50 protein-coding genes, 2 tRNA genes and 3 rRNA genes (1 of these 55 running past the window's edge) are annotated in these 55,128 nt (G+C 65.3%); 33 read left to right on the top strand and 22 right to left on the bottom strand.

Annotated elements, in window-relative coordinates:
- The first annotated feature begins 334 nt into the window (after nt 1-334).
- From HMPREF1224_RS28425 to HMPREF1224_RS28480, 12 genes are all read left to right on the top strand, one after another.
- Nucleotides 335-1,870 (top strand): 16S ribosomal RNA (locus HMPREF1224_RS28425).
- Nucleotides 1,871-1,934: 64 nt separating this feature from the next.
- A tRNA-Ile gene (locus tag HMPREF1224_RS28430) sits at nt 1,935-2,011 on the top strand.
- A 28-nt stretch (nt 2,012-2,039) separates the two neighbouring features.
- Nucleotides 2,040-2,115 (top strand) — tRNA-Ala (locus HMPREF1224_RS28435).
- A gap of 226 nt (nt 2,116-2,341) precedes the next feature.
- Nucleotides 2,342-5,232, top strand: a 23S ribosomal RNA gene (locus HMPREF1224_RS28440).
- Between the two features lie 144 nt (nt 5,233-5,376).
- A 5S ribosomal RNA gene (rrf, locus tag HMPREF1224_RS28445) occupies nt 5,377-5,492 on the top strand.
- The 16S, 23S and 5S rRNA genes sit together here with 2 tRNA genes alongside, the layout of an rRNA operon.
- 403 nt (nt 5,493-5,895) lie before the next feature.
- Complete coding sequence (gene pstS / locus HMPREF1224_RS28450) at nt 5,896-6,867, top strand: phosphate ABC transporter substrate-binding protein PstS (RefSeq protein ID WP_003096673.1); 972 nt, start codon at nt 5,896-5,898, stop codon at nt 6,865-6,867.
- A gap of 422 nt (nt 6,868-7,289) precedes the next feature.
- The gene (locus HMPREF1224_RS28455) at nt 7,290-9,323 is read left to right on the top strand and encodes an ABC transporter permease subunit (RefSeq protein ID WP_078451233.1); all 2,034 of its coding nucleotides are present in this window, start codon (nt 7,290-7,292) and stop codon (nt 9,321-9,323) included.
- A 19-nt stretch (nt 9,324-9,342) separates the two neighbouring features.
- The gene (pstA, locus tag HMPREF1224_RS28460; protein WP_003096667.1) at nt 9,343-11,019 is read left to right on the top strand and encodes a phosphate ABC transporter permease PstA; all 1,677 of its coding nucleotides are present in this window, start codon (nt 9,343-9,345) and stop codon (nt 11,017-11,019) included.
- Between the two features lie 15 nt (nt 11,020-11,034).
- Nucleotides 11,035-11,868 carry a phosphate ABC transporter ATP-binding protein PstB gene (gene pstB / locus HMPREF1224_RS28465; protein ID WP_003096663.1) on the top strand — a complete coding sequence of 278 codons (834 nt, stop codon included), beginning with the start codon at nt 11,035-11,037 and terminating at the stop codon, nt 11,866-11,868.
- 95 nt (nt 11,869-11,963) lie between these two features.
- Nucleotides 11,964-12,692, top strand: coding sequence for a phosphate signaling complex protein PhoU (gene phoU, locus HMPREF1224_RS28470; protein ID WP_003096661.1), 729 nt, complete (start codon nt 11,964-11,966; stop codon nt 12,690-12,692).
- A gap of 118 nt (nt 12,693-12,810) precedes the next feature.
- Nucleotides 12,811-13,713, top strand: coding sequence for a response regulator (locus HMPREF1224_RS28475; RefSeq protein ID WP_003096657.1), 903 nt, complete (start codon nt 12,811-12,813; stop codon nt 13,711-13,713).
- A gap of 115 nt (nt 13,714-13,828) precedes the next feature.
- On the top strand, nt 13,829-14,728 hold the full coding sequence (locus HMPREF1224_RS28480; protein ID WP_003096656.1) for a peptidoglycan DD-metalloendopeptidase family protein: 900 nt from the start codon (nt 13,829-13,831) through the stop codon (nt 14,726-14,728).
- A gap of 34 nt (nt 14,729-14,762) precedes the next feature.
- On the opposite strand, the gene HMPREF1224_RS28485 is transcribed toward HMPREF1224_RS28480, so the two are convergent.
- The 3 genes from HMPREF1224_RS28485 to phoB form a co-directional block, all read right to left on the bottom strand.
- Complete coding sequence (locus HMPREF1224_RS28485) at nt 14,763-16,103, bottom strand: hemolysin family protein (protein WP_003096655.1); 1,341 nt, start codon at nt 16,101-16,103, stop codon at nt 14,763-14,765.
- Nucleotides 16,104-16,205: 102 nt separating this feature from the next.
- On the bottom strand, nt 16,206-17,537 hold the full coding sequence (phoR, locus tag HMPREF1224_RS28490; RefSeq protein ID WP_003121316.1) for a phosphate regulon sensor histidine kinase PhoR: 1,332 nt from the start codon (nt 17,535-17,537) through the stop codon (nt 16,206-16,208).
- A gap of 72 nt (nt 17,538-17,609) precedes the next feature.
- Nucleotides 17,610-18,299 (bottom strand): phosphate regulon transcriptional regulator PhoB, encoded by a 690-nt coding sequence (gene phoB / locus HMPREF1224_RS28495; RefSeq protein ID WP_003096653.1) that lies wholly within the window; start codon nt 18,297-18,299, stop codon nt 17,610-17,612.
- 176 nt (nt 18,300-18,475) lie between these two features.
- On the opposite strand from phoB, the gene HMPREF1224_RS28500 reads away from it, so the two are divergent.
- Nucleotides 18,476-18,859 (top strand): COG4315 family predicted lipoprotein, encoded by a 384-nt coding sequence (locus HMPREF1224_RS28500; protein WP_003096652.1) that lies wholly within the window; start codon nt 18,476-18,478, stop codon nt 18,857-18,859.
- A 23-nt stretch (nt 18,860-18,882) separates the two neighbouring features.
- Here the strand turns inward: HMPREF1224_RS28500 and ubiA are convergent, their stop codons facing one another.
- The 3 genes from ubiA to glcC all read right to left on the bottom strand — a co-directional run bounded on the left by ubiA (nt 18,883) and on the right by glcC (nt 21,156).
- Entirely contained in the window at nt 18,883-19,773 is an 891-nt protein-coding gene (gene ubiA, locus HMPREF1224_RS28505) for a 4-hydroxybenzoate octaprenyltransferase (protein ID WP_003104612.1), read from the bottom strand.
- Between the two features lie 26 nt (nt 19,774-19,799).
- Nucleotides 19,800-20,321 (bottom strand): chorismate lyase, encoded by a 522-nt coding sequence (locus HMPREF1224_RS28510; protein ID WP_010793638.1) that lies wholly within the window; start codon nt 20,319-20,321, stop codon nt 19,800-19,802.
- Nucleotides 20,322-20,400: 79 nt separating this feature from the next.
- Complete coding sequence (gene glcC, locus HMPREF1224_RS28515) at nt 20,401-21,156, bottom strand: transcriptional regulator GlcC (protein WP_003096643.1); 756 nt, start codon at nt 21,154-21,156, stop codon at nt 20,401-20,403.
- 204 nt (nt 21,157-21,360) lie between these two features.
- On the opposite strand from glcC, the gene glcD reads away from it, so the two are divergent.
- The 9 genes from glcD to HMPREF1224_RS28560 all read left to right on the top strand — a co-directional run bounded on the left by glcD (nt 21,361) and on the right by HMPREF1224_RS28560 (nt 28,441).
- Entirely contained in the window at nt 21,361-22,860 is a 1,500-nt protein-coding gene (gene glcD / locus HMPREF1224_RS28520; RefSeq protein ID WP_009877269.1) for a glycolate oxidase subunit GlcD, read from the top strand.
- Nucleotides 22,860-23,939 (top strand): glycolate oxidase subunit GlcE, encoded by a 1,080-nt coding sequence (gene glcE, locus HMPREF1224_RS28525; RefSeq protein WP_009877268.1) that lies wholly within the window; start codon nt 22,860-22,862, stop codon nt 23,937-23,939. Before glcD ends, glcE begins: the two co-directional genes overlap by 1 nt.
- Before the next feature lie 9 nt (nt 23,940-23,948).
- The gene (glcF, locus tag HMPREF1224_RS28530) at nt 23,949-25,175 is read left to right on the top strand and encodes a glycolate oxidase subunit GlcF (protein ID WP_003123729.1); all 1,227 of its coding nucleotides are present in this window, start codon (nt 23,949-23,951) and stop codon (nt 25,173-25,175) included.
- A 4-nt stretch (nt 25,176-25,179) separates the two neighbouring features.
- Complete coding sequence (locus tag HMPREF1224_RS28535; protein ID WP_003098332.1) at nt 25,180-25,581, top strand: heme-binding protein; 402 nt, start codon at nt 25,180-25,182, stop codon at nt 25,579-25,581.
- Between the two features lie 133 nt (nt 25,582-25,714).
- Nucleotides 25,715-25,882, top strand: a complete 168-nt coding sequence (locus HMPREF1224_RS28540) for a rubredoxin (RefSeq protein WP_003098330.1) — start codon at nt 25,715-25,717, stop codon at nt 25,880-25,882.
- Nucleotides 25,883-26,065: 183 nt separating this feature from the next.
- Nucleotides 26,066-26,233, top strand: coding sequence for a rubredoxin (locus HMPREF1224_RS28545; RefSeq protein WP_003098329.1), 168 nt, complete (start codon nt 26,066-26,068; stop codon nt 26,231-26,233).
- 51 nt (nt 26,234-26,284) lie between these two features.
- Nucleotides 26,285-27,439 carry a rubredoxin-NAD(+) reductase AlkT gene (gene alkT, locus HMPREF1224_RS28550; RefSeq protein ID WP_009877267.1) on the top strand — a complete coding sequence of 385 codons (1,155 nt, stop codon included), beginning with the start codon at nt 26,285-26,287 and terminating at the stop codon, nt 27,437-27,439.
- Nucleotides 27,440-27,640: 201 nt separating this feature from the next.
- On the top strand, nt 27,641-27,913 hold the full coding sequence (locus HMPREF1224_RS28555) for an HU family DNA-binding protein (RefSeq protein ID WP_003096630.1): 273 nt from the start codon (nt 27,641-27,643) through the stop codon (nt 27,911-27,913).
- Between the two features lie 135 nt (nt 27,914-28,048).
- A complete protein-coding gene (locus tag HMPREF1224_RS28560; protein ID WP_003096629.1) occupies nt 28,049-28,441 on the top strand; it encodes a hypothetical protein in 393 nt (130 codons plus the stop codon).
- A 71-nt stretch (nt 28,442-28,512) separates the two neighbouring features.
- Here HMPREF1224_RS28560 and HMPREF1224_RS28565 read toward each other — a convergent pair whose 3' ends face one another.
- The 3 genes from HMPREF1224_RS28565 to oxyR form a co-directional block, all read right to left on the bottom strand.
- Entirely contained in the window at nt 28,513-29,922 is a 1,410-nt protein-coding gene (locus HMPREF1224_RS28565) for an HDOD domain-containing protein (RefSeq protein ID WP_010793639.1), read from the bottom strand.
- A gap of 89 nt (nt 29,923-30,011) precedes the next feature.
- Nucleotides 30,012-32,087, bottom strand: a complete 2,076-nt coding sequence (gene recG / locus HMPREF1224_RS28570) for an ATP-dependent DNA helicase RecG (RefSeq protein ID WP_003096624.1) — start codon at nt 32,085-32,087, stop codon at nt 30,012-30,014.
- Complete coding sequence (oxyR, locus tag HMPREF1224_RS28575; protein WP_003096622.1) at nt 32,084-33,016, bottom strand: oxidative stress transcriptional regulator OxyR; 933 nt, start codon at nt 33,014-33,016, stop codon at nt 32,084-32,086. Before oxyR ends, recG begins: the two co-directional genes overlap by 4 nt.
- Nucleotides 33,017-33,153: 137 nt before the next feature.
- Between oxyR and HMPREF1224_RS28580 the strand changes: the two genes are divergently transcribed.
- The 3 genes from HMPREF1224_RS28580 (at nt 33,154) to HMPREF1224_RS28590 (ending at nt 35,492) form a co-directional block, all read left to right on the top strand.
- Complete coding sequence (locus HMPREF1224_RS28580; RefSeq protein ID WP_003096618.1) at nt 33,154-34,005, top strand: SDR family oxidoreductase; 852 nt, start codon at nt 33,154-33,156, stop codon at nt 34,003-34,005.
- Nucleotides 34,005-34,805: an AraC family transcriptional regulator gene (locus HMPREF1224_RS28585; RefSeq protein WP_003098321.1), complete on the top strand. Its 801-nt coding sequence runs from the start codon at nt 34,005-34,007 to the stop codon at nt 34,803-34,805. Before HMPREF1224_RS28580 ends, HMPREF1224_RS28585 begins: the two co-directional genes overlap by 1 nt.
- A gap of 66 nt (nt 34,806-34,871) precedes the next feature.
- Entirely contained in the window at nt 34,872-35,492 is a 621-nt protein-coding gene (locus HMPREF1224_RS28590; protein ID WP_003096613.1) for a LysE family translocator, read from the top strand.
- A gap of 6 nt (nt 35,493-35,498) precedes the next feature.
- Here HMPREF1224_RS28590 and HMPREF1224_RS28595 read toward each other — a convergent pair whose 3' ends face one another.
- The 6 genes from HMPREF1224_RS28595 to HMPREF1224_RS28620 all read right to left on the bottom strand — a co-directional run bounded on the left by HMPREF1224_RS28595 (nt 35,499) and on the right by HMPREF1224_RS28620 (nt 40,786).
- A complete protein-coding gene (locus HMPREF1224_RS28595) occupies nt 35,499-36,230 on the bottom strand; it encodes a hypothetical protein (RefSeq protein WP_003096611.1) in 732 nt (243 codons plus the stop codon).
- Nucleotides 36,231-36,284: 54 nt separating this feature from the next.
- Entirely contained in the window at nt 36,285-36,665 is a 381-nt protein-coding gene (locus tag HMPREF1224_RS28600) for a RidA family protein (protein ID WP_003096609.1), read from the bottom strand.
- Nucleotides 36,666-36,726: 61 nt separating this feature from the next.
- A complete protein-coding gene (spoT, locus tag HMPREF1224_RS28605) occupies nt 36,727-38,832 on the bottom strand; it encodes a bifunctional GTP diphosphokinase/guanosine-3',5'-bis pyrophosphate 3'-pyrophosphohydrolase (RefSeq protein ID WP_003096603.1) in 2,106 nt (701 codons plus the stop codon).
- Nucleotides 38,833-38,897: 65 nt separating this feature from the next.
- On the bottom strand, nt 38,898-39,164 hold the full coding sequence (rpoZ, locus tag HMPREF1224_RS28610) for a DNA-directed RNA polymerase subunit omega (protein WP_003096602.1): 267 nt from the start codon (nt 39,162-39,164) through the stop codon (nt 38,898-38,900).
- 88 nt (nt 39,165-39,252) lie between these two features.
- On the bottom strand, nt 39,253-39,864 hold the full coding sequence (gmk, locus tag HMPREF1224_RS28615) for a guanylate kinase (RefSeq protein WP_003098317.1): 612 nt from the start codon (nt 39,862-39,864) through the stop codon (nt 39,253-39,255).
- 58 nt (nt 39,865-39,922) lie between these two features.
- The gene (locus HMPREF1224_RS28620; protein WP_003096599.1) at nt 39,923-40,786 is read right to left on the bottom strand and encodes a YicC/YloC family endoribonuclease; all 864 of its coding nucleotides are present in this window, start codon (nt 40,784-40,786) and stop codon (nt 39,923-39,925) included.
- A 180-nt stretch (nt 40,787-40,966) separates the two neighbouring features.
- Here HMPREF1224_RS28620 and rph point away from each other — a divergent pair, with 180 nt between their 5' ends.
- On the top strand, nt 40,967-41,686 hold the full coding sequence (gene rph, locus HMPREF1224_RS28625) for a ribonuclease PH (protein WP_009877263.1): 720 nt from the start codon (nt 40,967-40,969) through the stop codon (nt 41,684-41,686).
- Nucleotides 41,687-41,732: 46 nt separating this feature from the next.
- Entirely contained in the window at nt 41,733-42,104 is a 372-nt protein-coding gene (locus HMPREF1224_RS28630) for a DUF4870 domain-containing protein (protein ID WP_003096590.1), read from the top strand.
- Between the two features lie 58 nt (nt 42,105-42,162).
- Here HMPREF1224_RS28630 and HMPREF1224_RS28635 read toward each other — a convergent pair whose 3' ends face one another.
- Complete coding sequence (locus HMPREF1224_RS28635; protein WP_003098313.1) at nt 42,163-42,942, bottom strand: exodeoxyribonuclease III; 780 nt, start codon at nt 42,940-42,942, stop codon at nt 42,163-42,165.
- Nucleotides 42,943-43,022: 80 nt separating this feature from the next.
- Here HMPREF1224_RS28635 and pyrE point away from each other — a divergent pair, with 80 nt between their 5' ends.
- Both pyrE and HMPREF1224_RS28645 read left to right on the top strand, forming a co-directional pair.
- Nucleotides 43,023-43,664 (top strand): orotate phosphoribosyltransferase, encoded by a 642-nt coding sequence (gene pyrE / locus HMPREF1224_RS28640; RefSeq protein ID WP_003096586.1) that lies wholly within the window; start codon nt 43,023-43,025, stop codon nt 43,662-43,664.
- Nucleotides 43,665-43,684: 20 nt separating this feature from the next.
- The gene (locus HMPREF1224_RS28645) at nt 43,685-44,302 is read left to right on the top strand and encodes a hypothetical protein (protein WP_003161150.1); all 618 of its coding nucleotides are present in this window, start codon (nt 43,685-43,687) and stop codon (nt 44,300-44,302) included.
- Here HMPREF1224_RS28645 and HMPREF1224_RS28650 read toward each other — a convergent pair.
- On the bottom strand, nt 44,282-44,746 hold the full coding sequence (locus HMPREF1224_RS28650; RefSeq protein ID WP_003098308.1) for an acyl-CoA thioesterase: 465 nt from the start codon (nt 44,744-44,746) through the stop codon (nt 44,282-44,284). The genes HMPREF1224_RS28645 and HMPREF1224_RS28650 overlap by 21 nt on opposite strands.
- A 173-nt stretch (nt 44,747-44,919) precedes the next feature.
- On the opposite strand from HMPREF1224_RS28650, the gene HMPREF1224_RS28655 reads away from it, so the two are divergent.
- From HMPREF1224_RS28655 to HMPREF1224_RS28665, 3 genes are all read left to right on the top strand, one after another.
- Nucleotides 44,920-45,309, top strand: a complete 390-nt coding sequence (locus HMPREF1224_RS28655; RefSeq protein WP_003098306.1) for a c-type cytochrome — start codon at nt 44,920-44,922, stop codon at nt 45,307-45,309.
- 77 nt (nt 45,310-45,386) lie between these two features.
- Entirely contained in the window at nt 45,387-46,715 is a 1,329-nt protein-coding gene (locus HMPREF1224_RS28660; RefSeq protein ID WP_009877261.1) for a D-arabinono-1,4-lactone oxidase, read from the top strand.
- An 82-nt stretch (nt 46,716-46,797) separates the two neighbouring features.
- Complete coding sequence (locus HMPREF1224_RS28665) at nt 46,798-48,006, top strand: DSD1 family PLP-dependent enzyme (protein ID WP_003146627.1); 1,209 nt, start codon at nt 46,798-46,800, stop codon at nt 48,004-48,006.
- A gap of 70 nt (nt 48,007-48,076) precedes the next feature.
- Here HMPREF1224_RS28665 and HMPREF1224_RS28670 read toward each other — a convergent pair whose 3' ends face one another.
- Nucleotides 48,077-49,027, bottom strand: coding sequence for a SphA family protein (locus HMPREF1224_RS28670; RefSeq protein ID WP_003114361.1), 951 nt, complete (start codon nt 49,025-49,027; stop codon nt 48,077-48,079).
- Nucleotides 49,028-49,251: 224 nt separating this feature from the next.
- Here HMPREF1224_RS28670 and sphR point away from each other — a divergent pair, with 224 nt between their 5' ends.
- Nucleotides 49,252-50,322, top strand: coding sequence for an AraC family transcriptional regulator SphR (sphR, locus tag HMPREF1224_RS28675; protein WP_003114360.1), 1,071 nt, complete (start codon nt 49,252-49,254; stop codon nt 50,320-50,322).
- Nucleotides 50,323-50,366: 44 nt separating this feature from the next.
- Here the strand turns inward: sphR and argB are convergent, their stop codons facing one another.
- The 4 genes in view from argB to coaBC are tightly spaced (at most 36 nt apart) and all read right to left on the bottom strand, a layout consistent with a single transcriptional unit that may run on beyond the window.
- Complete coding sequence (argB, locus tag HMPREF1224_RS28680; protein ID WP_003096572.1) at nt 50,367-51,272, bottom strand: acetylglutamate kinase; 906 nt, start codon at nt 51,270-51,272, stop codon at nt 50,367-50,369.
- Nucleotides 51,273-51,288: 16 nt separating this feature from the next.
- Nucleotides 51,289-53,895 carry a phosphomannomutase/phosphoglucomutase gene (locus HMPREF1224_RS28685; RefSeq protein WP_010793641.1) on the bottom strand — a complete coding sequence of 869 codons (2,607 nt, stop codon included), beginning with the start codon at nt 53,893-53,895 and terminating at the stop codon, nt 51,289-51,291.
- Between the two features lie 36 nt (nt 53,896-53,931).
- Nucleotides 53,932-54,387, bottom strand: coding sequence for a dUTP diphosphatase (gene dut, locus HMPREF1224_RS28690; protein WP_003098293.1), 456 nt, complete (start codon nt 54,385-54,387; stop codon nt 53,932-53,934).
- 7 nt (nt 54,388-54,394) lie between these two features.
- On the bottom strand, nt 54,395-55,128 hold the 3' portion of the coding sequence (coaBC, locus tag HMPREF1224_RS28695) for a bifunctional phosphopantothenoylcysteine decarboxylase/phosphopantothenate--cysteine ligase CoaBC (protein WP_003098292.1). The gene runs 475 nt beyond the window's last position; only the last 734 of its 1,209 coding nucleotides appear in the window; the start codon falls outside the window, past its right edge; the stop codon is at nt 54,395-54,397.

Raw genomic sequence — 55,128 nt, forward strand, 5'->3', positions numbered from 1 at the left:
TTTGAACGCTGTAGAATGCGCCTCCCGCTGATCGGAAGATGGTTTGAAGGTCGGCGCAAGCGGTTGAGTAGAAAAGAAAATTTTCGAAAATAACGCTTGACGGAACGAGAGGTTGCTGTAGAATGCGCGGCCTCGGTTGAGACGAAAGCCTTGACCAACTGCTCTTTAACAAGTCGAATCAAGCAATTCGTGTGGGTGCTTGTGATGTAAGACTGGTGATCGCAAGATTATCAGCAACGCAAGTAACACTCGTGAATTCGAGAGTTTTATCTCTTTTTAAGAGAATGCGATTGCTGAGCCAAGTTTAGGGTTTTCTCAAAACCCAAGCAGTATTGAACTGAAGAGTTTGATCATGGCTCAGATTGAACGCTGGCGGCAGGCCTAACACATGCAAGTCGAGCGGATGAAGGGAGCTTGCTCCTGGATTCAGCGGCGGACGGGTGAGTAATGCCTAGGAATCTGCCTGGTAGTGGGGGATAACGTCCGGAAACGGGCGCTAATACCGCATACGTCCTGAGGGAGAAAGTGGGGGATCTTCGGACCTCACGCTATCAGATGAGCCTAGGTCGGATTAGCTAGTTGGTGGGGTAAAGGCCTACCAAGGCGACGATCCGTAACTGGTCTGAGAGGATGATCAGTCACACTGGAACTGAGACACGGTCCAGACTCCTACGGGAGGCAGCAGTGGGGAATATTGGACAATGGGCGAAAGCCTGATCCAGCCATGCCGCGTGTGTGAAGAAGGTCTTCGGATTGTAAAGCACTTTAAGTTGGGAGGAAGGGCAGTAAGTTAATACCTTGCTGTTTTGACGTTACCAACAGAATAAGCACCGGCTAACTTCGTGCCAGCAGCCGCGGTAATACGAAGGGTGCAAGCGTTAATCGGAATTACTGGGCGTAAAGCGCGCGTAGGTGGTTCAGCAAGTTGGATGTGAAATCCCCGGGCTCAACCTGGGAACTGCATCCAAAACTACTGAGCTAGAGTACGGTAGAGGGTGGTGGAATTTCCTGTGTAGCGGTGAAATGCGTAGATATAGGAAGGAACACCAGTGGCGAAGGCGACCACCTGGACTGATACTGACACTGAGGTGCGAAAGCGTGGGGAGCAAACAGGATTAGATACCCTGGTAGTCCACGCCGTAAACGATGTCGACTAGCCGTTGGGATCCTTGAGATCTTAGTGGCGCAGCTAACGCGATAAGTCGACCGCCTGGGGAGTACGGCCGCAAGGTTAAAACTCAAATGAATTGACGGGGGCCCGCACAAGCGGTGGAGCATGTGGTTTAATTCGAAGCAACGCGAAGAACCTTACCTGGCCTTGACATGCTGAGAACTTTCCAGAGATGGATTGGTGCCTTCGGGAACTCAGACACAGGTGCTGCATGGCTGTCGTCAGCTCGTGTCGTGAGATGTTGGGTTAAGTCCCGTAACGAGCGCAACCCTTGTCCTTAGTTACCAGCACCTCGGGTGGGCACTCTAAGGAGACTGCCGGTGACAAACCGGAGGAAGGTGGGGATGACGTCAAGTCATCATGGCCCTTACGGCCAGGGCTACACACGTGCTACAATGGTCGGTACAAAGGGTTGCCAAGCCGCGAGGTGGAGCTAATCCCATAAAACCGATCGTAGTCCGGATCGCAGTCTGCAACTCGACTGCGTGAAGTCGGAATCGCTAGTAATCGTGAATCAGAATGTCACGGTGAATACGTTCCCGGGCCTTGTACACACCGCCCGTCACACCATGGGAGTGGGTTGCTCCAGAAGTAGCTAGTCTAACCGCAAGGGGGACGGTTACCACGGAGTGATTCATGACTGGGGTGAAGTCGTAACAAGGTAGCCGTAGGGGAACCTGCGGCTGGATCACCTCCTTAATCGAAGATCTCAGCTTCTTCATAAGCTCCCACACGAATTGCTTGATTCACTGGTTAGACGATTGGGTCTGTAGCTCAGTTGGTTAGAGCGCACCCCTGATAAGGGTGAGGTCGGCAGTTCGAATCTGCCCAGACCCACCAATTGTTGGTGTGCTGCGTGATCCGATACGGGGCCATAGCTCAGCTGGGAGAGCGCCTGCTTTGCACGCAGGAGGTCAGGAGTTCGATCCTCCTTGGCTCCACCATCTAAAACAATCGTCGAAAGCTCAGAAATGAATGTTCGTAGATGAACATTGATTTCTGGTCTTTGCACCAGAACTGTTCTTTAAAAATTCGGGTATGTGATAGAAGTAAGACTGAATGATCTCTTTCACTGGTGATCATTCAAGTCAAGGTAAAATTTGCGAGTTCAAGCGCGAATTTTCGGCGAATGTCGTCTTCACAGTATAACCAGATTGCTTGGGGTTATATGGTCAAGTGAAGAAGCGCATACGGTGGATGCCTTGGCAGTCAGAGGCGATGAAAGACGTGGTAGCCTGCGAAAAGCTTCGGGGAGTCGGCAAACAGACTTTGATCCGGAGATCTCTGAATGGGGGAACCCACCTAGGATAACCTAGGTATCTTGTACTGAATCCATAGGTGCAAGAGGCGAACCAGGGGAACTGAAACATCTAAGTACCCTGAGGAAAAGAAATCAACCGAGATTCCCTTAGTAGTGGCGAGCGAACGGGGATTAGCCCTTAAGCTTCATTGATTTTAGCGGAACGCTCTGGAAAGTGCGGCCATAGTGGGTGATAGCCCCGTACGCGAAAGGATCTTTGAAGTGAAATCGAGTAGGACGGAGCACGAGAAACTTTGTCTGAACATGGGGGGACCATCCTCCAAGGCTAAATACTACTGACTGACCGATAGTGAACCAGTACCGTGAGGGAAAGGCGAAAAGAACCCCGGAGAGGGGAGTGAAATAGAACCTGAAACCGTATGCGTACAAGCAGTGGGAGCCTACTTGTTAGGTGACTGCGTACCTTTTGTATAATGGGTCAGCGACTTATATTCAGTGGCAAGCTTAACCGTATAGGGTAGGCGTAGCGAAAGCGAGTCTTAATAGGGCGTTTAGTCGCTGGGTATAGACCCGAAACCGGGCGATCTATCCATGAGCAGGTTGAAGGTTAGGTAACACTGACTGGAGGACCGAACCCACTCCCGTTGAAAAGGTAGGGGATGACTTGTGGATCGGAGTGAAAGGCTAATCAAGCTCGGAGATAGCTGGTTCTCCTCGAAAGCTATTTAGGTAGCGCCTCATGTATCACTCTGGGGGGTAGAGCACTGTTTCGGCTAGGGGGTCATCCCGACTTACCAAACCGATGCAAACTCCGAATACCCAGAAGTGCCGAGCATGGGAGACACACGGCGGGTGCTAACGTCCGTCGTGAAAAGGGAAACAACCCAGACCGCCAGCTAAGGTCCCAAAGTTGTGGTTAAGTGGTAAACGATGTGGGAAGGCTTAGACAGCTAGGAGGTTGGCTTAGAAGCAGCCATCCTTTAAAGAAAGCGTAATAGCTCACTAGTCGAGTCGGCCTGCGCGGAAGATGTAACGGGGCTCAAACCACACACCGAAGCTGCGGGTGTCACGTAAGTGACGCGGTAGAGGAGCGTTCTGTAAGCCTGTGAAGGTGAGTTGAGAAGCTTGCTGGAGGTATCAGAAGTGCGAATGCTGACATGAGTAACGACAATGGGTGTGAAAAACACCCACGCCGAAAGACCAAGGGTTCCTGCGCAACGTTAATCGACGCAGGGTTAGTCGGTTCCTAAGGCGAGGCTGAAAAGCGTAGTCGATGGGAAACAGGTTAATATTCCTGTACTTCTGGTTACTGCGATGGAGGGACGGAGAAGGCTAGGCCAGCTTGGCGTTGGTTGTCCAAGTTTAAGGTGGTAGGCTGAAATCTTAGGTAAATCCGGGGTTTCAAGGCCGAGAGCTGATGACGAGTCGTCTTTTAGATGACGAAGTGGTTGATGCCATGCTTCCAAGAAAAGCTTCTAAGCTTCAGGTAACCAGGAACCGTACCCCAAACCGACACAGGTGGTCGGGTAGAGAATACCAAGGCGCTTGAGAGAACTCGGGTGAAGGAACTAGGCAAAATGGCACCGTAACTTCGGGAGAAGGTGCGCCGGCTAGGGTGAAGGATTTACTCCGTAAGCTCTGGCTGGTCGAAGATACCAGGCCGCTGCGACTGTTTATTAAAAACACAGCACTCTGCAAACACGAAAGTGGACGTATAGGGTGTGACGCCTGCCCGGTGCCGGAAGGTTAATTGATGGGGTTAGCGCAAGCGAAGCTCTTGATCGAAGCCCCGGTAAACGGCGGCCGTAACTATAACGGTCCTAAGGTAGCGAAATTCCTTGTCGGGTAAGTTCCGACCTGCACGAATGGCGTAACGATGGCGGCGCTGTCTCCACCCGAGACTCAGTGAAATTGAAATCGCTGTGAAGATGCAGTGTATCCGCGGCTAGACGGAAAGACCCCGTGAACCTTTACTGTAGCTTTGCACTGGACTTTGAGCCTGCTTGTGTAGGATAGGTGGGAGGCTTTGAAGCGTGGACGCCAGTTCGCGTGGAGCCATCCTTGAAATACCACCCTGGCATGCTTGAGGTTCTAACTCTGGTCCGTAATCCGGATCGAGGACAGTGTATGGTGGGCAGTTTGACTGGGGCGGTCTCCTCCTAAAGAGTAACGGAGGAGTACGAAGGTGCGCTCAGACCGGTCGGAAATCGGTCGCAGAGTATAAAGGCAAAAGCGCGCTTGACTGCGAGACAGACACGTCGAGCAGGTACGAAAGTAGGTCTTAGTGATCCGGTGGTTCTGTATGGAAGGGCCATCGCTCAACGGATAAAAGGTACTCCGGGGATAACAGGCTGATACCGCCCAAGAGTTCATATCGACGGCGGTGTTTGGCACCTCGATGTCGGCTCATCACATCCTGGGGCTGAAGCCGGTCCCAAGGGTATGGCTGTTCGCCATTTAAAGTGGTACGCGAGCTGGGTTTAGAACGTCGTGAGACAGTTCGGTCCCTATCTGCCGTGGACGTTTGAGATTTGAGAGGGGCTGCTCCTAGTACGAGAGGACCGGAGTGGACGAACCTCTGGTGTTCCGGTTGTCACGCCAGTGGCATTGCCGGGTAGCTATGTTCGGAAAAGATAACCGCTGAAAGCATCTAAGCGGGAAACTTGCCTCAAGATGAGATCTCACTGGGAACTTGATTCCCCTGAAGGGCCGTCGAAGACTACGACGTTGATAGGCTGGGTGTGTAAGCGTTGTGAGGCGTTGAGCTAACCAGTACTAATTGCCCGTGAGGCTTGACCATATAACACCCAAACAATCTGACGATTGTGTGTTGTAAGGTGAAGTCGACGAACCGAAAGTTCGCATGAACCGCAAAACACCTTGAAATCACATACCTGAATCCGGATAGACGTAAGCCCAAGCGAACGGATATCCAACCGAATTGCTTGACGATCATAGAGCGTTGGAACCACCTGATCCCTTCCCGAACTCAGAAGTGAAACGACGCATCGCCGATGGTAGTGTGGGGTCTCCCCATGTGAGAGTAGGTCATCGTCAAGCTCCTATCCCAAAACCCCTGGTCAGCGATGACCAGGGGTTTTGCTTTTGCGCGCGGAAAAAGGCGTGCTTCCTCGCTTCTTTTCTCGACTGCGAATGCCGGCGGCGACTGTCACAATTGCCCTGGAAACTACCCATCCTGCATGAAACGGATGGACGGCTACCTCCCCCAGGCGGATCGAAAACGCGCTCCAGAGGGCCTCCCCGGCCCCTCCGTGAAAGGCTGGAGCCCTTGTGTTTCCAGGCTTTTAGGGGTGTGGCAGGGCTTCTCCCAAGGCTTGCGGAAAAATGTCGGAAGGCTGATGGCATTTCATCCAACTGTCACATTCCTTTCATAGAGTCTTCATGCGGCCTGACGATACTGGCCCCCGTTCCATCCAACCCCATCCTGTCCAAGGAGCAAGGCATGAAACTCAAGCGTTTGATGGCGGCCCTGACGTTCGTCGCCGCAGGCGTAGGCGCCGCTTCCGCGGTAGCCGCGATCGACCCGGCGCTGCCGGAATATCAGAAAGCCAGCGGTGTGTCGGGCAACCTGTCGAGCGTCGGCTCCGACACTCTGGCCAACCTGATGACCATGTGGGCCGAGGAGTACAAGCGCCTCTATCCGAACGTGAACATCCAGATCCAGGCTGCCGGTTCTTCCACCGCGCCGCCGGCCCTGACCGAAGGCACCGCCAACCTGGGCCCGATGAGCCGCAAGATGAAGGACGTCGAGCTGCAGGCTTTCGAGCAGAAGTACGGCTATAAGCCGACCGCCGTCCCGGTCGCTGTCGACGCCCTGGCGATCTTCGTGCACAAGGACAACCCGATCAAAGGCCTGACCATGCAGCAGGTCGATGCGATCTTCTCCGCTACCCGCCTGTGTGGCAGCAAGCAGGACGTGAAGACCTGGGGCGACCTGGGCCTGACCGGTGACTGGGCGAAGAAGCCGGTGCAACTGTTCGGCCGCAACTCGGTTTCCGGCACCTACGGCTACTTCAAGGAAGAAGCCCTGTGCAAAGGCGACTTCCGTCCGAACGTCAACGAGCAGCCGGGTTCGGCTTCCGTGGTGCAGTCGGTCAGCCAGTCGCTGAACGGCATCGGCTACTCCGGTATCGGCTACAAGACCGCCAGCGTGAAGACCGTGGCCCTGGCCAAGAAGGAAGGCGCTGCCTTCGTCGAGGACAACGAGCAGAACGCCCTGAACGGCACCTATCCGCTGTCGCGCTTCCTCTACGTCTACGTGAACAAGGCGCCGAACAAGCCGCTGGACCCGCTGGAGGCTCAGTTCCTCAAGCTGGTTCTGTCCAAGACCGGCCAGCAGGTCGTGGTCAAGGACGGCTACATCCCGCTGCCGGCCAAGGTGGCCGAGAAGGCGATCAAGGAACTGGGCCTGTAATCCAGTGACTTGAGCGGATGGCCCAGCGATGGGCCGTCCAGGCATGAAGGCTCTGCCGGCGGGCGCTAGGATCCGCCGGCCTTTCCCGCCAGCGAGGCTCTGCTGGCGGGCTTTGTTGCGTCATGTTGCTGTCATCTGTCTGTCATACAGAGCCTTTAGGGTGTCACCCCATGAACGACATGGCCAACTCCCCGATGAACTCCTCCCTTGCTCCCGAGCGGATTGACTTCAATACGCCAGCCCTGCAACGCAAGCGCCGCATCCGTGCCCTCAAGGACCGCCTGACCCGCTGGTACGTGCTGGTCGGCGGCCTGGCCGTGCTGGCGGCGATCACCCTGATCTTCTTCTACCTGGCCTACGTCGTGCTCCCCCTGTTCCGCGGCGCCGACCTGGAGACCCGCGAAGCGCTGACTCCGGCCTGGATGCAGCAGGCGCAGGTGCCCCTGCTGCTCAGCATCGAGGAGCAGAACCAGGTGGCCATGCGCGTCGGCGGCCAGGGCGAGATTCTCTTCTTCAACGCCAAGACCGGTGTCGAACTGAAGCGTGTCGCTCTGCCGCTTCCGGCGGGCAGCGAGATCCGCTCGATCGCCCAGGACCAGCCGGGCAGCCCGACGGTCGCCCTGGGCCTGTCCAACGGACAGGTGCTGGTGTTCCAGCACACCTACAAGGTCACCTACCCGGACAACAAGAAGACCATCACCCCGGAGATCGCCTTCCCCTACGGCGAGACCCCGATCGGTCTCGATCTGCAGGGCCGCCCGCTGGAGCATGTGAGCATCAATGCCGGCGACGACAGCCTGCTGCTGGCTGGCTCCGTCGACAAGCAACTGCTGCTGTTGAGCATGACTCGGGAAGAGAACATGCTGACCGGCGAAAGCACGCTGGACGAGGAGCGCATCGAACTCCCGCAGATCGCCGAACCGGTGAAAGCCATCTACCTCGACCCGCGCAAGCAGTGGCTGTACGTGATCAACGGACGTGCCACCGCCGATGTGTTCGACCTGCACAGCCGCCAGTTGAACGGTCGCTACAAGCTGCTGGAAGACCCCAACGCCGAGGTCACCGCGAGCACCCAGCTGCTGGGCGGCATCTCGCTGCTGGTGGGCGACTCCAAGGGTGGCATCGCCCAGTGGTTCATGGCTCGCGATACCGACGGCGAACCGCGCCTGTCGCACGTTCGCGACTTCAATCTGGATGGCGCGCCGATCAGCGCCATCGCTCCGGAACAACGGCGCAAGGGCTTCATCGCCCTGGACGAGAAGGGCAACCTCGGCGTCTTCCACAGCACCGCGCACCGTACCCTGCTGGTCCAGCCGGTCGCCGACTCTTCCGGGGTCATCACCCTGTCGCCGCGGGCCAACCGCCTGCTGCTGGAGCAGGGTGGCAAGATCCACCGCTTCGCCCTGAGCAACCCGCACCCGGAAATCTCCTGGAGCGCGCTCTGGGGCAAGGTCTGGTACGAGAGCTACGACAAGCCGGCCTACGTCTGGCAGTCCACCGCCGCGACCACCGACTTCGAACCGAAGCTGAGCCTCTCGCCGCTGACCTTCGGCACGCTCAAGGCCGCCTTCTACGCGATGATCCTGGCAGCTCCGCTGGCCATCGCGGCCGCCGTCTACACCGCCTATTTCATGGCTCCGGCGATGCGCCGCAAGGTCAAGCCGGTGATCGAGCTGATGGAAGCGCTGCCGACGGTGATCCTCGGCTTCTTCGCCGGCCTGTTCCTGGCGCCCTACGTCGAAGGCCACCTGCCGGGTGTGTTCAGCCTGCTGTTGCTGACGCCGCTGGGCATCCTTCTTGCCGGCCTGCTCTGGAGCTGCCTGCCCGAGCGTATCCGTCTGAGCCTGCCGGCCGGCTGGGAAGCCGCGCTGCTGATCCCGGTGGTGCTTGCCGTCGGCGCCTTCGCCCTGTGGCTGAGCCCGCACCTGGAGACCACCTTCTTCGGCGGCGACATGCGCCTCTGGCTGAGCCACGACCTGGGCATCACCTACGACCAGCGCAATGCCCTGATCGTCGGGCTGGCAATGGGCTTCGCGGTGATCCCGAATATCTTCTCGATCGCCGAGGACGCTATCTTCAGCGTGCCGCGCAGCCTCACCTACGGCTCCCTGGCCCTGGGCGCCACGCCCTGGCAGACGCTGACCCGCGTGGTGATCCTGACCGCCAGTCCAGGCATCTTCTCGGCGCTGATGATCGGCATGGGCCGCGCCGTCGGCGAGACCATGATCGTGCTGATGGCGACCGGCAATACCCCGGTGATGGAAGTGAATATCTTCGAGGGGATGCGCACCCTGGCGGCCAACGTCGCGGTGGAGATGCCCGAGTCGGAGGTCGGCGGCAGCCACTACCGCGTGCTGTTCCTCTCGGCGCTGGTACTGCTGACGTTCACCTTCGTGATGAACACCCTGGCAGAGCTGATCCGTCAGCGTCTGCGCAAGAAATACGCGTCGTTGTAAGCGGCGGAGGTATAGCTCTGTGAAACAGAAACAGGAAACCGTCAAAGCCTGGTTCGGCAGCGGCTCGCCCTGGGTGTGGATGAACGCCGGCGCGGTGTCGATCGCGGTGATCATGACCATCGGCCTGCTGGCGGTGATCGCGGTACGCGGCCTCGGCCACTTCTGGCCGGCGAACGTCATCGAGGCGACTTACCAGATCCCTGGCGAAGCCGCCAAGACCGTGATCGGCGAGGTGGTCCAGGCCGAGGAAGTGCCGCGCGCGCGCCTGCGCAGCGCCGGCATGCCGGTCCCGGAGGCCGGCCCCGAATTCATGACCCGCGAGCTGCTCAAGCTGGGCAACCGCGAGCTTTACGGCAGCGATTTCTCCTGGGTCGTCGGCGAGTGGCTGCAGGACATCAAGCGTCCCGAAGCGCTGATGGTTCTCGAACGCCGCGAGTGGGGCAACTTCTACGGCTACCTGCTGAGCGTCAAGGAGAACGGCCAGGTGGTCGCCGAAGGCGACGCCGCGGTAGGCGAACTGCAGAAGCGCATGCAGCGGGTGGATGACCTCTACGCCAAGCTCTACAAGCTGGAGAAGGGCGACATCGGCGGGATCAACCACGGTCTCGAGCGCCTGCGCCTGAAAGAGCGCAAGTTGCAGTTGGACGGCAAGCTGGACGCCGCCGCCCAGGCCGACCTGGCCGCCGAGCGCAGCGAGTTGCAGGCGCGCTACAAGGTCCTGGAAGAGCAGCTCAACGGCCTGCACCAGGAGTTCAACCGCGACAGCGTGGTAATGCGCGACGCCAGCGGCCGCGAGAGCGAAATCACCCTTGGCAAGCTGGTGCATGCCTACCAGCCCAACGCCATGGGCCTGGGCACCAAGATGACGGTGTACTTCAAGAAGCTCTGGGAGTTCCTCAGCGACGATCCGCGCGAGGCCAATACCGAGGGCGGTATCTTCCCGGCGATCTTCGGCACCGTGATGATGACCCTGGTGATGGCGCTGATCGTCACCCCGTTCGGCGTGATCGCTGCGGTCTACCTGCGCGAGTACGCCAAGCAGGGGCCGCTGACCCGGGTGATCCGCATCGCCGTGAACAACCTCGCCGGCGTACCGGCGATCGTCTACGGCGTGTTCGGCCTGGGTTTCTTCGTCTACGTGCTGGGCGGTTCCATCGACCGGCTGTTCTTCCCCGAGGCCCTGCCGGCGCCGACCTTCGGTACCCCCGGGCTGTTCTGGGCCTCGCTGACCCTGGCGATCCTCGCCGTGCCGGTGGTGATCGTCGCCACCGAGGAAGGCCTGGCGCGGATTCCGCGCGCGGTCCGCGAAGGCTCCCTGGCGCTCGGCGCGACCAAGGCGGAAACGCTGTGGAAGATCGTCCTGCCGATGGCCAGCCCGGCGATGATGACCGGCCTGATCCTCGCCGTGGCCCGTGCCGCCGGCGAAGTGGCGCCGCTGATGCTGGTCGGCGTGGTGAAACTGGCACCGTCGCTGCCGGTCGACGGTAACTATCCGTACGTGCATCTCGACCAGAAGATCATGCACCTCGGTTTCCATATCTACGACGTCGGTTTCCAGAGCCCCAACGTCGAGGCCGCACGGCCGCTGGTATACGCTACGGCGTTGCTGCTGGTCGTGGTGATCGCCCTGCTGAACTTCTCCGCCATCGCGATCCGCAATCGCCTGCGCGAGAAGTACAAGGCCCTGGAAAACTGATTGAGGGAGCTTCCCATGCAAAACGAGACCGCCAGCCACGGCATCAACTTCGATGCGCTCGGCCGCGACCGCCAGAGCCTCGACCTGGCTTCCGAAAGTGTCGAACTGGAAGTGCCCGGGCTGAACCTGTTCTACGGCGCCAAGCAGGCCCTTTTCGACGTCCGGATGAACATTCCGAAGCAGCGCGTGACCGCCTTCATCGGCCCGTCCGGCTGCGGCAAGTCGACCCTGCTGCGCTGCTTCAACCGGATGAACGACCTGGTGGATGGCTGCCGCGTCGAAGGCGAGATTCGCCTCGATGGCCACAACATCTTCGCCAAGGGCGTCGACGTCGCCGAGCTGCGCCGTCGCGTCGGCATGGTGTTCCAGAAGCCCAACCCGTTCCCCAAGAGCATCTACGAGAACGTGGTCTACGGCCTGCGTATCCAGGGCATCAACAAGAAGCGCGTACTTGACGAGGCCGTCGAGTGGGCGCTGAAGGGGGCTGCGCTGTGGGAGGAGGTGAAGGATCGCCTGCACGAGTCCGCCCTCGGCCTGTCCGGCGGCCAGCAGCAGCGCCTGGTGATCGCCCGGACCATCGCGGTGGAACCGGAAGTGCTGCTGCTCGACGAGCCGTGCTCGGCGCTGGACCCGATCTCCACGCTGAAGATCGAAGAGCTGATCTACGAGTTGAAGTCGAAGTTCACCATCGTCATCGTTACCCACAACATGCAGCAGGCCGCGCGGGTTTCCGACTATACGGCGTTCATGTACATGGGCAAGCTGATCGAGTTCGGCGACACCGATACGCTGTTCACCAACCCGGCGAAGAAGCAGACCGAAGACTACATCACCGGCCGCTACGGCTAGCGGCGCGTCCGGAGGCGCGGCGATACCGCTGCCTCCGGCGCTCTCCGTAGCTCGTTGATGTCACCGGTCGCAGCGGCTCCAGAAGGATTCCCCACATGATCAACAAAGACAGTCTCACCCATCACATCTCCCAGCAGTTCAACGCCGAGCTGGAGGATGTGCGCAGCCACCTCCTGGCCATGGGCGGGCTGGTGGAAAAGCAGGTCAACGACGCGGTCAACGCGCTGATCGACGCCGACTCCGGCCTCGCGCAGCAGGTCCGCGAGATCGACGACCAGATCAACCAGATGGAGCGCAACATCGACGAGGAGTGCGTGCGTATCCTCGCCCGGCGCCAGCCGGCGGCCTCCGACCTGCGCCTGATCATCAGCATCTCGAAGTCGGTGATCGACCTCGAGCGGATCGGCGACGAGGCCTCCAAGGTCGCCCGCCGCGCCATCCAGCTGTGCGAGGAAGGCGAGTCGCCGCGCGGCTACGTCGAGGTTCGGCACATCGGCAGCCAGGTACAGAAGATGGTGCAGGAGGCACTGGATGCCTTCGCCCGCTTCGATGCCGACCTGGCGCTGTCCGTGGCGCAGTACGACAAGACCGTCGATCGCGAGTACAAGACCGCCCTACGCGAACTGGTCACCTACATGATGGAAGACCCGCGGGCGATATCCCGCGTGCTCAACATCATCTGGGCCCTGCGCTCGCTGGAGCGCATCGGCGACCATGCGCGCAACATCGCCGAGCTGGTGATCTACCTGGTTCGCGGCACCGACGTTCGCCACATCGGCCTGACCCGCATGAAGGAAGAGGTCGAGAACAACCGCGGCGAGTGATCTTCCGCAGGCAAGGCTCCCTTGACCTGGAGCCTTGTTTCTTCGCGCGACTGCAGCAAGGCTTGGCATCCTGCCAGCAGGGGAGGCTATCCTAGGCGGACCTGTCCAGGAGAAGTCGATGAGCAAAGTCAGCGCGCTAGTGGTGGATGACGCCCCCTTCATCCGAGATCTGATGAAGAAAGGGTTGCGCGACAACTTCCCCGGCCTTCATATCGAGGAGGCCGTGAACGGCCGCAAGGCCCAGCAACTGCTCAGTCGGCAGAACGTCGACCTGATCCTCTGCGATTGGGAGATGCCGGAGATGTCCGGCCTCGAACTGCTGACCTGGTGCCGTGCCCAGGAAAACCTCAAGACTACCCCGTTCATCATGGTCACCAGTCGCGGCGACAAGGAGAACGTGGTCCAGGCGATCCAGGCCGGGGTGTCGGACTACATCGGCAAGCCATTCTCCAATGACCAACTGGTGGCCAAGATCAAGAAGGCCCTGAGCCGCAGCGGCAAGCTGGAAGCCCTGGCGGCCCACGCGCCGCGCCGGGAGATCGCCAGCGGCATGGCCAACGATTCGCTGGCCGCCCTGACCGGTGGTCGCGCCGAGGTGATCAAGCCCGCCGCCAGTCCGGCAAAACCGGCCCCCGCGCCGAAGCCGGCTTCGGCTCCCCAGGCCAGCGCGCGTCCCGCCGGCAGCGGCAACCCGCTGGGGCAGGCGCAATTGCGCCTGCCGCAGAGCAGCATGCCCTGCGTGATCAAGGCGGTCAGTCTGAAGGAAGCGCAACTGGTGGTGAAGCGCGCCGACCCGTTGCCGCAGGTGCTGGAAAGCGCGGTGCTGGACCTCGAGGAAAACAGCGACGTGGCGCGCCTGAACGGCTACCTGCACGCCATCGCCGCGCTGGAGCCGAAGCCGGATAGCGATTGGCTGCTGTTGACCCTGCGTTTCGTCGACCGCGACCCGCAGAAGCTCGACTACCTGTCGCGCCTGATCGCCCGCGGAAGTACCCAGAAGCACTACGTTCCCGGCGCCTGAGCGGTTTTTTCCCGACGATCCGTTCACAGCCCGCTCGCTGTCGTCTCGCCCTGGCAATAAAGCGCTGCTAGTCTTGCCGATTCGGGATAACCAGAACGACACGATCCGTGCAGTCATGCTAGGGCGCCTTCTCCTTCTCTGTGGCCTGTTCGCCGCGGCAGCTCCGGCTGCGGCCCTGACCATCTACAAGTACACCGACGCCAATGGCGTGGTGACCTACTCCGACCGCGCCGTGGCCGGGGCGCAGGTGTTCGTCTTCCGCGACCGGATGGTCGAGCACCTGGAACGGGAAGTGAAGCTGGAGACGAAGAAGCACGCGGGTGGCGAGACCCTGCAGGTGCGCAACGACCTCTACGCGCCGGTCGAGGTCGAGTTGCGGATCCGCAACCCGCGCAATGCCGTTGGGGTGCCCGACGGGCCGATTCGCTGGGTGGTCCCGGCGCGCAGCCAGGTGCGCCTGGCGACCCTGGCGCCGCGCAAGGCCGGCAAGCCGATGAGCTACACCCCGAAGCTGCGTTACGCGCTCGGCGACCCGCGCCAGCAGCCGCTGCTCTATCGCTATCCGCTGCCCTGGCGCGGCGGGCCGTTCCGCCTGTCCCAGGGCGCCAATGGCAAGTACAGCCACTTCACCCCCAAGGGCCGCTACGCGATGGACATCGCCATGCCCGAGGGCACGCCGATCATCGCTGCCCGCGGCGGCACCGTGGTGAAGATCGAGAACAACCAGAGCGGGCGCGGCAACAATCCCTCGGGCAACTTCGTCCGCATCCTGCACGACGACGGCACCATGGGCGTCTACCTGCACCTGATGCGCCATTCGGTACTGGTCGCCGAGGGCCAGCGGGTCCAGGTCGGCACGCCGCTGGCGCGCTCCGGCAACACCGGCAACAGCAGCGGGCCGCACCTGCACTTCGTGATCCAGCGCAACGTCGGCCTGGCGCTGGAGTCGATTCCCTACGACTTCGCCCAGCCGGTCGACAGCCTGCCGAACTTCGCTATCGTCCGCGAGCCTTGAAAAGTCACCGGCGCCGTGGCGGCGCCGGCTCGTCTCAGTCGAGCTTGACCACCTTGGCCAGGACGATCTTCGGACCGCGCATCTTCTTCACGATGATCCGCAGGCCCTCGGTGTCGAGGACTTCCTCTTCCTCCGGCACCCGCTTCAGGGTGTCGTAGACCAGCCCGGCGAGAGTGTCCGCCTCGACATGATCGAGGTCGATGCCGAGCAGGCGCTCGAGCTTGAACAGCGGTGTGTCGCCGCGCACCAGCAGCTTGCCCGGCTGGTAGGCGAGGATGCCGCGCTCGGTCTTGCGGTGCTCGTCCTGGATGTCGCCGACCAGCACTTCCAGCACGTCCTCCATGGTCAGGAAGCCGACCACCTTGTGATCGGCCTCTTCCACCACGGCGAAGTGCGCGCCGCCCTTGCGGAACTGCTCCAGCAGGCGCGACAGCGGGGTGTGCTTGGTGACGATCTCCAGCGGGCGCACCAGTTCGTCGAGGTCGAAGGTCTCCGGCAGGCTGTCCAGGGCGGACAGTGCCAGCAGCAGGTCCTTGATGTGCAGCAGGCCGATGAACTCGCCCTTGTGGCTGTCCCAGACCGGGTAGCGGCTGTACTTGTGGCGGCGGATCACCGCGAGGATGTCCGCCAGCGGCGCATCGTGCTCGAGGTAGACCAGGTCTTCGCGGGAGTTGGCCCAGTCGACCACCTCCAGCTCGCCCAGCTCCACCGCCGAGGCCAGCACGCGCATGCCCTGGTCGCTGGGGTCCTGGGCGCGGCTGGAGTGGAGGATCAGCTTCAGTTCGTCGCGGCTGTAGTGATGCTCGTGGTGCGGGCCGGGCTCGCCCTGGCCGGCGATCTTGAGGATGGCGTTGGCGCTGGCGTTGAGCAGCCAGATCGCCGGGTACATCAGCCAGTAGAAGAGGTACAGCGGCACCGCCGTCCACAGCGACAGCAGTTCCGGCTTGCGGATCGCCCAGGACTTGGGCGCCAGCTCGCCGACCACGATGTGCAGGTAGGAAATGATGAAGAACGCGGTGAAGAAGGAGATACCGCGGATCAGTTCGTCGGAGTGCACGCCGATCATCGCCAGCAGCGGTTCCAGGAGTTCGGCGAAGGCCGGCTCGCCGACCCAGCCCAGGCCCAGGGAGGCCAGGGTGATGCCCAGCTGGCAGGCGGACAGGTAGGCGTCCAGCTGGTTGTGAACCTTGCGCAGGATGGCGCCGCGCCAGCCGTGCTGCTTGGCGATGGTTTCCACGCGGGTGGCGCGGAGCTTGACCATGGCGAACTCGGCGGCGACGAAGAAGCCATTGAGCAGGACGAGGAAAAGCGCGAAGAGGATCAGGCCGGCATCGGCGAAATAGGTGGCGATGCTGGTACTAGGAGAAGGGTCCATGGGGGTGTGCGGTAGCCAAAAGGCCCTTAAGAATGAGGGGCTGTGTCGTCGCTTGCAAGCCTTGGCCGTGCCGACGCCGGCGGCGCGGCACTGCGACGAGGTTCACTTCGGCGCCTTGCGCTCGGCCTCGGCGACCTGCGCCGGGGCGAAATGGCAGGTGAAGGTGCTGCCCTTGCCGGGCACGCTGCTGATTTCCAGGCGCGCGCGGTGGCGGATCAGCACGTGCTTGACGATGGCCAGGCCGAGGCCGGTGCCGCCGGTGTTGGAGGCGCGGCTGGAGTCCACCCGGTAGAAGCGCTCGGTCAGGCGCGGCAGGTGCTTGGGATCGACGCCGATACCGGTGTCCTGCACCGACAGGTGCGCGCCCTGTTCGTCGGCCCACCAGCGGATGCGGATCTCGCCTTCGTCGGGGGTGTACTTCACCGCGTTGAATACCAGGTTGGAGAAGGCGCTGCGCAGTTCCGCCTCGCTGCCCTTGAGCTGCACAGCGGGTGCGGCGTCCAGGCTGATGCGGTGGTTGCGCCCGGCGGACAGGGCCTGGGCGTCGTTACGGATGCTGGCGAGGAGAGCGTCCACCGCCACCGGCTTGTTGTCGCCGGGGTAGTCGGTGGCCTCCAGCTTGGCCAGCAGGAGCAGGTCGTTGAGCAGGTTCTGCATGCGTCCGGCCTGCTGCTGCATCTGCTGCAGGGCGCGCAGCCAGCGCGGGTTCACATCCTCGACGTTGTCGAGGAGGGTCTCCAGGTAGCCGGCGATCACCGTCAGCGGCGTGCGCAGCTCGTGGGAGACGTTGGCCACGAAATCCTTGCGCATCTGCTCCAGCTGGTGGACGCGGGTGACGTCGCGGACCAGCATCAGGTGCTCGCGGTTGCCGTAGAGGGTGATGTGGAATTGCAGGCGCAGGCGCTCGTTGATCGGCGAGGGGATTTCCAGCGGCTCGCGGTAATCCTCCTGGTCGAAGTATTCCTTGAAGCGCGGATGGCGGATCAGGTTGCTCACCGGCTGGCCACCGTCCTGCGGGGTCTTCAGGCCGAGCAGGTTTTCCGCGGCGAGGTTCCACCATTCCAGGTTGCCGTCGCTGTCGAGCATGATCACCGCGTCACGCAGGGCCGCGGTGGACTCCTGGATCCGGTCGATCACCGCCTGCAGGCGGCCACGGGCGCGCTGGTTGCGGCGTTGCAGGTGGTAGATATTGTCGAAGACTTCGCCCCAGAGGCCGTAGCTGTCCGGCGGTGGCTCGTCTGGCTGGTGGTTGCGCAGCCACTGGTGCAGGCGCAGTAGCTGCCAGAGGGTCCAGCCGAGGTAGAGAGCCAGGCCGAGGGCCAGGGCCCAGCCGTAATGGCCGCTGACCACGCCGAGCACGAGGCTGGCGGCCAGCACGAGAAGCAGGTGGCGGATCAGCGCTCCACGCCAGTCTTGGTTCACGACGGATTGCATCCTGTCCAGTGGCGGTCCGTCACGGACCGTCCAGGGGAAACGACTCCGGCCGCCGGGCGGCCGGGAGCGGGGTCAGCTCTTGGTGGAGAAACGATAGCCGGTCCCGCGGACAGTCTGAACCAGATTTTCGTAGACCTCGCCGAGCGCCTTGCGCAGGCGGCGGATATGCACGTCGACGGTGCGCTCCTCGACATAGACGTTGCCGCCCCAGACCTGGTCCAGCAGTTGGCCGCGGGTATAGGCGCGTTCCTGGTGAGTCATGAAGAACTGCAGCAGGCGGTACTCGGTGGGGCCCATCTCGGCCGGCTTGCCGTCGATGGTCACGCGGTGGCTGATCGGGTCCAGCAGCAGGCCGCCGACCTCGATCGGCGCCTCGCTGTCGCCAGGCCCGGTGCGGCGCAGCACGGCCTTCAGGCGGGCGACCAGCTCGCGGGGCGAGAACGGCTTGGTGATGTAGTCGTCGGCACCGACCTCCAGGCCCTGGATCTTGTTGTCCTCCTCGCCCTTGGCGGTGAGCATGATGATCGGGATGTCGACGGTCAGTTCGTCACGCTTCAGGCGTCGCGCCAGTTCGATGCCGGAAGTGCCGGGGAGCATCCAGTCGAGCAGGATCAGGTCCGGCTTGCGGTCGACGATCACCGCGTGCGCCTGCTGGGTATTTTCCGCCTCCAGGCACTCGTAGCCGGCCATCTCCAGGGCCACGGCGATCATCTCGCGAATCGGTGCTTCGTCATCAACGATGAGGATTGTCTTGCCAACCATGGTCTTGCCTCGGGTCGATCTGTCTTGCGCCGCATTAGATAACGAAATTGTGTCAGGTATGTGACACAACGGCGTAGTTTCCGCCGACTGCCCGCGGCGGGGCTATGCTCAACAGGTTCCGGTGCCGTCCCTGCGGGCGGCGAACGCTCCACCTGAAGACACAGGAGAGAGACGCGATGAACAGAATCCACCTGGCGCTGGGTCTGGCGCTGGCCCTGCCGGCGTTCGCCGCGCTGGCCCAGGAAACGGTGGCGCCGGCCACCGAGAAGGACGGCGTGCTGGTCGATGGCAAGGGCATGACGCTCTATACCTACGACAAGGACAGCGAAGGGCAATCCGCCTGTTCCGGGCAGTGCGCGAAGAACTGGCCGCCGCTGGCAGCGGCCCAGGGAGCGCAGGCCAGCGGCGACTGGAGCCTGGTCGCTCGCGAGGACGGCACCCAGCAGTGGGCCTACTACGGCAAGCCCCTTTATACCTTCATCCAGGACAAGAAGCCTGGCGACAAGAACGGTGACGGCAAGATGGGCGCCTGGCACGTCGCCCAGCCGGACATGGACTAGATGGTCGCCGGCCTGCGCGCCGCTCAACGCAGCGCGTAGTCGGCGACCGTGCCGAGGAAGATCGCCAGGCCAGCCCAGTGGTTGTGCAGGAAGGCGCGGAAGCAGGCCTGCGGGTCGCGGTCGCGGGTCGACCAGGCTTCCCAGACGAAGCAGGCCGCCGCCACCGCCAGGCCGAGGTAGAAGCACAGGCCCAGTTCGAAGCGGTTGCCGGCCAGCACTAGCAGGAGCAGGGTCAGGCCCTGCAGGCTGCCGATGATCAGGCGGTCGGCATCGCCGAAGAGGATTGCGGTGGACTTGATGCCGATCTTCAGGTCGTCCTCGCGGTCGGTCATCGCGTAGTAGGAGTCATAGGCGACCGTCCACAGCACGTTGGCCAGGAACAGCAGCCAGGCGCTGGCCGGCAATTCGCCGCGCTCGGCGGTGAAGGCCATCAGGATGCCCCAGGAATAGGCGGCGCCCAGCACCACCTGCGGATAGTAGGTGTAGCGCTTCATGAAGGGGTAGAGCGAGGCCACGGCTACCGCGCCGAACGACAGCCAGACGGTCGTTGCATTGGTCAGCAGGACCAGGCCGAAGCTCAGCGCGACCAGGACGGCGAAGGTGATCCAGGCCTCGCGCACGCTGATCTTGCCGGTGGCCAGCGGGCGCGCCTTGGTGCGTGCGACATGGCCGTCGAAATTGCGGTCGGCGAAATCGTTGATCACGCAGCCGGCGGCGCGCATCAGGATGACGCCGAGGACGAAGATCAGCAGGTTCTTCAGTTCCGGCACGCCGTCCGCGGCGATCCACAGCGACCAGAGGGTCGGCCAGAGCAGCAGGTAGATGCCGATCGGCCGGTCCAGCCGCACCAGTTGGACGAAGTCCCAGGCGCGGGGGTGCAGGCGGGCCAGCGGCTTGATCAGGGTGACGAACATGGGGACCTCCGGAGTCGACCGGGGGATTATACGTCGGCGATTCCCGCCTGGTCCCACAGGCGCGGTAGGTACACCTCCGCCACCAGCACCCCGAGCGCGCCGCGGGAAAACCGTGAGCGACGGCCCCAGAGACCCTCGGCGCGGACCTCGGCGGGCAGACCGGCCGCCGGATAGCGGCAGACTTCGATGGGCCCGCGCTCGAAGGCGCTGTCGCTGAACAGCAACTCGCCCAGCGAGCGGGTGCCGAGCAGCGCCAGGTCGAAGCCCGAGCCTTCCAGGGCGCTGCGGGCGAACACCCAGGGACGGTCGTGGCCATGCAGGTAGACCTCGCGGACCCAGCCGCTACTGCCGGTAGGGACGTCGAGCCCCTGGCATTCGTCGTCGCGCAGGGTCTGCCAGCCTTCCAGCAGGGGTTCGACGCGGAACGCGCCGTCGGCCAGGGCGGTCAGGCGCCGGGTCAGCGACCCCTCGTCGAACAGCCAGTCGAGGACGGCGGGGGAGACGCTTGACAGTTGGTCGGCGCGAAGCCAGAGCGCATTGCTGGGCATGACGGGACTACGAGACGGCGGCAGAAGGCGGCGAGGGTAGCACGTTCGGCCGGCGGCCGGTCTGCGACGCGGTGGCGCGTCACCCCCAGCCGTTCAGGCGCAGGGTGGCGCGGACCAGGCGCTGTTCTTCCTGCTCGATCTCCCGCAGGTTGTCGCGGATGCTGTGGATATGTTCGCGCGCCGCCCGTTGCGCCTGGTCCGGCTGGCGCTCGCGGAGGGCCGCGTAGAGGCGCGCGTGCTGGCGGTCGATCTGGCGTTTCTGCGGCGGCCGGTGATAGAGGTTGTTCACTGAGGCGAACACCGTGCTCAGCAGCAGTTCGTTGAGCGATTGCAGGGTATGCACCAGCACCGGATTGTGCGATGCCTCGCTGATCGCCCGGTGGAACGCGTGGTCGCGGCGGGCGTGCTCGCGGGGATCGATCGGCTGGGTTTCCTCGTGGCTGGCGAGCATCTCTTCGTAGCGTCGGGCGAGCAGGACGAAGTCTGCCTCGGTGCCGCGTAGCGCTGCCAGGCGGGCCGCCTCGCCCTCCAGCAGGGCGCGGACTTCGAGCAGGTCGTAGAGGGTGCGCGGCTGGGAGCCGAACAGGTGCATCAGCGGGCTGGCGTCGGCGTTGCGGTCGAGGTCGGCGACGAACGACCCACGGCCATGCTCGGTGTCGATGATGCCGCGCCCGCGCAGCGCCCGCAGGCCCTCGCGCAGGGCCGAGCGCGAGCAGCCGAGCTTGGCCACCAGGCGCCGCTCGGACGGCAGAGCCTGGCCGACCTTGAGCACGCCGTCGACGATCAGCCGCTCGATACGCTCTGCGACCTGGTCGGCCACCCGCTGTTTCTGCATGGAAGCTCCCGTTGCACTGGTAGGACCAGTTGGCTGTCGTTACTCACTATAGAAGCTCAGGGACTTTCTAGCATGCGCCTCATGCCCATGGCTCCTGGTGATACTGGTAGGACCAGTTAGACGCCTGCTGGACCCCGGCGTCCGCGCGGTACAGGCTGGGGACGCTTGCTGATCCCGCCGACAACCACAACAAGGACAGCCGCCATGAACATCCTCTACGACGAGCGTCTGGACGGTCCGCTGCCGCAGGTGGACAAGGATGGCCTGCTGGCCGAGTTGCGCCTCCGCCTGCCCGACCTCGAACTGCTGCACGCCGCGGAAGACCTGCGTCCCTACGAGTGCGACGGACTCTCGGCGTATCGCTGCACGCCGTTGCTGGTGGCATTGCCGGAACGCATCGAACAGGTTCAGGGCCTGCTCGCCCTCTGCCATCGGCTGAAGGTGCCGGTCGTGGCGCGCGGTGCCGGCACCGGCCTGTCCGGCGGCGCGCTGCCGCTGGAGAACGGCGTGCTGCTGGTGATGGCGCGTTTCCGGCGGATCCTCGAGATCGATCCGCTGGGTCGTTTCGCCCGGGTCCAGCCTGGCGTGCGCAACCTGGCGATCTCCCAGGCCGCTGCCCCTCATGGTCTGTACTACGCACCGGACCCGTCCTCGCAGATCGCCTGCTCCATCGGCGGCAACGTCGCGGAGAACGCCGGCGGCGTGCATTGCCTGAAGTACGGCCTGACCGTGCACAACCTGTTGCAGGTGGACATCGTGACCCTGGAAGGCGAGCGCCTGAGCCTGGGGTCCAGCGCCCTGGACAGCGCCGGCTTCGACCTGCTGGCGCTGTTCACCGGCTCCGAAGGGCTGCTCGGCGTGGTGGTGGAGGTCACCGTCAGGCTGTTGCCGCGCCCGCCGGTGGCGAAGGTCCTGCTGGCCAGCTTCGACGATGTGGAAAGCGCCGGGCGGGCGGTGGCCGACCTGATCGGTGCCGGCATCGTCCCGGCCGGGCTGGAAATGATGGACAACCTGTCGATCCGCGCCGCCGAGGATTTCATCCACGCCGGTTACCCGGTCGACGCGGCGGCGATCCTGCTCTGCGAACTGGATGGCGTGGAAGCCGACGTGCACGAGGATTGCGAGCGGGTCCGCGAGCTGTTCGAGGCGGCTGGCTCCACCTCGGTGCGACAGGCCCAAGACGAGGCCGAGCGCCAGCGCTTCTGGGCCGGGCGCAAGAATGCGTTTCCGGCGGTCGGGCGGATTTCCCCCGATTACTACTGCATGGACGGCAGCATCCCGCGCCGCGAGCTGCCGCGGGTGCTGCATGGCATCGCCGAGCTTTCGCGCGAATACGGCCTGCGGGTGGCCAACGTATTCCACGCCGGCGACGGCAACATGCACCCGCTGATCCTCTTCGACGCCAACCTGGCGGGCGAGCTGGAGCGCGCCGAAGCGCTGGGCGGCAGGATCCTCGAGTTGTGCGTGGCGGTAGGCGGCAGCATCACCGGCGAACATGGCGTCGGCCGCGAGAAGATCAACCAGATGTGCGCTCAGTTCAATGCCGACGAGCTGACCCTGTTCCACGCCGTGAAGGCGGCGTTCGACCCGGCCGGGCTGCTCAATCCCGGCAAGAACGTGCCCACCCTGCATCGCTGCGCCGAGTTCGGCGCCATGCACGTCCGCCACGGTCGACTGCCGTTCCCCGAACTGGAGCGTTTCTGATGAGCCAGCCGTATTTCGATCCGGACGCTGGCGCCGACCATGCCGGCGCGCTGCTCGAGCGGGTCCGCGACGCCCTGGCGCGGCGCGCGCCGCTGCGCATCGTCGGTGGCGATAGCAAGGCGTTCCTCGGCAGGCCGGTTGCGGGCGAACCGCTGGCGCTCGCCGAACACCGTGGGATCGTCGCCTACGATCCCTGCGAACTGGTGATCACCGCCCGTGCCGGTACGCCGCTGGACGAGCTACAGGCCGTGCTGGCGCGCGGCGGGCAGATGCTTGCCTGCGAGGCGCCGGGTTTCGGCGGCCGGGCGACGGTCGGCGGGGTGCTCGCCAGCGGCCTGTCCGGACCGCGCCGGCCCTGGGCGGGAGCGGTACGCGATTGCGTCCTCGGGACGCGGCTGATCAGTGGCCTGGGCACCCACCTGCGCTTCGGCGGCGAGGTGATGAAGAACGTCGCCGGCTACGACCTGTCGCGGTTGCTGGCGGGCAGCTTCGGTTGCCTCGGGGTGGTCACCGAAGTGTCCTTCAAGGTGCTACCCATGCCGCGCTGCCAGGCCGGCCTGAGCCTGGACCTGCCGGTGGCGACGGCGTTGCGCAAGCTGGCCGAGTGGGGAGGCCAGCCATTGCCGATCAGTGCGGCCTGCCACGACGGCGAAGCCCTGCGCCTGCGCCTGGAGGGCGGCGAGGGCTCGGTACGCTCGGCGCGCGACCGCCTCGGTGGCGAAGCGCTCGAGGACGGCTTCTGGGCCGACCTGCGCGAGCAGCGCCTGCCGTTCTTCGACGACCCGCGACCGCTCTGGCGCCTGTCGCTGCCGGCGCTGGCGCCGGAGACGCCGTTGCCCGGTCGTCAGTTGCTGGACTGGGGCGGGGCGCTGCGCTGGCTGAAAAGCGACGCGCCGGCCGCGGACATCCGTGCGTGGGCCGCCGCCCATGGCGGTCACGCCACCTGCTACCGCGCCGGCCATCTCGATGCGCCGTTCCAGCCGCTACCGCCTGGACTGCTCGGCCTGCACCGGGCACTCAAACGCCAGCTCGACCCGCAGGGCATCTTCAATCCCGGGCGGATGTACGCCGAACTCTGAGGAGGCGCGATGCAAACCAACCTCTGCGATTCCGCCCGGCAACGCGCCGAGGCCGCCGAAGCCGAGCGCATCCTGCGCAGCTGCGTGCACTGCGGTTTCTGCAACGCCACCTGCCCGACCTACCAGGAGCTGGGCGACGAACTCGACGGCCCGCGCGGACGGATCTACCTGATCAAGCAGTTCCTCGAGCGCGACGAGGCCAGCGAGCGCACCCGCCTGCACCTCGATCGCTGCCTGAGCTGCCGCAACTGCGAAACCACCTGCCCGTCCGGAGTCGAGTACCACAAGCTGCTGGATATCGGCCGCGACCTACTCGCCGAACGCCTGCCGCGCGGCTTCCGGCAACGCCTGCTGCGCGACGGGCTGCGCCTGCTGGCCCCGCGCCCGGGGTTGTTCGGCGCGCTGGCCGGCGCTGCCGGGCGGCTGAGGCCTCTGCTGCCTGAGGCGATGCAGGGCAAGCTGCCACGTCGGGTCGCGGCGCCGGGCAGGCGGCCGCAGCCCCGGCATGCGCGGCGCGTGCTGCTGCTCGAGGGTTGCGTGCAGCCGGCGCTGTCGCCGAACACCAACGCCGCCGCCGCGCGGGTTCTGGACCGCCTGGGAATCAGCGTGACGCCGGCGGCCGCGGCCGGCTGCTGCGGCGCGCTGGATTTCCACCTGGATGCGCAGGAGCGCGGCCGCCAGCGCGCGCGGCGCAATATCGACGCCTGGTGGCCGTTGCTGCGCGAGGGTGCCGAGGCCATCGTGCAGACCGCCAGCGGCTGCGGCGCCTTCGTCAAGGACTACGCCTACCTGCTGCGCGACGACCCACGGTACGCGGACAAGGCGCGCGAGGTCGCCGCCGCTGCCCGCGACCTGGTGGAAGTGCTTCGCGACGAGCCGCTGGAGTCCCTCGGCCTGCGCTGCGACCAGCGCCTGGCGTTCCACTGCCCATGCACACTGCAGCACGCGCAACGACTGGGCGGGGCCGTGGAGGCGGTGCTGCGGCGACTGGGCTTCCATCTCACCGAGGTGGCCGACGGTCATCTCTGCTGCGGGTCCGCCGGCACCTACTCGCTGACCCAGCCGGCGCTGTCCTGGCGTCTGCGCGACAACCGCCTGGACGCCCTGGAAAGCGGCGCGCCGGATGTCATCGCCACGGCCAACGTCGGTTGCCAGGCCCATCTCGACGGGGCCGGACGGACCCCGGTACGCCACTGGATCGAGCTGCTCGACCAGGCCTTGCCCGGAGGAGAGTGAAACCATGCACAGCAAGCCGGTACTCGGCCGCGAGGAGGTCGCCCGCGTCCTTGGCGCGGCCCGCGAGGAGGCACAGCGCCAAGGCTGGGCGGTGAGCATCGCGGTGGTCGACGACGGCGGCCACCCGCTGGCGCTGGAGCGCCTCGACGGCTGCGCGCCGATCGGTGCCTACATCGCGACGGAAAAGGCCCGCAGCGCCGCCCTGGGACGCCGGGAAACGAAGCGCTACGAGGACATGATCAACGGCGGACGCAGCGCCTTCCTCTCGGTGCCGCTGCTGCAGGCCACCCTGGAGGGCGGTGTGCCGATCCTGGTGGACGGACAGGTGGTCGGCGCGGTCGGGGTTTCCGGCGTACGCGCCGAAGAGGACGCCCGGGTGGCGCGGATCGGAGCCGAGGGGTTGTGAGGCGACCGGTGGGCACCACCCATCTTTGGTTGGCCCGTTCGGCACCACCTTGCCTTTCGGGCAGGTTGGCGGACAGGGTGGATTTGTTATAGGTTGCCGGCGCTGAACCGTGGTAACCCGCCCGAGGTAAACAATGAAGAAGTGGCAATGCGTGGTGTGTGGACTGATCTATGACGAGGCCAAAGGCTGGCCGGAAGAAGGCATCGAGGCGGGAACGCGCTGGGAAGACGTGCCTGAAGACTGGCTGTGCCCCGACTGCGGCGTCGGCAAGCTGGACTTCGAGATGATCGAAATCGGCTGAGCCCCGCTCGCCGGCGAAGAAGGCGGCCCTGGCCGCCTTTTTTCATGCCTGGCCAGCGGCCGTCCAGGAGTTATCCTTGGGACTTGGGTCCGGTCATTGACTGTCCTGCCGGGAACGCCCGGCAGCCTTGCCGTTGGCCGGCCACCGACGCTGAGCTAGGTTCGACGAACGAGGAGGGTGGCTATGCGCAAGTGGCAATGCGTGGTCTGCGGCTTCATCTACGACGAAGCCCTGGGCCTGCCCGAAGAAGGCATTCCGGCGGGAACCCGTTGGGAAGACATCCCGGCGGACTGGGTCTGCCCGGATTGCGGTGTCGGCAAGATCGATTTCGAGATGATCGAGATCGCCTGAGCGAAATCCACAGAAGCGGCGCCCGGCGCCGGCAATCACAGAGGAACGGAAATGAGCGAGCGTGCGCCCCTGGTAATCATCGGAACCGGTCTGGCGGGCTACAACCTGGCCCGCGAGTGGCGCAAGCTGGACAGCGAGACGCCGCTGCTGATGATCACCGCCGACGACGGCCGTTCCTATTCCAAGCCGATGCTCTCCACCGGCTTCTCGAAGAACAAGGACGCCGACGGCCTGGCCATGGCCGAACCGGGCGCCATGGCCGAGCAACTGAACGCACGCATCCTGACCCATACCCGGGTCACCGGTATCGATCCCGGCCATCAGCGGATCTGGATCGGCGAGGAAGAGGTGCGTTATCGCGACCTGGTCCTGGCCTGGGGCGCGGAGCCGATCCGGGTGCCGGTCGAGGGCGATGCCCAGGAAGCGCTCTACCCGATCAACGACCTGGAAGACTACGCGCGCTTCCGCCAGGCGGCTGCCGGCAAGCACCGGGTACTGCTGCTCGGTGCGGGGCTGATCGGTTGCGAATTCGCCAACGACCTCTCCAGCGGCGGCTACCAGCTCGACGTGGTGGCGCCTTGCGAGCAGGTGATGCCGGGCCTGCTCCACCCGGCCGCGGCGAAGGCCGTGCAGGCAGGCCTGGAAGGCCTCGGCGTGCGCTTCCACCTGGGGCCGGTGCTGGCCAGCCTGAAGAAGGCCGGCGAGGGGCTGGAAGCGCATCTTTCGGATGGCGAGGTGATTCCCTGCGACCTGGTGGTCTCCGCCGTCGGCCTGCGTCCGCGCACCGAATTGGCCTTCGCCGCCGGGCTGGCGGTCAACCGCGGGATCGTCGTCGACCGCTCGCTGCGCACCTCCCACGCCAACATCTACGCGCTGGGCGACTGCGCCGAAGTGGACGGCCTCAACCTGCTCTATGTGATGCCGCTGATGGCCTGCGCACGCGCGCTGGCGCAGACCCTCGCCGGCAACCCCAGCCAGGTGGCCTACGGTCCCATGCCGGTGACGGTGAAGACCCCGGCCTGCCCGCTGGTGGTGTCGCCGCCGCCCCGCGGAATGGATGGCCAATGGCTAGTGGAAGGCTCTGGAACGGACCTCAAGGTCCTGTGCCGGGATACCGCTGGTCGAGTGATCGGTTATGCCCTGACCGGAGCGGCGGTGAACGAAAAATTGGCCCTGAACAAAGAGTTACCCGGCCTCATGGCTTGAATGCCATTGGTTCCGGCCGTTATGCCGTCGAGACTTGCGGCAAAATTGTCGGACGATACTGGCGCAGTCCTCGGGAGCATGCCATCCTCCATCGCGTCTACCGCAGTCTAGAGCCTATGGTTCCGGTGGACTGCGGTGCCTTTGAGCGCTGCTGGGAAGACAGCACGGACACAAAAACAACAAACCGTCAAAGAGGCAACTATGCGTAAACCAGAACTAGCCGCCGCTATCGCCGAAAAGGCCGATCTCACCAAGGAACAGGCCAATCGCGTTCTCAACGCCCTGTTGGATGAAATCACCGGCGCGCTGAACCGCAAGGACAGCGTGACCCTGGTCGGTTTCGGCACCTTCCTGCAACGCCATCGCGGAGCCCGCACGGGGAAGAACCCGCAGACCGGCCAGCCGGTGAAGATCAAGGCCAGCAACACCGTCGCCTTCAAGCCGGGCAAGGCCCTGCGCGACGCGGTCAACTGACCGCCGAGAGCCCGGAGTCAGAGCGGCTCCGGGCTTCGTCGAAGACGCTTCCGCGCTCATCGAAAGGACAGCTGTAGTCCTCCTCGCGAACAGCTACAATGCGCCGCTCATCTCCCCGGATATCGAGGCGCGTGCATGAAATTTCGTCTTCTCCTGTGGATGCTTGGTCGCCTGATGGCCAAGGCCAGCCGCGACAATCCCGCTTTCCAGAAGCAGCTCGAGGGCAAGGACCTGGTGTTCCAGTTGCATACCCTCGACGGCAAGGTGGCGCGCCACTACCTGGTCAGGGACCTGCGCGTCAGCAGCAAGCGCGGTACCCATCCGCAACCGGCTTTTTCCCTGGGGTTCAAGGACGGAGCCTACGGTTTCGCCGCGATGACTTCGAAGAACCCGCAGTTGGCCTTCATGCAGGGCATCCAGAACAAGGACATCCAGATACAGGGCAATCCGGCGCTGGTGATCTGGTTCCAGGGTCTGGTGAAGTACCTCAAGCCGAAGAAGAAGGCTCCGGAGAAGAAAGCCGCCTGAGGGCGGCTTTCGATCTCATCCGGGCTGCGGCCGCAGCCTTTCGGTAGTGCGTTTCGCAGCGGACTACCCGGTCACCCCGGCAAGCGATTGAACTGGGCCGCCAGTTCGCGCAGGGCCGCTTCCGCTTCCAGCACCTTTTTCACGGCGTCCCCGGCCTTCTCCGGGGTGATCCCCAGGCGCTCGTACAATGCCGCCGGAATCGCTTGCTGCGGGCCATCGCCGATGCCGCTGTTGCGCAGCAACCGGTTGGTCAGGCAGATCAGGTTGGCGTAGACCGCGTTCGGCCCGGTGTAGCTGGGGTCCTGCTGGAAGCGCAGGGCGCAATAGAGGTCGTCAGGCATGTCCCAGACGCGCATCAGCCAGGCGCCGATCTGCTCGCGGGTGATCCCCAGCAGGTGCTGTTCGATATAGGCATGGCCGAGGTGCGGGTTGACCTCCAGGTGCCGGCAGATCAGCGAGAAATGCGGCGGGAAGACATGCGCCAGGACCAGGTAGCCGAAATTGTGCAGCAGGCCGCCCAGGTAGCTCAGGCCGGACTCCGGGCGCAGCTCGCGCGGCATGGCGCGGGTCAGGCCCTCGATCACCGCTGCGGTGTAGATCGCTTGCTGCCAGTAGGGCGTGGCCTGCTGTGGCTGGTCCTTGGGCAGGCTCAGGCTCTTGCCCAGGGCGAGGCCGAGGGCCAGGTTGATCACCAGGTCGAAACCGAGGACGCGGACGATCGCGTCTTCCACCGAGCGGATCTTGCCCGGAGCGGCGTAGTAGGGCGAGGCCGCCCAACTGACCACCTGGGCGGCGAGCGCCGGATCGGTTTCCACCAGACCGGTGATGTCGTCGACGCTGGCGTTGGGGTCGACCCGCAGCTTGATGATCTTCTGCGCCGTCTGCGGCAGCGGTGGAATCTCGATGGTCTGCTCCAGGCGCTGCTGGATGCGCCGGGCGGTGAAGGCCTGCACGGCCTGGCTGATTTCCGCGCGGTCGTCGTCCGGGCGGTCAAGGTTCAGGTTGATGTTTTCCAGCGGTTCGCCGAAGCGCGCGGCGCTGGTCTTGCCCAGCAGGCCGCGGAAGTCGTTGCTGGCGATCTCCAGGAGGATGCCGGGCTGGCCGGACTCGATCAGCAGGCGCGGTTCCTGCAACAGGCGCTCGTCGTACAGGCAGGGCGAACTGGTCAGGGGCGGCAACGCCGGCAGGCGGTGCAACTCGTGCTTGCCGAGCATTCGTTCCAGGCGCTCGGGCTTGATCGCCAGCAGCTTGCGGCCGGTCAGTTCGGTGAGCCGGGCGAGGTCCAGCAACTGGCTCTGCGGGAACAGCACCAGCAGGGTGCCGACGGCGTCGTCCAGCAGCACCGCCTGGACTCGGCGGGCGGCAGGCAGCTCCGCGCTGTCGCTGACCTCGCGGCAGGCGATGCCTAGCTTGGCGAGCAGCTGGAGGATGACCTGGGGGGCGTGCGGAGCATCGGCGGAGGCCAGGGCGGCTTCTGTCATGACGAGACCATGCGAGCTGGATTTTCCCTCAGTATAACCAGAGCTGCTTCAAGACTGAGACCTACGCCGGTCAGCGAGAGCGAAATAGATCACACTTGACCGTATTGCTGGCCGTGGCGCAACCACCGTTCGAGCAGCGGGCTGACATGCTGCGGCCAGTGCGCCAGGAGGGATTGGGCGGCATCGCGGACCGCCGGCAGCAGGTCTGCGTCGCGCATCAGGTCGGCGACCTTGAATTGCAGCAGGCCGGTTTGGCGGGTGCCGAGCATTTCGCCGGGGCCGCGCAATTCCAGGTCCTTCTCGGCGATGACGAAGCCGTCGCTGGTTTCGCGCATGATGCCCAGCCGCTCGCGGCCGATCTGCGACAGCGGTGGGTGGTAGAGCAGCACGCAGTGGCTGGCGGCGCTGCCCCGGCCAACCCGGCCGCGCAACTGGTGCAGTTGGGCCAGGCCAAGGCGCTCGGGGTTCTCGATGATCATCAGGCTGGCGTTGGGCACGTCGACGCCGACCTCGATCACCGTGGTCGCCACCAGCAGTTGCAACATGCCTTCCTTGAAGGCTTCCATCACCACGGCCTTGTCCGCCGGCTTCATGCGCCCGTGGATCAGGCCGACGCGCAGTTCGCCCAGCGCCGAGGAAAGCTCTTCGTAGGTGGTCTCGGCGGCCTGGCAGGTAAGCTCCTCGGACTCTTCGATCAGGGTGCACACCCAGTAGGCCTGGCGCCCTTCGCGGCAAGCCGCGCGGACTCGCTCGATCACCTCGATACGGCGGCTGTCGGCCACCAGCACGGTATTCACCGGGGTACGCCCGGGCGGCAGCTCGTCTAGGATCGAGGTGTCGAGGTCGGCATAGGCGCTCATCGCCAGGGTCCGCGGGATCGGCGTGGCGGTCATGATCAACTGGTGTGGGCAGAGCCTGCCGTCCACGCCCTTCTGGCGCAGGGCCAGGCGCTGCTGCACGCCGAAGCGGTGCTGTTCGTCGATGATCGCCAGTGCAAGGCGCTTGAATTTCACTTCATCCTGGAACAGCGCGTGGGTGCCGACCACCATCGGCGCGCCGTCGCCGATGCGTTCCAGTGCCGCCGCGCGGGCCTTGCCCTTGAGCTTGCCGGCCAGCCAGGCGACTTCGATGTCCAGCGGCTGGAGCCACTTGCTGAAGTTGAGGAAATGCTGCTCGGCGAGGATCTCGGTCGGCGCCATCAGCGCCACCTGGTAACCGGCCTCTATGGCTTGCAGGGCGGCGAGGGCGGCGACCACGGTCTTGCCGGCGCCGACGTCGCCTTGCACCAGGCGCAGCATCGGTTCGTCCTGGGCCAGGTCGTAGGCGATCTCCGCGCCGACCCGACGTTGCGCGCCGGTCGGCTGGAAGCCGAGGTTGGCAAGGAAGCGTTTCGGCAAGCGGCTGGCCGCCGGCAAGCGCGGCGCTGCCTGCGAACGCACGGCTTCGCGCAGGCGCTGCAGGGATAACTGATGGGTCAGCAGTTCTTCGAAGGCCAGGCGCAACTGCGCCCAGTGCCGGCCTTCGGCCAGTTCCTCGATGTCGGCATCCGGCGGCGGCCGGTGCAGGTAGCGGATCGCCTGGTCGAGCGGGCCAAGTTGGTAATCGCGGGCCAGTTCCGCCGGCAGCCAGTCGGGCAGGCTGCTGGGGCCGAGCATGGCCAGGGCCTGTTGGCTCAACTGGCGCAGGCGCTGCTGGGTGAGGCCCTCGGTAGTCGGGTAGATCGGCGTCAGGGTCTGCTCCACCGGAATCGGCTCGTCGCCGTTCAGCGCGCGGTATTCCGGATGGTAGATCTCCAGGCCCGAGGCACCCGGCCGGACTTCGCCGTAGCAGCGCAGGTGGGTGCCGCGCTTGAGACCGTCCTTCTGCGCCTGGCTGAAATGGTAGAAGCGCAGGCTCAGGGTGCCGCTGCCGTCCTGCAGGCGCACCAGCAGGCTGCGGCGGCGCCCCATCACCACGTCGGCGCCGGCCACCACGCCCTCGACCACCGCGTCGGCCCCTGGCCGCAGGGCGCCGATGGCGGTGACGCGGGTACGGTCCTGGTAGCGCAGGGGCAGGTGGAACAGGATGTCCTGCAGGGTTTCCAGGCCTACCCGAGCGAGCTTCTCCGCCAGCGCGGCGCCTACGCCCTTTAGCGCGGTGACCGGGACCCTGGACAGCTCGGTCATGCTATTTGCGGTTGTTCCTGGGTTTGCGGACGGGCCACCGAGCACAGGCGGATCGAGTCGGCCAGCACTTCGATGGCGCGTGGACGCGGGAAGCTGGCGCGCCAGGCGATGGCAACGGTACGGAACGGCACCGGCGCGCTGAACGGGCGCACTTCGATGACGCCCGGCGCGTAGTGGTGGCTGTCCACCGCGGAGAACGGCAGCACCGAGACGCCCAGTCCGGAGGCGACCATGTGGCGGATGGTCTCCAGCGACGAGGACTCCACCGTGGTGTGCTTGTTCTCGTCGCCCTTGCGCACGGTCGGGCAGGCTTCCAGCACCTGGTCGCGGAAGCAGTGGCCTTCGCCGAGCAGGAGCAGGCTCTTGTCGTTGAGCAGCTCGGAATCGATGCTGGCCTTGGCGGTCCAGGGATGGTCGGCCGGCATCAGCACATAGAAGGGCTCGTCGAACAGCGGCTTGGTCAGGACGTCGGCTTCCTGGAACGGCAGGGCGATGATGATCGCGTCGAGTTCGCCGGTACGCAGCTTGTCGCGGAGGATATGGGTGAAGTTCTCCTCGATGTACAGCGGCATCTGCGGCGCGACCCGGTGCAGCTGGGGAATCAGGTGCGGGAACAGGTAGGGACCGATGGTGTAGATGGCGCCGACCTTCAGCGGCGCGGCCAACTGGTTCTTGCCGGCCTGGGCCAGCTCGCGGATGCCCTGGGCCTGTTCGAGGACCTTCTGCGCCTGGGCGACGATGCCTTCGCCCACTGGCGTCAGGCGCACGGCGCTCTTGCTGCGCTCGAAGATCAGCACCCCCAGCTCGTCCTCGAGCTTCTTCACGCCGACCGAGAGGGTCGGTTGGCTGACGTGGCAACGCTCGGCGGCGCGGCCGAAGTGTTGTTCCTGGGCGAGGGTGACGATGTAGCGCAGTTCGGTGAGGGTCATGGCTGCTCATCCGTTAAGATCGGCCAAGCATAGCGGCTGCACCGCCGCGAACCAACCTCCGGGGGCATGATCGGGCGTGCATTGCAGACGATTCGACGCCTACACTGCCCGCCTTGTTGTAGGAAGGAGACGGCTTCATGTCGCAAACAGTGATGATCGCCGGCTGCGGCGATGTCGGCGGGCGCCTCGGCGAGGCGCTGCTGGCCGATGGCTGGCGGGTCCATGGCCTGCGTCGCTCGGTGGACGCCTTGCCGCAGGGGATCCTGCCGGTGGCTGGCGATCTGCAGGCTCCGGAGTGTCCCGCGCAGTGGCCGAGCGAGCCGCTCGACTACCTGGTGTACAGCGCCGCCGCCAGTCAGCACGACGAGGCTGGCTACCGTGCCGCCTACGTCGACGGCCTGCGCCATGTGCTGGGCTGGTTGCAGGCCCACGGCCAGCGGCCCAGGCGCCTGCTGTTCGTCTCCAGCACCGGGGTCTACGCGCAGACCGATGGCGGCTGGATCGACGAGGAGTCGCCGGCGCTTTCCCAGGCCTATTCCGGACGGATCATGCTCGACGCCGAGCAGGTCGCGCTGGACAGCGGGATACCGGCTACCCGCGTGCGCCTGGCCGGCATCTACGGTCCGGGGCGGGAGTGGCTGCTCAACCAGGTGCGCCAGGGGTACCGGGTGGTCAGCGAGCCGCCCCTGTATGCCAACCGGATCCACGCCGACGATGCGGCCGGGCTGCTGGCCTTCCTGTTGCGCGCCGATGCCGGCGGCCAGGCGCTGGAGGACTGCTACATCGGTGTCGACGACGCGCCCGTGGCGATGCACGAGGTGGTCGACTACCTGCGCCAGCGCCTGGGCGTCAGCCAATGGGCCGACGAACATTCGGTACGCCGCGCCGGCAGCAAGCGTTGCAGCAATCGCCGCGCCCGGGCGCTCGGCTGGGTGCCGCGCTATCCCAGCTACCGCGAGGGCTACGCGGCGGTACTCGGGGACGCCTGATGGCTGCCAACCGGTTGTTGGCGCGTCCCTGGCTGCCTGGCGTGGAGCTGTTCCATGCGGACTTCTCCGGCCAGGCGTTCGGCCGCCACAGCCATTCGGCCTTCGCCATCGGCTCGATCCTCCACGGCGTCGGCGGCTACCAGTGCCGCGGGCGGCGCCATGCGCTGCCGGCCGGCACCCTGTCGCTGATGAACCCGGAAGAGCCACATACCGGGCACGCCGAATCCGAGCGGCTGGTCTACCGGATGCTCTATGTCGAGGAAACGCGCCTGCTCGGCCTGCTCGGCCGCAAACAGTTGCCGCGCGGCTTCGGCGAACTGAACCCGGCCGACGACGGCAGCGTGGCGGCTGGCCTGGAGTGGCTGGCCGAGGATTTCCAGCGCAGCGACGCATTGGGGTTGGAAAGCCGCCTGCTGGCCTTGCTCGAACAGGTCTTCGTGCGTCACGGCGGCTTGCGCCCGGCGGCCGCGGCGCCCCGCGACGGCGGAACCACCGCACGCCTGCGCGATTACCTGGAAGCGCATGCCACCGAGGCGCTCGGTCTGGACCAACTGGCGCAGTTGCTGCAGCGCCACCCGCGCCACCTGATCGAGGCTTTCCGGCGTGCCTACGGCGTACCGCCGCATACCTACCAACTGCAATGCCGGGTGCGCCAGGCCAAGCGCCTGTTGCTGGAAGAACGGCCGCTGGCGGAACTCGCCCAGCACCTCGGCTTCTACGACCAGGCGCACTTCTCCACGACCTTCCGGCGTTTCACCGGGGTCACTCCGGGGCAGTTCCGGCGCAGCGCCAAGACCTGAGTTTTTTCCAATACGGCGCCCGCCGCGCTGCACAGACTGGAGGCCTTCGCGTTTCGAGGGGCCTTCATGTTCGCCGCGTTCGTCCTTGTCGCCAGTACCCATTTCGCTGCCCTGCTGTCGCCGGGGCCGGACTTCTTCCTGTTGGTGCGCGCCGCCCTGCTGCGCGGCCGGCGCCAGGCCGACGGGGTGGCCGCCGGCATCGCCCTGGCCAACCTCCTGAGCATGCTGCTGGTGCTCGGCCTGCTGGCCAGCGTGCCGGACTCGGCGCACAGCGCCTTGCGCTGGCTGCAGGCGCTCGGCGGACTGTACTTCCTCTGGCTGGCGGGCCAGGCGCTGCTTGCGCAGAGGCGACTGGAAATGCCGGCGCAGCGCGACGTCCCGTCCCGCGGCGGCTATCTGCGCGGGCTGCGCGACGGCCTGCTGGCGAGCAGCCTGAATCCCAAGCTGCCGATCTTCTATGCGGGGCTGTTCGGCGTGCTGGCGCGCTTCAGCCTGCCGGGCTGGGCGCTGGCCCTGTGCCTGGCGTGGATGAGCCTGGCGGTGCTGTGCTGGGACATGGCGCTGGTGCGCCTGCTGGACAGGCCGCGCTGGCGCGGCTGGTTGCAACGGCGGGTAGGTGCGCTGGACCGGCTGTGCGGCGTCCTGCTGCTGGCGCTGGGCGGCTGGCTGGTGCTGGCCGCCCTCTGAGAGGCCTCAGCGCTCCAGCAGCCAGACGCGCTTGCCGGGCACGTAGCTGGGCATCTCGTTGGCGCCGGCGGTATTGACCGCTTCGAACAGTTGCAGCTCGTCGTCGTCGAGGCTGAACAGCAATTCGCGGCCGCGGTTGCCTTGTTGCAGCCAGATGCTGTCGTTGTCGCCGCTCATCGCTGCGCAATCGCCGGCCAGGCACAGCGCGTAGCGTTCGGCGCCGGGCAGACCGCTGACCAGGCCATTGGCCTGGAACTCGACCTTGCCGCCCTGGCCCTGGCCTTCGCGGATCTTCCAGCTGCCCTTCAGATAGCTGCCATACAAGGCCCGCTCGAAACCGCTGCCGGCAGGGCTGTTGGCCGCGGGTTGCGGGTCGAGACGGCGGAAACGCTGTTCCGGGCCGTTGGCGCTGGCCTGCTGGATCAGCTCCTTGCCGTCCAGTTCGAGACTCTCCTGGTTGTCGTCGCCATAGAAGGCAACCTTCCAGTGCTCGTCATCGCTCTTGCTCAGGGTCCCTTCGCCCAGTTCGAAGCCGTTGCTGAAGGTGGCTTCGCCTGCCTTGCTGTCGAGCTTCCATTCCAGGTTCGGGCCATAGGCGAGCAGGGCCTCGCGCAGCTTGCCGTCCTTGCTCGCGGCGTCGATCGCGGCCTGGTTGATCCAGGTGCCGGACGGATCGGCCGTGCCGGCGCAGCCGGCCAGCAGGGTGGCGGCTGCGGCGAGGAAAATCACGCGGCGCATCGTGCTACTCCATGCAGAGCGACGGGGCCTTGGGCCCCGTCGCGAACATCCGGCTTATTCGAGGACGACGATGGCGTCCATTTCCACCTGTGCGCCCTTCGGCAGGGCGGCTACGCCGATAGCGGCGCGCGCCGGGTAGGGCTGGGTGAAGTAGCGGCCCATGATCTCGTTGACCTTGGCGAAGTGCGACAGGTCGGTGAGGAAGATGTTCAGCTTGGCGACGTCGTGCAGGTAGCCGCCGGAAGCCTCGATCACCGCCTTGAGGTTCTCGAACACCTGGACGGTCTGCTCCTCGAAGCCTTCCACCAGTTCCATGGTCTTCGGGTCCAGCGGGATCTGCCCGGACACGTAGACGGTATTGCCGGCCTTGATGGCCTGGGAGTAGGTGCCGATGGCGGCCGGGGCGTTGTCGGTGTGGATAACGGTCTTGGTCATGGGAACTCCTTGCTGAAATCGAGTGGGCGCGGGGGCGCCGGATGACACAGGAAAAAGCGGGTCAGCTACGCAGGCGGGTGATCCGGATCACTCCCTTGAGGGCGCGCAGCTTCTTGATGACGCGGGCCAGGTGGACGCGATCGTGCACGCTGACGACCAGCTGGACCACGCTGATGCGGCCGTCGCGCTCGTCCATGCTGATCTTCTCGATGTTGCCGTCGGCCGCGTTGACGCTGGTGGCGAGCAGGGCGATCAGGCCACGCTGGTGCTCCAGCTCGACGCGCAGTTCGACATTGAATTCGCCGGTGACATCCTTGGCCCAGCTGAGCTGGATGCATTTTTCCGGGTTGTGGCGTACTTCGCTGATGTTCTTGCAGCTTTCCAGGTGCACCACCATGCCCTTGCCGGCGGACAGGTGGCCAACGATCGGGTCGCCGGGAATCGGCGTGCAGCACTTGGCGTAGCTCAGGACCAGGCCTTCGGTACCGCGGATCGCCAGCGGACCCTCGGCGCTTGGCGCTTCCTCGCCCTCGCTGGACAGCAGGCGGCGGGCGACCACGTAGGCCATGCGGTTGCCCAGGCCGATCTCTTCCAGCAGGTCCTCGAAGACTTCCATGCGGTACTCGGCGAGCACGGCCTGGATGCGTTCCTGGGGAATCTTCTCGAGGTGGCTGTCGAAGCCGGTAAGGGTCTTGTTCAGCAGGCGCTCGCCGAGGTTGATCGACTCGGAGCGGCGTTGCAGCTTGAGCGCATGGCGGATATGGGTGCGCGCCTTGCCGGTGACCACGAAGCTCAGCCAGGCCGGGTTCGGCCGGGCGCCCGGGGCGGTGACGATTTCCACCGTCTGGCCGCTCTGCAACGGCTCGGAGAGCGGCGCCAGGCGACGGTTGATGCGGCAGGCGATGCAACTGTTGCCGACGTCGGTGTGCACCGCGTAGGCGAAGTCGACCGCGGTGGAACCCTTGGGCAGTTCCATGATGCGGCCCTTGGGCGTGAACACGTAGACCTCGTCCGGGAACAGGTCGATCTTCACGTTCTCGATGAATTCCAGCGAGTTGCCGGCGCGCTGCTGCAGTTCCAGCACGCCCTTCACCCATTGCCGGGCGCGGGCATGGGTGCCCTTGGGCGTCTCGTCGTTGGACTTGTACAGCCAGTGCGCGGCGATCCCGTGGTTGGCCATCTCTTCCATCTCGCGGGTACGGATCTGGATCTCGATGGGCACCCCGTGCATGCCGAACAGGGTGGTATGCAGCGACTGGTAGCCGTTGGCCTTGGGAATCGCGATGTAGTCCTTGAAGCGTCCGGGGAACGGCTTGTACAGGCTGTGCACGGCGCCCAGCACGCGATAGCAGGTATCGACCTTGTCGACGATGATGCGGAAGGCGTAGACGTCCATGATCTCGTTGAACGCCTTACGCTTGCCGCGCATCTTCTGGTAGATGCTGTAGAGGTGCTTCTCGCGGCCGATCACCTGGCCTTCCATGCCTTCGCGGGCGAGGCAGTTGACCAGCGACTCCTGGATCTTGCCGACGATCTCGCGGCGGTTGCCGCGGGCCTTCTTCACCGCCTGGCGGATGCGCTCGGCGCGCATCGGGTGCATGGCCTTGAAACCTAGGTCCTCGAACTCCACGCGCATGGTGTGCATGCCCAGGCGGTTAGCGATGGGCGCGTAGATTTCCAGGGTTTCCTTGGCGATGCGCCGGCGCTTTTCGCCGGACAGCACCTCGAGGGTGCGCATGTTGTGCAGGCGGTCGGCCAGCTTGACCAGGATCACGCGGATGTCGCGGGCCATGGCCATGGCCATCTTCTGGAAGTTCTCGGCCTGGGCCTCGGCCTTGGTCTCGAAGTTCATCTGGGTCAGCTTGCTGACCCCGTCGACCAGTTCCGAAACCGTCTCGCCGAACTGCGCGGTGAGCGCTTCCTTGGCGATGCCGGTGTCCTCGATCACGTCGTGCAGCATCGCGGCCATCAGGCTCTGATGGTCCATGTGCATGTCGGCGAGGATGTTGGAGACCGCCAGCGGGTGGGTCACGTACGGTTCGCCGCTGCGGCGGCGTTGCCCGTCGTGGGCCTGCTCGGCGTAGTAGTAGGCGCGGCGGACCAGGTTGACCTGGTCCGGCCCGAGGTAGCTCGACAGTCTGTCGGCGAAGGCGTCTATGCCCGGCAAGGGTTCACCCCCTGCCCGTAGGCGGGTTGCGGCGCTCGCAGGCGACGTCGAGCCGAGGCCATGGCTTACAGGGCCTCGGTGTTGGCCTCGTCGTCGAACGCTGCGAACAGCGGTTCGTCCTCGACGATGTCTTCCTGCTGGACGACGTTCTCATCGACCAGGCCGGAAGCGATCTCGCGCAGGGCGACGACGGTCGGCTTGTCGTTTTCCCAGGCCACTTTCGGCTCCTTGCCGCCGGTAGCCAGCTGACGGGCGCGCTTGGTGGCGAGCATGACCAGCTCGAAACGGTTATCGACGTTGTCCAGGCAGTCTTCAACGGTGACGCGGGCCATGGTGTTCCTCGTAACGAAAAGTGAGCCCGACGTTTGCCGGGCGGACTGAATAGTCTAAAAAATCGCCAATCTTTATGGAAGAGCCGATTTAGGCGAGCAGACGACCGAGCAGTTCGGCGTGGCGTTGCTGCTGGGCGTCCTGGCGCAACTGGCGGGCGCGGAAGATCGCCTTGAGGTCGTCCAGGGCGTGGGCGAAATCGTCGTTGATCACCAGGTGATCGTACTCCACGTAGTGGCTCATTTCGCTGACGGCTTCGCGCATGCGCCGCTCGATCACCTCGTCGCTGTCCTGGCCGCGGTTGGTCAGGCGCTGGCGCAGGGCTTCCTGGCTCGGCGGGAGGATGAAGATCGATTGGGCCTCGGGCATCAGCCGGCGCACCTGCTGGGCGCCCTGCCAGTCGATCTCGAGGATCAGGTCGAGGCCTTCGGCGAGGGTTTTCTCGACCCAGCGCTGCGAGGTGCCGTAGAGGTTGCCGAAGACTTCGGCGTGCTCGAGGAACTCGTTGCGTTCGAGCATGGCGAGGAATTCCTCGCGGCTGGTGAAGTGGTAGTTGACCCCGTCCACCTCGCCCGGACGCATGCCGCGGGTGGTATGGGAGACGGACACGCGGACCTCGGGGGCGGCGTCGAGCAGGGCCTTCACCAGGCTGGTCTTGCCGGCGCCGGAGGGAGCGGAAACGATGTACAGGGTGCCGGACATGAGGTGTTCCTGGTGCTTCGTACGGGTTGGAAAGAGATCGGGCGGAGGCGCCCGCCGGTCATTCGATGTTCTGGACCTGCTCGCGCATCTGCTCGATCAGGACCTTGAGGTTGACCGCCGCCTGGGTCGAGCGCGGGTCGAACGCCTTGGAGCCTAGAGTGTTGGCTTCCCGGTTGAGTTCCTGCATCAGGAAGTCCAGGCGCCGACCGGCGGCGCCGCCGGCCTTGAGGACCCGGCGGACCTCGCCGACGTGGGTGGCGAGGCGGTCCAGTTCCTCGGCGACATCGCTCTTCTGCGCCAGCAGGACCAGTTCCTGCTCCAGGCGCTGCGGATCGAGTTCGGCCTTGAGTTCGGCGAAGCGGTCGAGGATCTTCTGCCGCTGGTTGGCCAGCATGGTTGGCACCAGTTCGCGCAGGTTGCCGACTTCCACCAGCATCGCGTCGAGCCGATCGTTGAGCAGCTTCGCCAGCTCCTGGCCTTCGCGCGAGCGGCCGGCCTTGAGTTGCTCCAGGGCCTGGCCGAAGGCTTCCAGGGCGGCGGCGTTGAGCGCCTGCGGATCGGCCGAGTCGGCCACCAGTACGCCGGGCCAGGCCAGCACGGCGAGCGGATCGAGAGGCGCCGGCTGGCGGATCAGGGCGGCTACGCCTTCGGCGGCGGCGACCAGTTGGCGGGCGCGCTCCTGGTCGACCTGCAGGCTCTTGCCGGCGGTTTCCTCGGCGAAGCGCAGGGTGCATTCCACCTTGCCACGCGACAGGCCCTGGCGCAGCGCCTCGCGCACCGCGCCTTCGAGGTCGCGGAAGGCGTCGGGCAGGCGCAGGTGGGGCTCCAGGTAACGGTGGTTGACCGAGCGCAGCTCCCAGCTCAGGGTGCCGTGGGTACCGGCCTGCTCGACGCGGGCGAAGGCGGTCATGCTGTGCACCATGGGTCTACCTCGATAGTCGTGTGGGGAGTGCGTTCGGCGCCGGACGCGCGCGGCTGCCGTGATTCGAGCCGGGCATTGTAACCCACGTCCGGCGGGGCCCGCACGCCGACGGTGGTTGAGAGCCCGGGCTGGCCTCTATAATGGCGGCCAATTCCGCTTTCTCAGTACAGGATATCCACGATGAATCGTCCCAGTGGCCGTGCCGCCGACCAGCTGCGCCCGATCCGCATCACCCGCCATTACACCAAGCACGCAGAAGGTTCGGTGCTGGTCGAGTTCGGCGATACCAAGGTGATCTGCACCGTCAGCGCCGAGTCCGGGGTGCCGCGCTTCCTCAAGGGCCAGGGCCAGGGTTGGTTGACCGCCGAGTACGGCATGCTGCCGCGCTCCACCGGCGAGCGTAACCAGCGCGAGGCCAGCCGCGGCAAGCAGGGCGGTCGTACCCTGGAGATCCAGCGCCTGATCGGCCGCTCCCTGCGAGCGGCGCTGGACCTCAGCAAGCTCGGCGAGAACACCCTGTACATCGACTGCGACGTGATCCAGGCCGACGGCGGCACCCGCACCGCCTCGATCACCGGCGCCACCGTGGCGCTGATCGACGCCCTGGCGGTGCTGAAGAAGCGTGGCGCGCTCAAGGGCAATCCGCTGAAGCAAATGGTCGCCGCCGTTTCCGTGGGCATCTACCAGGGCGTGCCGGTCCTCGACCTGGACTACCTGGAGGATTCCGCCGCGGAAACCGACCTGAACGTAGTGATGACCGATGCCGGCGGCTTCATCGAGGTGCAGGGAACCGCCGAAGGCGCGCCGTTCCGTCCCGACGAGCTGAACGCCATGCTCGAACTGGCCCAGCAGGGCATGCAGGAGCTGTTCGAACTTCAGCGCGCCGCGCTGGCCGAATGAGCAGACGCCCGGCACTGCCTGCCGGGCCCCGGAGAAGGAGCGCTACATGAACGATGTATCCGAAGAGGTCGCCGCGACCCCCGGCCAGGAAGCCCGGCAATGGGCGATGTTCTGCCATTTCGCGGCGTTCATCGGCCTGGTGTTTCCCTTCGGCAGCCTGCTCGGGCCGCTGATCGTCTGGCAACTCAAGCGCGAGAGCGATCCGTTCGTCGACGCCCAGGGCAAGGAAGCGCTGAACTTCCAGATCACCGTGGCGCTGGCGATGTTCGTCAGCTTCCTGCTGATGCTGGTGGTGATCGGCTTCTTCCTGCTCGGCCTGGTCTGCCTGGCGGCGCTGGTGTTGACCATCATCGCCGGCATCAAGGCCAACGAAGGCAAGGCCTATCGCTATCCGTTCTGCCTGCGGCTGATCAAGTAGGCCGCACGGGAAATAGAAAAGCCGGCGCATGCGCCGGCTTTTTCGTGTCTGACAGGGCTCAGATGCTCAACTGCCAGTCGTAGTCGACGATCAGCGGCGCATGCTGGGAGAAGCGCGGCTGGCGCGGCAGCTTGGCGTTGCGCACGAAGCGGCGCAGGCCGGGGGTCAGCACCTGGTAGTCGAAGCGCCAGCCGAGGTTGAGCATCTCGGCCTGTTCGCTGTCCGGCCACCAGCTGAACTGGTCGCCTTCGCGGCTGACTTCGCGCAGGGCGTCGGCATAGCCGAGGTTGCCGAACACTTCGTCCAGCCAGGCCCGTTCGGGCGCGAGGAAGCCCGGCATCTGCTGACATTCGCGCCAGTTCTTCACATCCATCTTCTGATGGGCGACGTACAGCGAGCCGCAGTAGATGTATTCGCGGCGCTTGCGACGCTGCTTGCTCAAGTAATGGGTGAAGTCGTCCATGAACTTGAATTTCTGGTTCAAGCTCTCGTCTCCGCTCTGCCCGGAAGGCAGCAGCAGGGTGGCGATACTCACCTTGTCGAAGTCGGCTTGCAGGTAGCGCCCGTAACGATCGGCCGTTTCGAAACCTAAGCCGCTGATCACAGCTTTGGGCTGCAAACGGCTGTAGAGTGCGACACCGCCCTGTTCGGGTAGCTCGGCATCGCAGGCATAAAGGAAGTAGCCGTCCAGTTGGAAGGACGGGTCATCCAGATCGAAGGCGGAGGCTCGGGTGTCCTGCAAGCAGATCACGTCGGCATTCTGTGCTTGCAGCCAACTGAGCAAACCGCGCTCGGCCGCAGCCTGAATACCATTCACGTTCACACTGATGATCCGCATAAATGGCCCCCAAAATCACGTGCGTGTATGATACCCGAGCTCAAACGGTTTAGCTAAATTCATGCGGCTTGGTGTCATTCATGCAGGCGTATCAGCGCGATTTCATTCGTTTCGCCATCGAGCGCGGGGTTCTGCGCTTCGGTGAGTTCACCCTCAAGTCCGGGCGCACCAGCCCCTATTTCTTCAATGCCGGCCTGTTCGACAGCGGCCTGGCGCTGGCACGCCTGGGACGCTTCTACGCCGAGGCGGTGATCGACAGCGGAATCGACTTCGACGTCCTGTTCGGCCCGGCCTACAAGGGCATTCCCCTGGCCGCCACCACCGCGGTGGCCCTCGCCGAGCAGCACCAGCGCGACCTGCCCTGGTGCTTCAACCGCAAGGAAGCCAAGGACCACGGCGAAGGCGGCACGCTGGTCGGCGCGCCGCTGAGCGGCCGGGTGCTGATCATCGACGACGTGATCACCGCCGGCACCGCGATCCGCGAAGTGATGCAGATCATCGACGCCCAGGGCGCCAGGGCCGCGGGCGTGCTGATCGCGCTGAACCGCCAGGAGCGCGGCAAGGGCGAGCTGTCGGCGATCCAGGAGGTCGAGCGCGACTTCGGCATGCCGGTGGTGAGCATCGTTTCCCTGGAGCAGGTGCTGGAATATCTTGCCGAAGATGCTGAACTGAAGAAGCATCTGCCGGCGGTAGAGGCCTATCGCGCCCAATACGGTATCTGAACCTTTCACAAGGGACTGGCATGGTCGGACAGGATGTAATGCGTTGCCTGATGGCCCTGGGGCTGGTGCTCCAGGGGCTTTCCTTCGGCGCCCAGGCGGCGCCGGGCGGAGCGGTGGAGCTGTACCGCTACGTCAACGACAAGGGCGTGGTGGTGCTCGACCGCCAGGGTGTGCCGCCGCAGTACATCGGCAAGGGCTACCAGGTCCTCAACGACCAGGGCCGGGTTATCCGCACCGTACCGCCGGCGCCGACCGCCGAGGAACTGCGGCAGCGCAAGGCGGCCCAAGCCCAGGCCAGCTCCGATGCGCAGCTGCTGCGCCTGTATTCCAGCCTCGAGGACGTCGACCGCGCTCGCGAACGGCGCCTGGCGGAACTGGACGGGCTGAGCAGCGTGGCGCGCGGCAACCTGCAGTCGCTCAAGCTGCAACAGGCCAACCTGCAAGGCCAGGCGGCCAACCAGGAGCGTGCCGGACGTCCGGTGGCGCAGGCGCTGGTGGACCAGTTGGACGATCTCAAGCAGGAGGAAAAGCGCCTGCAGGGCGAGATCGGGCGTTTCCAGAAGGCCCGCGAAGACGCGGAAAGAACCTATGCCGCCGACCGCGCGCGGCTCTCCCAGCTACTCGGCGTGAGTCCCTGATTCCACTGGCGACTGTCGCTCGAACGCCCTGATCTTCTCGCGCAGCCAGTCCGGCAGGGGCTGGCTCTGTCGCTCGTTCGCATCCGCATAGACGTAGACCAGCTCGCCGACGGTGAGCAACTGCTCGTCGCGCCAGATGCCCAGCTCGAAAACCAGGCTGCTGCGCCCCAGCCGCGCCACGCGGGTGCCGATGTCCAGCCAGTCGTCGAAATGCGCCGGGGCGCGGTATTCCAGGGTGCTCTTCACCGCGAACAGGTCGCCTCCGCCGCGCAGCAGGTCGGCCGGGTAGGACATGCCGAGCTGGCGGTAGTACTCGGTGGTGGCGACGTCGAGATAGGTCAGGTAGTTGCCGTTGAAGACGATGCCCTGCGGATCGACCTCCGCCCAGCGAACCCGCAGGGAATGGAAGAAGGTGTAGTTCTGGCGCTGTGCTGCGCTGCTCATGCCGGCTCCTCGACGCTGCTGCAGACATCGACTCTAGACCGCCATCGCGCGGTGCGAAAGGGCTGGCCGCAGAACCCCCCGTCGCTGGCCCGCATTGCCCTCATCCTCGGGGCGTCGCGGCCTTAGTGTTGTTCGACGAGAACGCACGCCGTGCGCAACGAGAGAGGAACACCATGTCGTCCACGCTCCGCCCCGGACCGGGCAACTCGCGCCTTTGCCGCCCGGGGTTGCTGCTTGCCCTGGGCCTGATGCTGGTGGCCTGCGGAGAATCCACGGAGCCGCCGGCGCGGGCCGCCGATTCCCAGCGTGTCCCTGCGGACCCTGCGTTGGCGCAGGTGTATTCCGCCAGTTGCAAGCTCTGTCACGCCAATCCCGCCTCCGGCGCGCCGCTGACCGGCGATGCCGCTGCCTGGGCGCCACGCCTGGCGCAGGGCATCGACACCCTGCTGGACCACAGCATCAACGGCTACAAGGGCATGCCACCCATGGGCATGTGCATGCAGTGCTCGGAAGAACAGTTCCGGGCTTTGATCGATTTCATGTCCGCAGCGCAGGACCGATAGGGGATACCGGCATGCCAAGTCATCTGTCGCGACGCCAGCTCCTGCAACGGGCGGGAGCGCTCGGTGCGTTCGCCGCCATGGTGGGAAACCCCGCGCTGGCGGAGTTGCTCCGCGCACCGCGCCTGATTCCCTGGCGCAACTGGTCCGGCGCGCAAAGCTGCCTGCCCCTGGCGCGGGAGGCACCGAAAGACCTCGACGAACTGGTCCGGATCATCCGCCAGGCGTCCGGCAGGATCCGCCCGGTGGGCTCCGGGCATTCGTTCAGCGCGTTGGTCCCGACCGACGGCACCCTGCTCTCACTCGCCTACTTCAGCGGCTTGCTCAGCCACGACAGCGCGACCCTCCAGGCCGAGTTCGGCGGCGGTACGCCGATGTCGCAGATGGGCGCTCCGCTCAAGGATATCGGCCAGGCGCTGGTGAACATGGCCGATATCGATTACCAGACCCTGGCCGGCGCCATCGCTACTTCCACCCATGGCACCGGGGTCGGCTTCGGTTCCTATTCCGCCCAGGTTCGCGGTCTGCAACTGATCACCGCGAGCGGCGAGGTGCTCGAGTGCGACGCCAAGCGCAACGTGGAGGTGTTCGATGCCGCGCGGGTCTCGCTGGGGGCGCTGGGCGTCGTGACCCGGGTGCGCCTGCAGAACCGCGCGGCCTACCGCCTGCGTGAACGGCAGTGGATCGCCCGGACCGAAGAATTGCTGGAAGACGTGGAGAAGAATACGCGCGAGAACCAGCACTGGGAGATGCTGGTGGTGACCCATTCCGACTACGCCCTGTCGATCGCCCTCAACGAGACCGACGAGCCGAAGACCCCGCCCCTGGACCCGGCGAAGGAAGGCGGCAACGAGTTCGTCGGCCTGATCGAAGGTCTCGACAAGTACCTCAGCGACTTCCCGGAGACCCGCCGCACCCTGCTCAACAGCCTGCGCCACTTCGCCCGCTTCGACGAGCGGGTCGACGATTCCTATGCGGTCTACGCCAACGTGCGCAACGTGCGCTTCAACGAGATGGAGTATTCGGTCCCCGCCGAGCATGGCCCCGCCTGCCTGCGGGAGATCCTCGCGCTGATCCGCGACAAGGACCTGCGCACCTGGTTTCCCATCGAGTACCGCTATGTGAAGGCCGACGACATTCCCCTGAGCATGTTCGAGGGCCGCGACAGTTGTTCCATTTCCGTGCATCAGCACTACAGCATGGACCACCACAACTTCTTCGCCGCGGTGGAACCGATCTTCTGGAAATACGCCGGGCGGCCGCACTGGGGCAAGCTGCATGGCCTCAACGCGCACCAGTTGCAGGGGCTCTATCCGCGCTGGAAGGCATTCGCCGAGGTGCGCCAGGCGCTGGATCCCCGCGGGCGGTTCCTCAATGCGCACCTCTCTTCCATCCTGGGCGTGACCTGAAAGGAGCGACGCCGTGAATCGACGCAAGTTCATGTTCGCCGGCCTCGGGGCCGGCGCGCTGCTGGCGGGAACTGCCGCCTGGATGCGTCCCGCCGACCGTGGCGGGCCGTACGACGACTATTTCCGCGCGCTGAACCGCGAACTCAAGGCCAATGGCCCGATGTGCCCGGTGCTGCTCATCGACCTCGATCGCCTGGACCACAACATCGATGTGGTGATGCGTTCGGTCCGCCGCGGCGGCAAGCATCTGCGGCTGGTGGAGAAATCGCTGCCTTCGCCCGGCCTGCTGGCGTACATCGCCAGGCGCGCCGGCACCCGGCGGCTGATGTCCTTCCACCAACCGTTCCTCAACCACGACGCGGTCGCTTTTGCGGATGCCGACATCCTCCTCGGCAAGCCGTTGCCGGTGCGTTCGGCGGAACTGTTCTACCGCGAGCACAAGGGTGCGTTCGACCCGGCGCGGCAACTGCAATGGCTGATCGATACGCCGCAGCGCTTGCGTCAGTACCTGGCGCTGGCCCAGGGGCTGGGTACCCGGATGCGCGTCAACATCGAACTGGACGTCGGCCTGCATCGCGGCGGGGTGGCCGACCAGGCCGCGCTGGGCGAATTGCTGGCGCTGATCGCGGCGCATCCGCAGTACCTGGAGTTCGCTGGCTTCATGGGCTACGACCCCTTCGTCGGAATGGGGGTGCCGGGCATCCTCGGTTCGCCCGAGGAGCTGTTCGCCAAGGTCATGGCGCTCTACCAGGGACATGTCGACTTCGCCCGCCAGCGCTTCGCCGCGCTGTGGACACCACAGCTGACCCTGAATACCGCCGGCAGCCCCAGCTATCGCATGCACGAGAAGGAAACGCTGAGCAGCGAGGTCTCGGTGGGCACCGCCATGCTCAAGCCGAGCCACTACGACCTGGCGTCCCTGGCCGAGCATGTGCCGGCCGTCTACATCGCCACGCCGGTACTCAAGAGCACCGGCGCGGTGCAGATCCCGGCGCTGGACGGCAAGTCCCGGCTGTTTTCCTGGTGGGACCCCAACCAGCGCGGCACCTTCTTCATCTACGGCGGCAACTGGATGGCCGACTTCGCCTCGCCCGAGGGACTGCGCAGCAACGGCATCTACGGGCGCAGCTCGAACCAGGAAATGGTCAACGGCTCGCCTTCGGTGGGCCTGGAGGTGGACGACCAGGTCTTCCTGCGGCCGACCCAGAGCGAGTCGGTGCTGCTGCAATTCGGCGACCTGCTGGCGCTGCGCGGCGGGCGGATCGTCGAGCGCTGGCCGGTTTACGCCTAGGACGCCTGGCGCTTTTCCTCGTCGATGGCGGCAGCCCGCGGATACCGGGCTGCCGCTTCGTTCCGATGCCTCAGAGTTCGAACGGAATGGTCAGCTTGGCCCAGAGCATGTCGCCCTCGGGGCGGTTCTCCACGTCGAATTCCTTGGCCCAGCGGATCTCCGCGCTGGCGTACTTAAGGAAGGTCAGGTGCACGGCGGGGCCGATGGCGAAGACCTGGCCGCGTACGCCGTCGTCGACTTCCTCGCCGAAACCGAACACCCGTACGGTCTCGCCGTTCTGTTTGTCGTCGGTGGTCTGCTTGAGGTAGTAGCCGTTCAGGCCGAGGCGCAGGTTGTCGGTCACCCGGTAGCTGGCGGAATAGTCGAAATGGAAGATCTGCCCCGAGCGATAGTCGGTGTCGTGGTTTTCCATGTTGAAGCTGTAGGTGGCCTTCAGCGACAGCTCGGTGCGTTCGGTGGGCAGCCAGGTGAAGGAGAACAGCGGCTTGTAGGTGTAGAAGTTGTTGCTGGTGTTGGCCAGCCGCTCGGCATCGTACTTGCCGGTGGGCACGGTGACCTCCACGGCGGCGGCCAGGGTCAGGTCCTTGCCCATGTCCCAGAGGATGATCGGCGCGAAGGTGGTGTCGCCCATGCTTTCCCGTTCGTCGCTCAGGCCGAACGCGGCCACGCGTTGGCGGAGATAGGGCTGGGCGATGTAGCCGCCCAGGCGCCCGCCGAAGATCCGCAGCGGGCTCAGGTAGTCCAGGCGAGGGATGATCGCATCCGAGCTGATCTTCACGTCGGACACCTTGCCGCCGAAGGAGCTGATGTTCAGCTTCCTGGCTTCGTAGTGGTTGTAGTAGACGTTGAAGGCGAACATGTGGTCGGGGAGGTTGTCGACGTCCAGTGGCAGGGTGAAGAAACCGTCGGTTCCTGGACCAATGTTGTCCACGCCGCCTTCGCTGGCGTGGGTGCAGCAGCTGACGGCGAGGGTGACGCAGGCGGCCAGGCGCAGGGGCCTGTGGGGGCGGATCGGGTTCATGGGCGGGCTCTTATTATTGTTGCCGTGGCTCGGGGCACGGCATAGGAATAAGCCCTAACGGCAGGCCGAGGCAGGGCATTGACGGTCAGCGAGGGGGGGATTTGCGGACACTGCGCAATGCTTTGTTACATCTGTGCGGAACGCTATATGATGGGACGCTCATCCCATGTCGCGATCCACCGCCAGAACAAGAACGAAGCCGAGACCGGCTCAGGATTTCGCTCATGCACAACAATGCCGCCGATGCGCGCTACGAACTCGCCCAGGTATCCACCTTCCTGCTGCAGACGCTGGCCGAGGTGGTCGAAGGCCATGGCGTCGATCCCGCGCGGCTGTGCCGGGGCCTGGGCTTCACCGTCGAAGACCTGCAGGACCCTACCCAGCGCATCTCCTACCGCCAGGCCGTGAGCATGATCCAGCGTGCCCTCCAGGCCCTGCCGGAGCGGGGACTGGGGCTGTGGGTCGGACACCAGAACGTGCTCGGCACCCTTGGCCTTCTGGGCCATGTGCTGTCGTTGTGCCGGACCCTGCGCGACGCGTTCGACATCGGCGTGCGCTACCAGCACAGCTCGGGCGGTATCGTCACCTCCAGCGTCTACCAGCAGGGCGACACCTTCTTCGTCGAGGTCGAATGCCACCTGCCCAGTAGCGAGGTGCAGGTGTTCGCCATCGAGGAGTTCTTCGCCAGCCTGCTGGTGTATGGGCGTGCCCTGGTCAGCCCGGCGTTCGAACCGCTGGGCATCGAACTCATCCATGCCGCTCCGCCCTACGCGGGCGAGTACCTGCGCCTGCTGGGCCCCCAGGTACGCTTCGGCTGCCTGCACAACCGCATGGCGATCGCCAGCCACTGGCTGGACATGCGCCTGCCCAACCACAACCTGCCGGCGTTGCGCCAGGCGCTGGCCCTGCTGGAGCAGGAAAGCACCCAGGTGCACCGGAAACTCGACCTGGTCCAGGCGGTGGAACGGGCCATCGCCCGCGACCTAAGCCTGGGCAGCCAGATCGAAAGGATTTCCGCCGAACTGAACATGAGCAGCCGCACCCTGCGGCGCCGGCTGGCCGAACACGGGCTGACCTTCGAGGCGTTGCTGGAGCAGGTGCGTCGAGGGCGGGCGATGAGCCTGCTGGGCAACCCCGGGATGTCCATCGAACGTATCACCGAGGAAGTGGGATACCGTGACATCCGCAGTTTCAGGCGCGCGTTCAAGCGCTGGACGGGAGTGAGCCCGGCGACCTTCCGTAGCGAGGGCACGAGCCCGTTGGACCAGGTCTTCACGCTGGCCGCGCGACGCTAATGGAGGAACCGCCATGGCGCGCCGGAGCGCGCCGTGGCGGGCGATCAGTGACGCTTGCGGTTGCTGATCAGGGTGCCGACGCCGCTGTCGGTGAAGATTTCCAGCAGCACGGCATTCGGCACCCGGCCATCGATGATGTGCGCGCTGGTCACGCCGCCCTGCACCGCTTCCAGGGCGCAGCGGATCTTCGGCAGCATGCCGCCGTAGATGGTGCCGTCGGCGATCAGCTCGTTGACCTGTTCGGTGGACAGCCCGGTCAGCACCTGGCCCTGCTTGTCCATCAGGCCGGCGATGTTGGTCAGCAGCATCAGTTTCTCGGCCTTCAGCGCTTCCGCCACCTTGCCGGCCACCAGGTCGGCGTTGATGTTGTAGGACTCGCCGTTGCTGCCCACGCCGATCGGCGCGATCACCGGAATGAAGTCGCCCTTGACCAGCATGTTCAGCAGCCCGACGTTGACCCCGGTGACTTCGCCCACGTGGCCGATGTCGATGATCTCCGGCTTGGTCATCTCCGGGGTCTGGCGGGTCACGGTGAGCTTCTTCGCGCGGATCAGCTCGGCGTCCTTGCCGGTCAGGCCGATGGCGCTGCCGCCGTGGCGGTTGATCAGGTTGACGATGTCCTTGTTCACCTGGCCGCCGAGGACCATCTCCACCACGTCCATGGTCGCCGCGTCGGTGACGCGCATGCCGTCGATGAAGTGGCTCTCGATCGACAGGCGCTTGAGCAGGTCGCCGATCTGCGGGCCGCCGCCATGCACCACCACCGGGTTGATGCCGACCGCTTTCATCAGCACCACGTCGCGGGCGAAGCCGGCCTTCAGCTCCTCGCTCTCCATGGCGTTGCCGCCGTACTTGATCACCAGCGTCTTGCCGACGAAGCGGCGGATGTAGGGCAGGGCCTCGGAAAGGACCTTGGCAACCTGGGCGGCGTCATCGCGACTCAGGGTCATGGGGAGCTCCGACATGTCAGAAGGGCACGGGCAGCGAGGAATCCACTGCCTTCAGTTGGTTACGGAAGACGGTCTTGATGCGCTCCAGCTCTTCCTCGGTGTCCGCTTCGAAGCGCAGGACCAGCACGGGAGTGGTGTTGGAGGCGCGTACCAGGCCCCAGCCTTTGGGGTAGTCGACCCGCACGCCGTCGAGGGTGGTGATGTTGCCTTCGCCCCATTGGGCGTCGCGTTGCAGCGCCTCGATGATGGCGAACTTGCTGTCCTCGGTGACGGTGATGTTGATTTCCGGGGTGGAAATGTCGCTCGGGAAGGCCGAGAACACGTGCTCGCTGTCACGCTGATCCTGGCTGAGGATTTCCAGCAGGCGGGCGGCGCTGTAGATGCCATCGTCGAAGCCGAACCAGCGCTCCTTGAAGAACACGTGGCCGCTCATCTCGCCAGCCAGCAGGGCGCCGGTTTCCTTCATCTTCTTCTTGATCAGCGAGTGGCCGGTCTTCCACATCACCGGACGGCCGCCGTAGCCGCTGATCAGGGCGATCAGACGGCGGGTGCACTTGACGTCGAAGATGATGTCGGCCCCCGGGTTGCGCGAGACCACGTCCTTGGCGAACAGCATCAGCAGACGGTCCGGATAGATGATGGTACCGGTATTGGTGACCACGCCGACGCGATCGCCGTCGCCGTCGAAGGCCAGGCCCAGGTCGGCGTTCTCGGCCTTGACCTTGGCGATCAGGTCCTTCAGGTTCTCCGGCTTGCCCGGGTCCGGATGGTGGTTCGGGAAGTTGCCGTCGACCTCGCAGTACAGCGGGATCACGCTGCAGCCCAGGGCCTCGATCAACTGCGGGGCGATCACCCCGGCCACGCCGTTGCCGCAGTCGACCACCACCTTCATCGGCTTGGCCATGGCGATGTCGTCGCGGATCTGCTTGAAGTAGCGCGGCAGGATGTCGACCTGCTCTACGCTGCCGACGCCGGATGCCAGGTCGTTTTTCTCGATGCGCTCGCGCAGGGCCTGGATCTGCTCGTTGGCCAGGGTCTCTCCGGCGACCACGATCTTGAAGCCGTTGTAGTCCGGCGGGTTGTGGCTGCCGGTCAGCATCACCCCGGACTTGCCCTCGAGCACGTTGGCCGCGTAGTACAGCACCGGGGTAGGCACCATGCCCACGTCGCTGACCTGGCAACCGCAGTCCACCAGGCCCTGGATCAGCTGCTTGACCAGCTCGGGACCGGACAGGCGGCCATCGCGGCCGACAGCGACGCACGGTTCGCCGCGGGCGAGGCTTTCCGAGCCGATGGCGCGACCGATCCAGTAGGCGGTCTCGGCGGTGAGGGTATCGCCTACCACGCCACGGATGTCGTAGGCGCGGAAGATGCTGGCGGGCAGCGTCGGTGCTTTTGCAGTGCTCATGATGGGGGTTTGCTCCAATCCCAGGAGGTCCTGGTCTTCATCGAGAATGTCGATATCCAGAATGTCGGTGTTCTGGAACAACGGATCTGCCAATGCCGGCTCCTCGCGAGGAGGCGCTTTCGCCACCGCCACCGGCGCCACCGGCGCTGCCTTGGCAGGGCTGGGCACGCTGGTCGGCTCCGGCTTGCGCCGCGGCTGGCGGGCCAATGCCTGGATCAGCGGGGCGAAGCCCGGCAGGCTAGGCACAGGGGGTTTGGCAGTGCGTTGCCCGCCGAGTTCCTGAAGATACTGACCGAGGGTCAGGACATCCTGATGCAGGCGGCGCAACAGCGACGAACGGGTGAGGTAGGTGCCGAGGATGCCGCCGAGCAGCGCCAGCAGCGCCGCGAGTGCCAGCAGCAGCGGCGAGGCCTGGGTCGAAGCGACGCTGCCGGGCGTGTAGTTCAGTTTCCAGTTCGGATTGCCGCTGTCCAGCGCTTGCGCACCCTTGCCCGGCGCCGGCGTACCGCGTTGCAGCAGCACCTGGGCCGGTGCGCCGGAGAACTGCTGGACCAGTTGTACCTGGCCGGCATCGCCCGGCAAGGGCGGCAGGGCGCGCAGCAGCCGTTGCAGGTCGACCGCCAGCAGCAGCGTGCCTTGCAGGCTCTGGTCGGCGCCGCGCACCGGCGCGGCGCTGTACAGCAGCCAGCGCTGGCCGACCTTGTAGGCTTCGGCGGCGACGTTCTGGCCACTTTCCACCCGGTGCAGGATATCCAGGGCGGCGAAGCTGACCGGGCCGGGGCTGTCGTTGTCCTGGGCGGCCTGGCCGGGCGCGTTCAGGTGGGCATCGACCACGCCGTCCCAGGCCAGCAGGCTGCGCTGGGCGGCCTCGATGCGGGTGGCGTCGCCGCTTTGCAGGGCTTCGAGGGCGAGGGGGCTGGCCGCGGCGGCGCGGGTGTCGGCGGCGAGTTGCTGCAAGGCCTGGCGCAAGGCGCCGGCCTGGCCTTCGGCCCAGGCCGCGTCCAACTGGCGCTGCTGCGCCTCACCGGCGCCGCCGAAGACGCCGAACCAGAGCAGGGCGCCGGCAGCCGCCACGCCCAGCAGGCTGGCGCCTATGCCGGGCAGCAGGTCCTTGCCGTCAGCGCCTTCGGACGCTGCCTTGCGCGGCTTCTTTTCCGGTTCGAGCAGGTCGCCCAACTCGTTCCCATCCTTGGCGGTGCGCTGGAAAAGCTTCATGCCGCGTCTCCTCGGCGTCTCGTCCTGTGTTCGGGGTCAGTGGCTGCCGGAATGGCCGAAGCCGCCGGCGCCGCGCTGGCTTTCGTCGAACGCCTCGACCAGCTCGAAATGCGCCTGCACCACCGGCACCAGTACCAACTGCGCGATGCGCTCGCCGACGGCGATGGTGAACGGCGACTCGCCGCGGTTCCAGCAGGACACCATCAGCTCGCCCTGGTAGTCCGAGTCGATCAGGCCGACCAGGTTGCCCAGCACGATGCCGTGCTTGTGGCCCAGGCCGGAGCGCGGCAGGACCAGGGCGGCGAGGCCGGGATCGGCGATGTAGATGGACAGGCCGGTGGGAATCAGCAGGGTCTGGCCCGGGCCGAGGACGCTGTCTTCCTTGAGCATGGCGCGCAGGTCCAGGCCGGCCGAGCCCGGCGTGGCGTACTGCGGGAGCGGGAAGTCGGAGCCCAGGCGGGGGTCGAGGATCTTGGCTTGGAGAGAGTGCATCAGTAACTCATTGCTGGTTGAGGCGGTCGGCGATGAAGGCGATCAGCTGGCGAGCGATCTTGCCCTTGCTGGTCTGGGCGAAGGTGCTCGGATGCAGGTCGCGGTCGATCACCGTGATCGCGTTCTCGTCGCTGTTGAAGCCGATCGAGGGGTTGGCCACGTCGTTGGCGACGATCAGGTCGAGGTTCTTGTCCTTCAGCTTGCGTGCAGCATAGTCCAGCAGGTTTTCGGTTTCTGCGGCGAAGCCCACGCTGAAGGGACGATCCTCGCGCTGTGCGAGGGTGGCGAGAATGTCGGGATTGCGCACCAGCTGCAAGAGCAAGCCCTCGCCGCTGGTAGGGTCTTTCTTCAGTTTGTGCGCGGCGACCACTTCCGGGCGGTAGTCGGCGACCGCCGCGGAGGCGATCAGCAGGTCGCAGGGCATCGCCGCCTCGCAGGCGGCCAGCATGTCGCGGGCGCTGACCACGTCGACGCGCTGCACCCGGTCGGGCGTGGGCAGGTGCACCGGGCCGGTGACCAGGGTCACCCGTGCGCCGGCTTCCACCGCCGCCTCGGCGAGGGCGAAGCCCATCTTTCCGGAACTGTGGTTGGTGATGTAGCGCACCGGGTCGATGTTTTCCTGGGTCGGGCCGGCGGTGATCAGCACATGCACGCCGGTCAGCGCCTGGCGCTGGAAGCAGTCGGCGGCGCGCTGCGCCAGTTCCTCGGCTTCGAGCATGCGTCCGAGGCCGACGTCGCCGC

Origin of the sequence: Pseudomonas sp. P179 (assembly GCF_000478485.2) — a bacterium.
GTDB classification, from domain to species: Bacteria; Pseudomonadota; Gammaproteobacteria; order Pseudomonadales; family Pseudomonadaceae; genus Pseudomonas; species Pseudomonas aeruginosa.

Excerpts from the sequence above, each read along its gene's own strand:
- ubiA (WP_003104612.1), bottom strand. The coding sequence starts at position 19,773 with ATGTTCGTCACCCTGATCAAGCCGCTGGCCCGCCTGCACCCCCGCGCC.
- pyrE (WP_003096586.1), top strand. The coding sequence starts at position 43,023 with ATGCAGGCGTATCAGCGCGATTTCATTCGTTTCGCCATCGAGCGCGGG.
- HMPREF1224_RS28600 (WP_003096609.1), bottom strand. The coding sequence starts at position 36,665 with ATGACCAAGACCGTTATCCACACCGACAACGCCCCGGCCGCCATCGGC.
- HMPREF1224_RS28590 (WP_003096613.1), top strand. The coding sequence starts at position 34,872 with ATGTTCGCCGCGTTCGTCCTTGTCGCCAGTACCCATTTCGCTGCCCTG.
- HMPREF1224_RS28560 (WP_003096629.1), top strand. The coding sequence starts at position 28,049 with ATGAAATTTCGTCTTCTCCTGTGGATGCTTGGTCGCCTGATGGCCAAG.
- HMPREF1224_RS28555 (WP_003096630.1), top strand. The coding sequence starts at position 27,641 with ATGCGTAAACCAGAACTAGCCGCCGCTATCGCCGAAAAGGCCGATCTC.
- rph (WP_009877263.1), top strand. The coding sequence starts at position 40,967 with ATGAATCGTCCCAGTGGCCGTGCCGCCGACCAGCTGCGCCCGATCCGC.
- HMPREF1224_RS28485 (WP_003096655.1), bottom strand. The coding sequence starts at position 16,103 with ATGGACCCTTCTCCTAGTACCAGCATCGCCACCTATTTCGCCGATGCC.
- pstS (WP_003096673.1), top strand. The coding sequence starts at position 5,896 with ATGAAACTCAAGCGTTTGATGGCGGCCCTGACGTTCGTCGCCGCAGGC.
- HMPREF1224_RS28650 (WP_003098308.1), bottom strand. The coding sequence starts at position 44,746 with ATGAGCAGCGCAGCACAGCGCCAGAACTACACCTTCTTCCATTCCCTG.
- HMPREF1224_RS28580 (WP_003096618.1), top strand. The coding sequence starts at position 33,154 with ATGTCGCAAACAGTGATGATCGCCGGCTGCGGCGATGTCGGCGGGCGC.
- glcC (WP_003096643.1), bottom strand. The coding sequence starts at position 21,156 with ATGCAGAAACAGCGGGTGGCCGACCAGGTCGCAGAGCGTATCGAGCGG.
- HMPREF1224_RS28455 (WP_078451233.1), top strand. The coding sequence starts at position 7,290 with ATGCAGCAGGCGCAGGTGCCCCTGCTGCTCAGCATCGAGGAGCAGAAC.
- HMPREF1224_RS28685 (WP_010793641.1), bottom strand. The coding sequence starts at position 53,895 with ATGAAGCTTTTCCAGCGCACCGCCAAGGATGGGAACGAGTTGGGCGAC.
- sphR (WP_003114360.1), top strand. The coding sequence starts at position 49,252 with ATGCACAACAATGCCGCCGATGCGCGCTACGAACTCGCCCAGGTATCC.
- HMPREF1224_RS28645 (WP_003161150.1), top strand. The coding sequence starts at position 43,685 with ATGGTCGGACAGGATGTAATGCGTTGCCTGATGGCCCTGGGGCTGGTG.
- recG (WP_003096624.1), bottom strand. The coding sequence starts at position 32,087 with ATGACCGAGCTGTCCAGGGTCCCGGTCACCGCGCTAAAGGGCGTAGGC.
- HMPREF1224_RS28660 (WP_009877261.1), top strand. The coding sequence starts at position 45,387 with ATGGTGGGAAACCCCGCGCTGGCGGAGTTGCTCCGCGCACCGCGCCTG.
- HMPREF1224_RS28510 (WP_010793638.1), bottom strand. The coding sequence starts at position 20,321 with ATGCCCAGCAATGCGCTCTGGCTTCGCGCCGACCAACTGTCAAGCGTC.
- HMPREF1224_RS28565 (WP_010793639.1), bottom strand. The coding sequence starts at position 29,922 with ATGACAGAAGCCGCCCTGGCCTCCGCCGATGCTCCGCACGCCCCCCAG.
- phoR (WP_003121316.1), bottom strand. The coding sequence starts at position 17,537 with ATGCAATCCGTCGTGAACCAAGACTGGCGTGGAGCGCTGATCCGCCAC.
- phoU (WP_003096661.1), top strand. The coding sequence starts at position 11,964 with ATGATCAACAAAGACAGTCTCACCCATCACATCTCCCAGCAGTTCAAC.
- glcD (WP_009877269.1), top strand. The coding sequence starts at position 21,361 with ATGAACATCCTCTACGACGAGCGTCTGGACGGTCCGCTGCCGCAGGTG.
- HMPREF1224_RS28480 (WP_003096656.1), top strand. The coding sequence starts at position 13,829 with ATGCTAGGGCGCCTTCTCCTTCTCTGTGGCCTGTTCGCCGCGGCAGCT.
- HMPREF1224_RS28665 (WP_003146627.1), top strand. The coding sequence starts at position 46,798 with ATGCGTCCCGCCGACCGTGGCGGGCCGTACGACGACTATTTCCGCGCG.
- HMPREF1224_RS28545 (WP_003098329.1), top strand. The coding sequence starts at position 26,066 with ATGCGCAAGTGGCAATGCGTGGTCTGCGGCTTCATCTACGACGAAGCC.
- alkT (WP_009877267.1), top strand. The coding sequence starts at position 26,285 with ATGAGCGAGCGTGCGCCCCTGGTAATCATCGGAACCGGTCTGGCGGGC.
- pstB (WP_003096663.1), top strand. The coding sequence starts at position 11,035 with ATGCAAAACGAGACCGCCAGCCACGGCATCAACTTCGATGCGCTCGGC.
- HMPREF1224_RS28635 (WP_003098313.1), bottom strand. The coding sequence starts at position 42,942 with ATGCGGATCATCAGTGTGAACGTGAATGGTATTCAGGCTGCGGCCGAG.
- rpoZ (WP_003096602.1), bottom strand. The coding sequence starts at position 39,164 with ATGGCCCGCGTCACCGTTGAAGACTGCCTGGACAACGTCGATAACCGT.
- argB (WP_003096572.1), bottom strand. The coding sequence starts at position 51,272 with ATGACCCTGAGTCGCGATGACGCCGCCCAGGTTGCCAAGGTCCTTTCC.
- HMPREF1224_RS28630 (WP_003096590.1), top strand. The coding sequence starts at position 41,733 with ATGAACGATGTATCCGAAGAGGTCGCCGCGACCCCCGGCCAGGAAGCC.
- glcF (WP_003123729.1), top strand. The coding sequence starts at position 23,949 with ATGCAAACCAACCTCTGCGATTCCGCCCGGCAACGCGCCGAGGCCGCC.
- HMPREF1224_RS28585 (WP_003098321.1), top strand. The coding sequence starts at position 34,005 with ATGGCTGCCAACCGGTTGTTGGCGCGTCCCTGGCTGCCTGGCGTGGAG.
- dut (WP_003098293.1), bottom strand. The coding sequence starts at position 54,387 with ATGCACTCTCTCCAAGCCAAGATCCTCGACCCCCGCCTGGGCTCCGAC.
- HMPREF1224_RS28595 (WP_003096611.1), bottom strand. The coding sequence starts at position 36,230 with ATGCGCCGCGTGATTTTCCTCGCCGCAGCCGCCACCCTGCTGGCCGGC.
- HMPREF1224_RS28475 (WP_003096657.1), top strand. The coding sequence starts at position 12,811 with ATGAGCAAAGTCAGCGCGCTAGTGGTGGATGACGCCCCCTTCATCCGA.
- oxyR (WP_003096622.1), bottom strand. The coding sequence starts at position 33,016 with ATGACCCTCACCGAACTGCGCTACATCGTCACCCTCGCCCAGGAACAA.
- HMPREF1224_RS28540 (WP_003098330.1), top strand. The coding sequence starts at position 25,715 with ATGAAGAAGTGGCAATGCGTGGTGTGTGGACTGATCTATGACGAGGCC.
- HMPREF1224_RS28500 (WP_003096652.1), top strand. The coding sequence starts at position 18,476 with ATGAACAGAATCCACCTGGCGCTGGGTCTGGCGCTGGCCCTGCCGGCG.
- glcE (WP_009877268.1), top strand. The coding sequence starts at position 22,860 with ATGAGCCAGCCGTATTTCGATCCGGACGCTGGCGCCGACCATGCCGGC.
- phoB (WP_003096653.1), bottom strand. The coding sequence starts at position 18,299 with ATGGTTGGCAAGACAATCCTCATCGTTGATGACGAAGCACCGATTCGC.
- HMPREF1224_RS28670 (WP_003114361.1), bottom strand. The coding sequence starts at position 49,027 with ATGAACCCGATCCGCCCCCACAGGCCCCTGCGCCTGGCCGCCTGCGTC.
- HMPREF1224_RS28535 (WP_003098332.1), top strand. The coding sequence starts at position 25,180 with ATGCACAGCAAGCCGGTACTCGGCCGCGAGGAGGTCGCCCGCGTCCTT.
- gmk (WP_003098317.1), bottom strand. The coding sequence starts at position 39,864 with ATGTCCGGCACCCTGTACATCGTTTCCGCTCCCTCCGGCGCCGGCAAG.
- HMPREF1224_RS28655 (WP_003098306.1), top strand. The coding sequence starts at position 44,920 with ATGTCGTCCACGCTCCGCCCCGGACCGGGCAACTCGCGCCTTTGCCGC.
- HMPREF1224_RS28620 (WP_003096599.1), bottom strand. The coding sequence starts at position 40,786 with ATGGTGCACAGCATGACCGCCTTCGCCCGCGTCGAGCAGGCCGGTACC.